37 protein-coding genes, 2 pseudogenes and 2 riboswitches (2 of these 41 only partly in view) are annotated in these 57,671 nt (G+C 60.9%); of the genes and pseudogenes, 21 read left to right on the top strand and 18 right to left on the bottom strand.

Features of this window, described 5'->3' with window-relative positions:
* Positions 1-2,186, top strand: partial view of a DUF6543 domain-containing protein gene (locus V9L13_RS08285; protein WP_338802152.1) — the 3' end only. It extends 2,548 nt beyond the left edge of the window; the window shows 2,186 of its 4,734 coding nt (coding positions 2,549-4,734); its start codon lies off the left edge, out of view; it ends in the stop codon at positions 2,184-2,186.
* A gap of 23 nt (positions 2,187-2,209) precedes the next feature.
* On the opposite strand, the gene V9L13_RS08280 is transcribed toward V9L13_RS08285, so the two are convergent.
* Both V9L13_RS08280 and V9L13_RS08275 read right to left on the bottom strand, forming a co-directional pair.
* On the bottom strand, positions 2,210-2,704 hold the full coding sequence (locus V9L13_RS08280) for a DUF934 domain-containing protein (RefSeq protein WP_338802151.1): 495 nt from the start codon (positions 2,702-2,704) through the stop codon (positions 2,210-2,212).
* Positions 2,688-4,346, bottom strand: coding sequence for a nitrite/sulfite reductase (locus tag V9L13_RS08275; RefSeq protein WP_338802150.1), 1,659 nt, complete (start codon positions 4,344-4,346; stop codon positions 2,688-2,690). The genes V9L13_RS08280 and V9L13_RS08275 overlap by 17 nt, the downstream gene beginning before the upstream one ends.
* A 524-nt stretch (positions 4,347-4,870) precedes the next feature.
* On the opposite strand from V9L13_RS08275, the gene V9L13_RS08270 reads away from it, so the two are divergent.
* Positions 4,871-5,944, top strand: coding sequence for an ABC transporter substrate-binding protein (locus V9L13_RS08270; RefSeq protein WP_338802149.1), 1,074 nt, complete (start codon positions 4,871-4,873; stop codon positions 5,942-5,944).
* A 6-nt stretch (positions 5,945-5,950) separates the two neighbouring features.
* Here the strand turns inward: V9L13_RS08270 and V9L13_RS08265 are convergent, their stop codons facing one another.
* Complete coding sequence (locus V9L13_RS08265; RefSeq protein WP_007967863.1) at positions 5,951-6,169, bottom strand: DUF2970 domain-containing protein; 219 nt, start codon at positions 6,167-6,169, stop codon at positions 5,951-5,953.
* A gap of 177 nt (positions 6,170-6,346) precedes the next feature.
* On the opposite strand from V9L13_RS08265, the gene V9L13_RS08260 reads away from it, so the two are divergent.
* Positions 6,347-13,363: an NEL-type E3 ubiquitin ligase domain-containing protein gene (locus V9L13_RS08260; protein ID WP_338802148.1), complete on the top strand. Its 7,017-nt coding sequence runs from the start codon at positions 6,347-6,349 to the stop codon at positions 13,361-13,363.
* Positions 13,364-13,412: 49 nt separating this feature from the next.
* On the opposite strand, the gene metH is transcribed toward V9L13_RS08260, so the two are convergent.
* Positions 13,413-17,123 carry a methionine synthase gene (gene metH / locus V9L13_RS08255; RefSeq protein WP_338802147.1) on the bottom strand — a complete coding sequence of 1,237 codons (3,711 nt, stop codon included), beginning with the start codon at positions 17,121-17,123 and terminating at the stop codon, positions 13,413-13,415.
* A 156-nt stretch (positions 17,124-17,279) separates the two neighbouring features.
* Between metH and V9L13_RS08250 the strand changes: the two genes are divergently transcribed.
* The 3 genes from V9L13_RS08250 (at position 17,280) to nfuA (ending at position 21,414) form a co-directional block, all read left to right on the top strand.
* Positions 17,280-19,562: a fatty acid cis/trans isomerase gene (locus V9L13_RS08250; protein ID WP_338802846.1), complete on the top strand. Its 2,283-nt coding sequence runs from the start codon at positions 17,280-17,282 to the stop codon at positions 19,560-19,562.
* Positions 19,563-19,746: 184 nt separating this feature from the next.
* The gene (locus V9L13_RS08245; protein ID WP_338802146.1) at positions 19,747-20,772 is read left to right on the top strand and encodes an acyltransferase; all 1,026 of its coding nucleotides are present in this window, start codon (positions 19,747-19,749) and stop codon (positions 20,770-20,772) included.
* A gap of 57 nt (positions 20,773-20,829) precedes the next feature.
* Entirely contained in the window at positions 20,830-21,414 is a 585-nt protein-coding gene (gene nfuA, locus V9L13_RS08240; protein WP_003225494.1) for a Fe-S biogenesis protein NfuA, read from the top strand.
* A 173-nt stretch (positions 21,415-21,587) separates the two neighbouring features.
* On the opposite strand, the gene cobM is transcribed toward nfuA, so the two are convergent.
* The 4 genes from cobM to V9L13_RS08220 all read right to left on the bottom strand — a co-directional run bounded on the left by cobM (position 21,588) and on the right by V9L13_RS08220 (position 23,734).
* Positions 21,588-22,334: a precorrin-4 C(11)-methyltransferase gene (cobM, locus tag V9L13_RS08235; protein WP_338802145.1), complete on the bottom strand. Its 747-nt coding sequence runs from the start codon at positions 22,332-22,334 to the stop codon at positions 21,588-21,590.
* An 82-nt stretch (positions 22,335-22,416) separates the two neighbouring features.
* On the bottom strand, positions 22,417-22,830 hold the full coding sequence (locus V9L13_RS08230) for a cobalamin biosynthesis protein (RefSeq protein WP_003225490.1): 414 nt from the start codon (positions 22,828-22,830) through the stop codon (positions 22,417-22,419).
* Entirely contained in the window at positions 22,827-23,525 is a 699-nt protein-coding gene (locus tag V9L13_RS08225) for a CbtA family protein (protein ID WP_338802144.1), read from the bottom strand. Before V9L13_RS08225 ends, V9L13_RS08230 begins: the two co-directional genes overlap by 4 nt.
* A gap of 11 nt (positions 23,526-23,536) precedes the next feature.
* On the bottom strand, positions 23,537-23,734 hold the full coding sequence (locus tag V9L13_RS08220) for a CbtB domain-containing protein (protein ID WP_183780136.1): 198 nt from the start codon (positions 23,732-23,734) through the stop codon (positions 23,537-23,539).
* A gap of 121 nt (positions 23,735-23,855) precedes the next feature.
* A riboswitch (cobalamin riboswitch) is annotated at positions 23,856-24,077 on the bottom strand.
* A gap of 924 nt (positions 24,078-25,001) precedes the next feature.
* Positions 25,002-25,215: riboswitch (cobalamin riboswitch) on the top strand.
* Positions 25,216-25,312: 97 nt separating this feature from the next.
* On the opposite strand from V9L13_RS08220, the gene cobW reads away from it, so the two are divergent.
* The 6 genes from cobW to V9L13_RS08190 all read left to right on the top strand — a co-directional run bounded on the left by cobW (position 25,313) and on the right by V9L13_RS08190 (position 35,827).
* Positions 25,313-26,383, top strand: coding sequence for a cobalamin biosynthesis protein CobW (cobW, locus tag V9L13_RS08215; RefSeq protein WP_338802142.1), 1,071 nt, complete (start codon positions 25,313-25,315; stop codon positions 26,381-26,383).
* Between the two features lie 3 nt (positions 26,384-26,386).
* Positions 26,387-30,235, top strand: a complete 3,849-nt coding sequence (gene cobN, locus V9L13_RS08210) for a cobaltochelatase subunit CobN (RefSeq protein ID WP_338802141.1) — start codon at positions 26,387-26,389, stop codon at positions 30,233-30,235.
* 143 nt (positions 30,236-30,378) lie between these two features.
* A complete protein-coding gene (locus tag V9L13_RS08205; RefSeq protein WP_338802140.1) occupies positions 30,379-31,377 on the top strand; it encodes an AAA family ATPase in 999 nt (332 codons plus the stop codon).
* On the top strand, positions 31,305-32,036 hold the full coding sequence (locus V9L13_RS08200) for a VWA domain-containing protein (protein ID WP_338802139.1): 732 nt from the start codon (positions 31,305-31,307) through the stop codon (positions 32,034-32,036). Before V9L13_RS08205 ends, V9L13_RS08200 begins: the two co-directional genes overlap by 73 nt.
* A gap of 172 nt (positions 32,037-32,208) precedes the next feature.
* Entirely contained in the window at positions 32,209-33,855 is a 1,647-nt protein-coding gene (locus V9L13_RS08195) for a phospholipase D-like domain-containing protein (RefSeq protein ID WP_338802138.1), read from the top strand.
* Between the two features lie 412 nt (positions 33,856-34,267).
* Positions 34,268-35,827 carry a TerC family protein gene (locus V9L13_RS08190; RefSeq protein ID WP_338802137.1) on the top strand — a complete coding sequence of 520 codons (1,560 nt, stop codon included), beginning with the start codon at positions 34,268-34,270 and terminating at the stop codon, positions 35,825-35,827.
* A gap of 103 nt (positions 35,828-35,930) precedes the next feature.
* Here V9L13_RS08190 and V9L13_RS08185 read toward each other — a convergent pair.
* The 7 genes and pseudogenes from V9L13_RS08185 to V9L13_RS08155 all read right to left on the bottom strand — a co-directional run bounded on the left by V9L13_RS08185 (position 35,931) and on the right by V9L13_RS08155 (position 45,462).
* Positions 35,931-37,006 (bottom strand): annotated as a pseudogene (locus V9L13_RS08185) (GGDEF domain-containing protein).
* Complete coding sequence (locus tag V9L13_RS08180) at positions 36,990-37,868, bottom strand: DUF4434 family protein (protein ID WP_338802136.1); 879 nt, start codon at positions 37,866-37,868, stop codon at positions 36,990-36,992. The pseudogene V9L13_RS08185 and the gene V9L13_RS08180 overlap by 17 nt, the downstream one beginning before the upstream one ends.
* On the bottom strand, positions 37,868-41,029 hold the full coding sequence (locus V9L13_RS08175; RefSeq protein ID WP_338802135.1) for a phage receptor: 3,162 nt from the start codon (positions 41,027-41,029) through the stop codon (positions 37,868-37,870). Before V9L13_RS08175 ends, V9L13_RS08180 begins: the two co-directional genes overlap by 1 nt.
* Positions 41,026-43,200, bottom strand: a complete 2,175-nt coding sequence (nrfB, locus tag V9L13_RS08170) for a cyclic di-3',5'-guanylate-activated glycosyltransferase NrfB (RefSeq protein ID WP_338802134.1) — start codon at positions 43,198-43,200, stop codon at positions 41,026-41,028. Before nrfB ends, V9L13_RS08175 begins: the two co-directional genes overlap by 4 nt.
* On the bottom strand, positions 43,197-44,351 hold the full coding sequence (wecB, locus tag V9L13_RS08165) for a UDP-N-acetylglucosamine 2-epimerase (non-hydrolyzing) (protein ID WP_045122482.1): 1,155 nt from the start codon (positions 44,349-44,351) through the stop codon (positions 43,197-43,199). Before wecB ends, nrfB begins: the two co-directional genes overlap by 4 nt.
* Positions 44,352-44,527: 176 nt before the next feature.
* Positions 44,528-44,983, bottom strand: a pseudogene (locus V9L13_RS08160) (thioredoxin family protein).
* 74 nt (positions 44,984-45,057) lie between these two features.
* On the bottom strand, positions 45,058-45,462 hold the full coding sequence (locus V9L13_RS08155; RefSeq protein WP_338802133.1) for a hypothetical protein: 405 nt from the start codon (positions 45,460-45,462) through the stop codon (positions 45,058-45,060).
* 394 nt (positions 45,463-45,856) lie between these two features.
* Here V9L13_RS08155 and V9L13_RS08150 point away from each other — a divergent pair, with 394 nt between their 5' ends.
* The 8 genes from V9L13_RS08150 (at position 45,857) to V9L13_RS08115 (ending at position 52,602) form a co-directional block, all read left to right on the top strand.
* Entirely contained in the window at positions 45,857-46,705 is an 849-nt protein-coding gene (locus V9L13_RS08150; protein WP_003225457.1) for a transporter substrate-binding domain-containing protein, read from the top strand.
* A 50-nt stretch (positions 46,706-46,755) separates the two neighbouring features.
* A complete protein-coding gene (locus V9L13_RS08145) occupies positions 46,756-47,418 on the top strand; it encodes an amino acid ABC transporter permease (protein WP_338802132.1) in 663 nt (220 codons plus the stop codon).
* Positions 47,419-47,427: 9 nt separating this feature from the next.
* Positions 47,428-48,090 (top strand): amino acid ABC transporter permease, encoded by a 663-nt coding sequence (locus tag V9L13_RS08140; RefSeq protein ID WP_083368959.1) that lies wholly within the window; start codon positions 47,428-47,430, stop codon positions 48,088-48,090.
* Complete coding sequence (locus V9L13_RS08135; protein WP_103366947.1) at positions 48,087-48,884, top strand: amino acid ABC transporter ATP-binding protein; 798 nt, start codon at positions 48,087-48,089, stop codon at positions 48,882-48,884. The genes V9L13_RS08140 and V9L13_RS08135 overlap by 4 nt, the downstream gene beginning before the upstream one ends.
* Before the next feature lie 30 nt (positions 48,885-48,914).
* The gene (locus V9L13_RS08130; RefSeq protein ID WP_016984340.1) at positions 48,915-49,304 is read left to right on the top strand and encodes a RidA family protein; all 390 of its coding nucleotides are present in this window, start codon (positions 48,915-48,917) and stop codon (positions 49,302-49,304) included.
* Between the two features lie 210 nt (positions 49,305-49,514).
* Positions 49,515-50,279: an IclR family transcriptional regulator gene (locus V9L13_RS08125; protein WP_027612656.1), complete on the top strand. Its 765-nt coding sequence runs from the start codon at positions 49,515-49,517 to the stop codon at positions 50,277-50,279.
* A 43-nt stretch (positions 50,280-50,322) separates the two neighbouring features.
* Positions 50,323-51,537: an amino acid deaminase gene (locus V9L13_RS08120; RefSeq protein WP_338802130.1), complete on the top strand. Its 1,215-nt coding sequence runs from the start codon at positions 50,323-50,325 to the stop codon at positions 51,535-51,537.
* A gap of 132 nt (positions 51,538-51,669) precedes the next feature.
* Complete coding sequence (locus V9L13_RS08115; protein WP_338802129.1) at positions 51,670-52,602, top strand: sugar kinase; 933 nt, start codon at positions 51,670-51,672, stop codon at positions 52,600-52,602.
* 115 nt (positions 52,603-52,717) lie between these two features.
* Here V9L13_RS08115 and V9L13_RS08110 read toward each other — a convergent pair whose 3' ends face one another.
* Together V9L13_RS08110 and V9L13_RS08105 are read right to left on the bottom strand one after the other, a co-directional pair.
* Positions 52,718-52,993 (bottom strand): peptidylprolyl isomerase, encoded by a 276-nt coding sequence (locus V9L13_RS08110; RefSeq protein WP_003225447.1) that lies wholly within the window; start codon positions 52,991-52,993, stop codon positions 52,718-52,720.
* A 39-nt stretch (positions 52,994-53,032) separates the two neighbouring features.
* Positions 53,033-55,582, bottom strand: a complete 2,550-nt coding sequence (locus V9L13_RS08105) for a PAS domain-containing protein (protein WP_338802128.1) — start codon at positions 55,580-55,582, stop codon at positions 53,033-53,035.
* 133 nt (positions 55,583-55,715) lie between these two features.
* Between V9L13_RS08105 and V9L13_RS08100 the strand changes: the two genes are divergently transcribed.
* Positions 55,716-56,828 carry a PilT/PilU family type 4a pilus ATPase gene (locus V9L13_RS08100; protein ID WP_338802127.1) on the top strand — a complete coding sequence of 371 codons (1,113 nt, stop codon included), beginning with the start codon at positions 55,716-55,718 and terminating at the stop codon, positions 56,826-56,828.
* Positions 56,829-56,941: 113 nt separating this feature from the next.
* Here the strand turns inward: V9L13_RS08100 and V9L13_RS08095 are convergent, their stop codons facing one another.
* A protein-coding gene (locus tag V9L13_RS08095) for an acetoacetate--CoA ligase (RefSeq protein WP_338802126.1) crosses the window boundary here: on the bottom strand, positions 56,942-57,671 show its 3' end. The gene runs 1,226 nt beyond the window's last position; only the last 730 of its 1,956 coding nucleotides appear in the window; the start codon falls outside the window, past its right edge; it ends in the stop codon at positions 56,942-56,944.

The following is a 57,671-nucleotide window of genomic DNA, read 5'->3' as shown; positions in this document are numbered from 1 at the left end:
GCGTGGTGCTCGATGCCCTTGAGCACTTGCCGGGTGGGTCGGGAACATCATCGATGCAAATACAGGGCACAGCGATCAGTCACGGCGAGCGTGCGGCGACTGGATCAGGCACGCCTTATTTTCAGGCGCTATGGCAGGGGTTGTCGACGCATCACCGATCCGCGCTGGGCCTCTCGGGCGAAACAACTTCGCAAGCGCTGCGGGAGAAAATCACTCAGCTTGCCTACGAACGTCGAGCGACGTTCGCCAGGACAATTGGGGAGCGCCCCGGCGCTGTTTCGCCCGTGAGGCGGGCACACCGTCCACAGTCAGGGGCATGGACACATTCAGGTGCCGGTATTTCGGTGATGATACGCCGTGCCCAGGAACTCTATCCGGCACATTCCCCCGCGCAGATTCATGCGCTACTGAACGCCTTGGGCAGAAATGAGATATCGGTGTTAATGAAGCTGGAGATGCTGCGACGGGAATTTCTCGGTATCCGCGAAGCCTTGAACCGATGGGTGACACGGGAAACCTGGTGCAATGGCGTTGATGGTTCATGGCGTGAAGTTCCACGGGCGGCGAAGGTTCGTGCGATGCGCGCGATCATCCGCTGTTGGCGCAGAGAGCCAGGATCTGTTGACGATGCGTTGCCCGATACCTTGAGCTTGGCCCCGGAGCCTTTGGGCGAGTTGCCATTGGTGGTCGGCGACTTCCGCCATGTCACGCATCTGGTGATGGACGGCATTAATCCGACACTGGGGCTGACGGCGTTTCTGCATAATTTCAGCAACTTGCGAAGTCTCTCCCTGAGGGGAAATCAACTGACCCGGCTACCGTTGGCGCTGGAGCGTTTGCCCTGGTTGACGCATCTGGATCTGAGTGACAACCGGATTCGGCTGCCGTCTGCATCGGCACCACCGCTGGTGCAGTTGACCAACCTGCGGGTACTGGATCTGGATTTCAATCCGGACCTTGTGCATGCCCCGGATGTCAGTCTGCTGCCGAACCTGGAAATACTGCGCTTGCGTGGTTGCGCCATTGAGCGCTGGCCTGAAGGGATTGTCGGTTTGAACCGACCGCAATTGCTCGATTTGCGCGATAACGAGATCACGACCATACCGCAGGCGGTCCTCCTCACGGGGTCGCCGGCGTTGAACCGCGCCATCCGGCTCATCGGCAATCCCTTGGCGCCTGACGCCTTGCTGAAGATTGTTGAGTACCAGCAAGCGAACGGTGCCAGTTTCGGAGTGATCGGCCAGGCCTATCGTCATCAGCCAAGACCTGGTGTGCAGCCTGAGGGCCAGAGTGCCCCCTGGTTGACCGGCCGGCTTGCCGCCGTAGTGACGCCGCGCAGCGTGATGTGGGAGGCCGTAAGGGCCGCGCCTGGCTCGCGGGATTTCTTTGTCGTACTTTCGCAATTGGTGCATACGGCCGATTACACCAGGCTTTACCCGTATTTCAGTGAGCGCGTGTGGAATGTCATCGAGGCAGCGGCTGAAGATACATGGCTGCGTGGCCGGTTATTCAGCACGGCCCGTGTCGGCACCACCGGCGTCGATGGCTACTCGGCGGTGTTCAGCGAAATGGAAGTTCAGGTGTTGTGTTATCGGGCCATGGTCGCGTCCGGAGTTGGCGGCGCAGCGCTCGAACGGCAATTGATCGGGTTGCTGAGAGGCCTGTTCCGCTTGCAGGCTTTGGAGCAGCAGGTCGTGGCGGATATCAATACCAGCGCCCAACCGAGGGTCTACGAGCATGCACTCGAATTCAGTCTGGCCTATCGGGTGGGGCTGGCGGGACGGCTCGATCTGCCGGGGCAGCCAAGGGCGATAAGCAGCCCTTTGAACGTCGAGGTGGCGCAGGAGAACCTGGATCAGGCCTATCAGGCCGTCATGCGTGTTGAAAGCTCTTCGAGGTTTCCTGAGTGGTGCGTCGGTCAGCGATTCTGGGTCGAATTTCTCGAATCAGTCCACCCTGATGCTTTCGCCGTCATCAATGATCGGACCGCACGGGCACTGGCGCGTCTTGACGGGCAGACCGAACTGGCGCGCGATCAGGCAGCGGTGCAGATGAACGCGATTCACGACAATTTCAGAAATGAGCGTCAGGCGCTAATTCGTCAGCTCACCGATCAGGCACTGGCGCGCAATCCGGCCAATGAGCTGGCCAGTTCAGATACAGAAGAGGAGGGAAGTACGCCTTGAGCAGGTGCTCAAGGCGTATTCGATCAGCGGCGACGGAACAGCGGCAGCGGTTCGTCGGTGGCGGCCTGATAGGTCACGGAGAAGTCCTTCAGGCCTTCCAGCGCTTCGTACGGGTCTTTGTCCGCACGAACGGCAAACGCGTCGAAACCGCAACGGTGCATGTAGAACAGTTGGTCGCGCAACACATCGCCTATCGCCCGCAGTTCACCTTTGAAGCCGTAACGGTCACGCAGCAGGCGGGCATTGGAGTAGTTGCGGCCGTCGGTGAAGGCCGGAAAATTCAGCGCGATCACCTGGAACTGCGCGACGTCGTCACCGATCTCCTCGGCTTCTTCATCGGCATCCAGCCACACACCCAAACCGCCGTCGCGGGCCTTGAGCATGCGACTGTGTTCACGCCACAGCTGCAATGGAACGATCAGATCGTCGCAATTGCTGATGTCGTCGATGTTGAAATCTTTCGGCAGCAAGTGCCAGGTTTCGTCGACGACTTCGTTGTTCTTAATGATTCGCTGCATAGACGCGTTCCTTGAAGAGGTCGATGCCAATACGCTGGTAGGTGTCGATGAAACGCTCGTCTTCGGTACGTTGTTCAACGTACACGTCGATCAGCTTCGAGATCACGTCCGGCATGTCATCCTGGGCGAAGGACGGGCCGAGGATCTTGCCCAGGCTCGCGTCACGGCTGGCGCTGCCGCCGAGGGACACCTGGTAGAACTCTTCACCTTTCTTGTCCACCCCGAGGATGCCGATGTGGCCGACGTGGTGGTGACCACAGGCGTTCATGCAACCGGAGATGTTCAGGTCCAGCTCACCGATGTCGAACAGGTAGTCCAGGTCGTCGAAACGACGCTGGATCGATTCGGCGATCGGGATCGACTTGGCATTGGCCAGGGAGCAGAAATCACCGCCCGGGCAGCAGATGATGTCGGTCAGCAGACCGATGTTCGGCGTGGCGAAACCGCCTTCACGCAACTCGCCCCACAGGGTGAACAACTGGCTTTGCTCGACGTCGGCCAGAATGATGTTCTGCTCGTGGGAAGTACGCAGTTGACCGAAGCTGTAGCGCTCGGCCAGATCGGCGACGGCGTCCAGCTGCTTGTCGGTGATGTCGCCCGGGGCAACGCCGGTCGGCTTCAGCGACAGGGTCACGGCCACATAACCCGGCTTTTTGTGCGCCAGTGTGTTGCGCGAGCGCCAGCGGGCGAAGCCCGGGTGTTCCTTGTCGAGTTCGGCCAGTTGGGCAGTCTGATTATCCAGAGCCTTGTAGTCCGGGTCGACGAAGTGCTTGGCAACGCGATGCAGTTCGGCTTCGGTCAATGTGGTCTGACCACCGCGCAGGTGTTCCATCTCGGCATCGACTTTCTGCGCGAACACTTCAGGGGTCAGCGCCTTGACGAGGATCTTGATCCGCGCCTTGTATTTGTTGTCGCGACGGCCATAGCGGTTGTACACCCGCAGGATGGCGTCGAGGTAGCTCAACAGGTCCTGCCACGGCAGGAACTCGTTGATGAACGCGCCGACCACCGGGGTACGGCCCAGACCACCGCCGACCAGTACGCGGAAGCCCAGCTCGCCGGCGGCGTTGTGTACCGGCTCAAGGCCGATGTCGTGGACTTCGATGGCGGCACGGTCAGCGGTCGAGCCGTTGACGGCGATCTTGAACTTGCGCGGCAGGTAGGCGAATTCCGGATGGAATGTAGTCCACTGACGGACGATTTCGCACCATGGACGTGGGTCGATCACTTCATCGGCGGCGACACCGGCGAACTGGTCGGTGGTGACGTTGCGCAGGCAGTTGCCGCTGGTCTGGATCGCGTGCATCTGCACGGTGGCCAGTTCGGCGAGGATGTCCGGGATGTCTTCCACCGCCGGCCAGTTGAACTGCACGTTCTGCCGGGTACTGATGTGGGCGTAGCCCTTGTCGTAGTCACGGGCAATCTTGGCCATCATGCGCGTCTGGCGCGACGTCAGCTGGCCGTAAGGCACCGCTACGCGCAACATCGGCGCGAAACGCTGGATGTACAGGCCATTTTGCAGGCGCAGGGGGCGGAATTCTTCTTCGCTCAGCTCACCTGCCAGATAGCGTCGGGTCTGATCACGGAACTGCTTGACGCGGTCCTCGATGATCCGCTGATCGTACTCGTCGTATACGTACATATAAGTCCTGTTCTCAGGCTTTGGGCTACTCGGAAAACGCTGCGTTTTCGCTTGCTGGAGTCCGATAGTGCCTCTGCAATTACGCGCGCACGGCCGCGCACTCCCTAACGGAGCCGGGGCAATATACCCGTTTGCAGTTATGCGCAAAAGTGATGTTTGAGTATATGTAAAGAACCAAATCGCCTAACGAGAATGGCTGTCAACTAACCCACATTTGTCGCGGGGACAATCATCGTCTTAACTGTGATCGAGTCTTTCTGCAATCACCGATAAAACCGACAAGAGGCGATGCAATGAGCAATCCGACCAAGGCAAAAAAAAGCGATAGCAGTGTCGATGCGTGGGCCATTTTGTTCCTGATCATTCTCGTTGTAGGAACAGCGGTATTCTGGGTCAGTCATCAGTAAACGACCGATTCGGGCCCGCTTCCGACGATTGTTGGACAAAAAACGGGATCAGGCGTCAGTAGCCGCTGGTTCGAGGGCTATAATGCGCGGCCATTTTTCCTTGGGCCCGGGTCATTCATGTTGAAGCTTGTCCACCTCAGCCTGCTGCTGTTCGGTGCGGTTTTCGGATCCGCTGCCCGGGCCGAGTCGGTGCTGTTCCTCAATCCGGGTTCGACTCAGGAAGCCTTTTGGGTCAGCTATTCGCAATTCATGCAGGCGGCGGCCCGCGATCTGGGCGTCGATTTGCAGATTCTCTATTCCCAGCGCCAGCCCGAACTCACCCTGGCCCAGGCCAGAGTTGCCCTGCAGGGGCCGAATCGCCCGGACTATCTGGTGTTCGTCAACGAGCAATACGTGGCGCCGCAGATCCTGCGGCTAGCGCAAGGTAGCGGGGTCAAGCTGTTCATGGTCAACGCGGTTCTGACTGCCGATCAGGAGGCGCTGGTCGGTGAACGTGCCGATCGCATCGGCAGCCTGGTGCCAAATGACGAGGAGGGCGGCTACCTGATGATGAAGGAGCTGATTCGCCTGCACCCTCCAGTGGCGCGGGGCGAACAGATCGAAGTCCTGGCGTTTTCCGGCCTGAAAGTCACACCGTCAGCGCAATTGCGAGAACGTGGTATGCAGCGCGCCTTGTCCGAGCATCCGCAGGTTCGACTGCGGCAACTGGTGTACAGCGGCTGGATCCGGCAGCGTGCCTTCGAGCAGGCGCGGCAACTGGTCAGCCGTTATCCGAAGGTATCGCTGGTGTGGGCAGCCAATGATGAAATGGCCTTTGGTGCAATGCGCGCGTTTGCCGAAGCCGGCAAAGTCCCCGGCAAGGATGTGCTGTTCAGCGCGGTCAACACCTCGCCTAAGGCGTTGCAGGCGGTGGTCGATGGACGCCTGAGCGCGCTGGTGGGCGGTCACTTCACCCTCGGCGGCTGGGCGCTGGTGGAGTTGCACGATTACGATCAGGGCGTCGATCTGGATCGGTATGGCGGACGTGAACGGCAATTGTCGCTGCTGCAACTGATCGACAAGCATCAAGCCCAGCAAATGCTCGCCATGGGCGCGTCGCCGAATTATGGCGTGAGTTTTCGCAAGTTGTCGGCCAAGGGCCGTCCCGCGTCCTATCGCTACCCGTTCAGCCTGCAGATCCTGATGCACTGAACCCTGTCAGACCCCGGCGAAATGCAGCACCAGTTTGACAATGACAAACAGCGTCAGGGCGAACACGGCAGTGAAGCCGATCCCCAGGATCACGAAATGGCTGGGCTTGCCATGTGTGAAGTCCCTTGCCCGGTTCTTCCCGCTTTGCACACCGAATGCCGCAGCCATCACGCTGTGCAGCATCTGCCAGAAGCTCGGTGGCTTGTTGTCGACTGGATCGTCCATAAATCCCCCGTCCGAAAGGCTGTCCCGACAGCATAGTCAATCCAGCGAGTTGCGCCTCGGTCGCATGGTGGTTGCTGACTTGCCTGGTAACACGTCCGCGCCGATACGATAACTATGTACCGCAGGTCACTGCGGCGGACATGGTGTCCTGTCTTCCCATTTTTCAGGAGAGACAGGATGTCCACTCATCCCCCGACATTGCCCCGCGCGCCAGTCAGCGCCAGCCTTCACGGCCAGTTGCTGGAGCAGATGATCCCCGATTGGCTGATTGCCGCCTCGCCCGCACGGCGAGCCGCGATGAAAGCGGCCAATAGCCGGCCAGCGTACGGCTATCACGAGTTCCCGAATGATCAGCTGCAAGCCTTGAAAGATCGGGTCACGGCGGCCTTTGTCGCCCAGACCCGACTCGACAAGACCATGGCCGGCCTTGAAAGCGTCGATGCATTTGCCCGGGCGCTGCTCGGCAAGGCACTCAAGGATCAGTTCAACGTGACGGTCGATCTCGACAAGACCTTGCTGTGTCTCAGAAAACCTCTCGAACTCGGGGTGCTGGAGGTGGAAGTTTCAACGTTCGAAGTGTTGAAATTGCCCTTGCTGCAAGCGGCATTGCACAACTTCGAGGCCCGGGAATGTGAAGCGGGTGCCTATCACGCCAGATCCGGTTTCGTGGTCGAGACGGCGACTCCCGGCGAGTTTCAGGCAACAGACATCGGCATCACTGTCAGGCAGTTTCTGACGCTGTGTCGTTCGCTGGACGTCGGTGCCCGGTATCAGGCACGGATCAAAGCGTTCTTCGAGAAGACCGACACCTTGCGCCGGCACTTCATTGCCAGCCAGAAAACCGCATTGCGTGCCGCTGCTGAATGGGCGCTGCTGAAAAAGGACATCGAGCCCGCCGACTACCGGATGATTCTGTCGGTGGTGGACGGCCAGATCCACCCGCAGCTTGGCGGCAAGGCCGTGTGGTTTCGTGATCTGAGCCTGATGAAACGGCGGATGACCGGTTGCGTGGTGTTCAGCATCAGCGAGCGCTACCGCTATACCAACGAGTTCATCGTCTACATTCCCCATGACCCGCAACACCCGCTCAAGCGTTACACCATGGCGCAGATGCGTGAGGTGTTCAAACGCAAGTTCACCGCGACTGACCCTACGACTCTCGCGCAAGGACCGACCGCTTACCAGCAGTTTTTCAGTCAGTTCGTGGCCTATGCCGACCGTCCTTACTATTTCAGTCAGTTCACCCAAAAGGCTGCGGACTCCCCGAGTGACCCGTTGCATTCGATCTGGGTCAAGGTCGCGCAGCTGATACCGCCATTGTCGACCATCGCGCGGATCAAGGAGCTGCCACCCGAAGCCCCCGGCAAGCGCGAGCCGCAGCCTGAGCCGTTTCTCGACCCGTTGCCAACCACGCGCAAAGGCGTGGCCGGGATCTGGGCCGACAACACCGATCTGTGGCAGTACCTCTATGAACAGCACCAGGCCAAATTCATCGCCGACGCGCGTGCCCATGCCGTCCCCACAGCGGACGTCGACGCCCGGGTACGGGCTGAAAAGCTCAGTCATCTGCTCGAACTCGGCATGATGGCGTTGAACATGGTGTCGATGTTCGTCCCGGTACTGGGCGAAATCATGATGACCGTGATGGCCGGGCAACTGCTCTATGAGTCGTTCGAAGGCGCCATCGAATGGTCGGAAGGTGATCGCCAGGCTGCCAAGGCGCATCTGGTCGATGTGGCGCAGAACCTGGCGCTGATTGGCGTAATGGGCGCGGTCGGCAAGGGCGCAGGCCGACTCCAGGCAGCCTCCGCCGAGCCCGTGATCGAGCACCTGCACCCGGTCGAGCGGCCTGACGGTTCGGTCCGCCTGTGGAAACCTGATCTCGATGTCTACGTCAGCGATAATGTCCTGCCTGCGACCGCCGTTCCCGATGCGCAAGGCGTGTATCGATTCGACGGCAAGACCTTCATTCGCCAGCAGGGCAAGGTCTACCAGACGTACTACGACGAGACCGTGAAAAACTGGCGCATCCGCCACCCGCATGATCCTGACGCGTATCAACCGATTCTTGAGCACAATCGACTGGGGGCCTGGCGCCACAACCTGGAGCGACCGCTGAGCTGGGATCGACTGACCCTGCTGCGACGCATCGGTCACACGACTGAGGCGTTTTCGGATGCGCAACTGCTCGAAATCGCCGATGTCAGTGGTGTCAGTGATGAAGCCCTGCGCCAGATGCACCTCGATCATCAGCCAGCGCCACTGGCCCTGGCCGATACCCTGCGCTTGTATGAGGCGGACCAGCAGGTCGGGCGGCTGATCGAACAGGTCGAACGAGGAACCAGCCTGGATGATTCGTATCTGCTGACGCTGCCAATGCTCACACAAATGCCGCGCTGGCCGAGCGGGGTGATTCTGGAAGTCTTCGACGCAGCGCAGCTGTCCGGCACCAGCCGACTGTTTGGCGCGGAGTCAGGCTTGATCGAGGGCCAGACGCGTACACCGATTCAGGTGACCCGCGCCGAAGTGCTCGACGGCCAATTGCCTGAGCGCATTCTGGCAGGGCTGGATGAGCCGCAAACACGTTGGCTGCTGGGCGCCGAGCCGGCGCGTGTGGTCGAATCCCGGCCGCTGGAACTGCGCAAACAGATCGCCGATTACCTGCGAACCCGGCAGCCGGCGATGTTCGACAGGTTCTATGACGAGCCCGCGTTGAACGACCCGCGAATCGCCAGGCTACAAGCCGCCACACCGGGGTTGGGCAGTTCGGCGGCAATCCGCGTGCTGCTGGAGGCGAACGCCGAGGAGCTGGCGCGCCTGCAAAGCGGTGAGCGGGTGCCGTTGCGGCTGCTGGAGGTTTCCCGTGAGTATGCCCGGCAGCGCCGCTTCAACCACGCGATCGCCGGCCTGCACATGGAAAATTCCAGCGGCAGTGAAACAAAGTGGCTGGCCTTGCGCGCTCTGGAACGACTGCCGGGCTGGTCGGACGAGGTGCGGCTTGAGGTGCGCGAAGGCAGCCTCGACGGGCCGTTGATCGACAGTATCGGCAGCGAAAGTGCCGGCCAAACCAAATATCTGGTCAAGCGCGGGCCGGTCTATCAGGCGTACAACGAGCTCGGCGAAGAGCTCAACAGTGTTCCGCGTCACGGCGACAACTTTTTTGCCTCGATCCTCCATGCGTTGCCCGATCAGTCGCGACAAGCCCTGGGTTTTGCCCAGGTTACGCGCAGCGCCGGATTGCGTCGGGCACTGATCGGGTATGTGGCTCGACACCGTGCCGAACTGGCGCGACTGGCGAGCAGACGCCATGGTCACAAGAAACGCTTCAAGGCGCCGGTGCGGGTACGTCAGCACGGGTTGGGTTATTACGCCAGCGGTCGTGGCGAAGGCGTCAACCCGCTGCTGGTGACGCGTGTGCAGGATGTGTATCCGACGCTTACTGATCAACAGGCGGGCGGGTTCATCCTCAAACAACTGGCCGCCGGGCGAACTGACGCACAGATCTACGAGCTGTTGCAAAGACGCCTGCGTGAATGGCAGGAACTAGAGTCGACGCTGGCGCAGTGGGAAGGTGTGCCGACTCCGGAGCCCACTTTGCAATCGATGATTGGCGGCCGATCCAGCGTGGTGCGCAGCCTCAAGCAGAGCTGGCGCAATTCGCCGCTGGCCGATAGCCGCGTGAGTGCCGCACGCCTCGATCTGACCTGTGACGACCCGTTGCCGGTGCTGACCGCGGATTTCTCGCATGTGCGCGATCTGCGAATCAGGGGGCGGTGCATCACCGATGCCAACGTCGATGAACTGTTGGGCAATTTCCCCGGGCTCAAGGCGCTGCGCATCAATGCCACCGCAGAAACGTTTACCAACGTGCCGGCGGTGTTGCAGAACCTGCCGGAATTCACTGACCTGACGCTCTACAGCGCAATGCCCTATGCCGCCGACATGCCGGCACGGCTGGCCCAGTTGACCCGGCTGGAAACCTTGAGTGTCAGCACCTCGAGCTATCAGCCGCTGGCCTTCGACGTTAGCGGCATGCGTAATTTGCGCACGCTGGAAATCGTCGCCTATTCATTGTTCGACTGGCCTGCGGGGGCGCTGGAGTTACCGGCCCTGGAGCGTCTGAACCTCAGGGACACCGGAATCAGTACCGTGCCCGCAACATTGCTGCAGGGGCATGAAAAACTCTGGTCGGGGCTGTCGCTGGACTGGTCAAGGTTTTCCCGGGAAAACTTCACGGGCGTGTACGAATACGTCAAGACCCATCCAGAACACCTGATCGATCGAGAGACGATGGTCAGGGATTATTGCCGCGGCGAGTTGCGGCGCCTGGGCGAGGGTGTGAATCAATCGCCCGAGGGGGTGTTCAATCGTTTCTTCGAGCAATGGCCGGATGAGCAGCAGCGTTTCACCGCGATCAATGCTTTGAGCGATCAATATGCTGCACTGGATCGCGAACTCAACCAGTGGCAACAACGCGTGGTGGTGTCGGCAGAATCGCTGCGCGAACTCATCGCGCGATCAAACTTGTCCCATGTCGTCAAAGGCAATTGGCGCAAGGGCATGTTCAAGCGCTATGGCGCGACGATCAGCGCCTCGACCCTGGATTTGTCGGGGCTGATGCTCAGCGAACTCCCGGCGTTACCGCCCGACGCCTTTGCGCATGTACGCACGCTGCTGCTCAATGGCCAGCGCGTTGCAGCCGCGCAGATGCGCGGTTTCCTCAGTGCGTTCAGCGAAGTACGAACCCTTGATCTGAGTGACAATGCCTTGCACGAATGGCCGATCGAGTCGCAGAGCCTTTCGCGCCTGGTGCATCTGGATCTGGCTGACAACCTGTTGACCGATACTTCAGGCCTGGAGAGCGGGTTGAGCGCGTTGCCTGCGCTCGAACAGTTGAATCTGCGGAACAATCCGCTGAACGAACTGAATGTTGTCAGCCTGCAGCGTTTGAAGGCCCTCGACCTGCAGGCAACGCCTCTGCAGCACTGGCCGACAGGGGCCGAAAGTCTGCCGCAACTGGCGTGGCTGGATCTGCGCGACACCCGTATCAGCACGCTGCCACCTGCCGTGCTCAAGAGCACCGCACTGCTCAATACCAACCTGACCGGTGCGCCACTGACCGCAGCGGCGTCGGCTGAATTGCGTCTGGCGCAACGGCGGCTTGAGCACACCCTCGGCCTGCCTGCCGGCGCGCTGGATGGGTTTGCCCGGGAGCCGGTGCCGGCGACCTTTCCGCCGGCGGAGAATGGTGCGTCAGTGGCCCGCCAATTGCTGCCGCTGACGCAGGCACCTGTGAGTACCGGGCTGACTCGGATGCGTCAGAACCTGCAGCGAGTGCAGCCGGCCCTTACCGATGAACAAGCCATGCAAGTGATCGAGGCGCTGCGTAACGAGGGCGCGACCGATGTGCAGATTGGCGAGCGGATCACGGGCTGGAGTCAGACCTTTGAAACCCTCGTTCGCCGGCTCAACGGTTGGCTGTACACCCGGGAAACCCGTGGTGTCGACTGGGTCATCTCCTCACAATCACGCAGCCTGGCGGCGTGGCGCATCCTCACCTGCTGGCGCGCAAGGTTGTCGGTTGCCGGGGTCGATGCGGTTCTGGATCTCAACGGCCTGCAATTGGGCGATCTGCCGCCGCTGCCCGAGGACTTTGGGCATGTCGGCAGCTTGAACCTGACAGGCACTCGCGTGACGGCCGAGGGCAGCAACGGCTTTCTCAAGTCCTTCACTCACCTGCGCAATCTGACCCTCAGTGGCAATGAACTCGCAGCGCTGCCTGATGCCGTCGGGCAAATGCCGCAGCTCGAGCGACTCGAGCTGGCCAGCAACAACTTCAGTGACACCGAGCACCTGTATGCTGCGCTGTCCGGTCTGCAGCATCTGCAGGCACTGGACCTGGGCTACAACCATCTCGATGCGTTCGACGTCAGTTATTTCGAGCATTTGCAAAGTCTGGATCTGCGCAACAACAACCTGGCCGAATGGCCGGCCGGGACGCTGGATGCGCAGCACCTGCGGACACTCAACCTCAGTCACAACGACATCACCGCCATCCCCGATCAGGCTCTGGACGGTGAGCACGATGAGCTGATGGACGGCACCGACCTGACTGACAACTACAACCTCTCGGAGGAGTCCCTCGTAAGGCTCAGGACCTATCAGGCTGCAGGTAACCGCCCGCGAGTGCTCGGTTTTTCCAGTGCCGATCTGGAGGAAATGGTTGACGACGTTGCCGGCGGGCTCAGTGAAACCACTGACAGCATCGAGTCCGACGAAACCCTCCCGGGCGAACAGGCCCATGCGCAACAGAAGGCGCCGTGGCTGGCGAATCTGCCGGCGGAGCAGGCGTCAGCAAGAGACAAGCTCTGGGATCAACTGGCGGCGGAACCGGACAGCGCGGCATTCTTCCATTTGCTTGACCGGTTGCAGGACACCCAGGAGTTTCGCGTGGCCAACGCCGATCTGACCCGGCGGGTGTGGATGGTCATGGAGGCCGCCGCCGCCAACACTGAGCTGCGCGAGGTGATTTTCGCCGGCTCGGCCACACACGGGACTTGCGTGGACGGGCGCATCCTCACGTTCAGTGGTCTGGAGAGCAAGGTCTTCACCTATAACGCCTTGCTCGATTTGCCGGCCGGCCGCCCGGGAATCCGTGGCGAGGCCTTGTTGTCGCTGTCGCGGCAGCTGTTCCGGCTGGACAAGGTCGATGAGCTGGCAAAAGCGGCGGCGGCGCGCAGTGGTTTCGACGAAGCCGAAGTCCGCCTCGGTTACCGGATCGGTCTGACCGGGGGCTGGGACGATGGACTGGAGTTGCCCGGGCAGCCGAAAAACATGAAATTTGCCTCTGGTGTCACCCCGCAGCAATTGGTCAATGCGCGGGCCGAGGTGGTTAACGCGGAACGTTCCGAGAGATTTCTGGAGGACCTGATCCAGCGCGATTACTGGCTGGATTATCTCAAGGAGCAGCAGCCCGAAGCGTTCAGGCAAATGGATGAAGCGCAGTTGCTGGAGGAGGGCGAGGACGAAGGACTGAGTGCTGACGATCCGCTGTATCTGAGCAGGCTGTTCGATCAGGCGGCGGCACGAAATGCCAGGCTCATCGAATTGTCGCGACAGGAGATTGAGCGGATCGGTTTGTTTACCGGCAACGCACAACTGCCCGGTTCCTCCGGGCAATTGTCCAGCGTGTAAACCCGCTGAACGGTCAATCCCCGGCAGGTCCGGGGACTGACCGTTCTGCTTACTCGTCGTAACCGAGGTTGGGCGCCAGCCAGCGCTCGGTCACGCTCAGGTCCTGACCTTTGCGCGAGGTGTAGCTCTGCACCTGATCCTTGTCGATCTTGCCCACGGCAAAGTATTGCGCTTGCGGATGGGCGAAGTACCAGCCGCTGACCGCCGCTGCCGGGAACATTGCGTAATGCTCGGTGAGGAACACGCCGCTGCGCCCGGCACGCATTTCGCTGGCCTCGGGGTCGAGCAGGGTGAACAGCGTAGCCTTCTCGGTGTGATCCGGGCAGGCCGGATAACCCGGTGCCGGACGGATGCCGGAATACTGCTCTTTGATCAGCGCGTCGTTGTCCAGCACTTCGTCCTTGGCGTAACCCCAGTGCTCTTTGCGCACTTGCTGGTGCAGCCACTCGGCGCAGGCTTCGGCCAGGCGGTCGGCCAGTGCCTTGACCATGATCGAGTTGTAGTCGTCGCCAGCGTCCTGATAGGCCTTGGCGACTTCTTCGGCGCCGATGCCGGCGGTGGTGATGAAACCACCGACGTAGTCGGTCACTTCGCTGTCTTTCGGGGCGACGAAGTCGGCCAGCGAGAAGTTCGGCTTGCCGTCGGTCTTGATGATCTGCTGACGCAGGTGATGCAGGCGTGCCATTGGCTTGCCGTCATCGCCGTACAGTTCGATGTCGTCGTCATGCACCTGATTGGCCGGCCAGAAACCGAATACCGCACGGGCGCTGATCAGCTTCTCGTCGATCAGCTTGGTGAGCATTTCCCGCGCATCCTTGTACAGCGCGGTGGCCGCTTCACCGACCACTTCGTCTTCGAGGATGCGCGGGAATTTGCCGGCCAAGTCCCAAGAGATGAAGAACGGCGTCCAGTCGATGTACTCGGCCAGAACATTGAGGTCGATGTTGTCCAGCACCCGGGTGCCGGTGAAAGTCGGTTTGACCGGCGAGTAGTTGGCCCAGTCGAACTGCGGCTTCTTGGCAATCGCCGCCGCGTAGCTCAGGCGCTCGGTACGGGCGCTACGGTTGGCGGTGCGCTCACGCACATCGACGTATTCCAAACGGGTCTTCTCGACGAAACCGGCCTTGAGTTCCTTGGACAGCAACTGCGTCGCCACACCAACCGCACGCGAGGCGTCGGTGACGTAGACCACCGCATCGTTGCTGTACTTCGGCTCGATCTTCACCGCGGTGTGTGCCTTGGAGGTGGTCGCGCCACCGATCATCAGCGGCAGATGGAAATCCTGACGCTGCATCTCGCGGGCCACGTGGACCATCTCGTCGAGCGACGGAGTGATCAGCCCGGACAGGCCGATGATGTCGCACTTTTCTTCCTTGGCGACCTGGAGGATCTTTTCCGCCGGGACCATCACGCCGAGGTCGACGATGTCATAGCCGTTACAGCCCAGTACCACGCCGACGATGTTCTTGCCGATGTCGTGCACGTCGCCTTTGACCGTGGCCATGAGGATCTTGCCCTTGGCTTCCGGCTTGTCGCCTTTTTCCAGTTCGATGAACGGGATCAGATGCGCTACGGCCTGTTTCATCACGCGTGCGGATTTCACCACCTGCGGCAGGAACATTTTGCCGGCGCCGAACAGGTCGCCGACGATGTTCATGCCGGACATCAGCGGGCCTTCGATCACTTCGATCGGGCGGGCGAACGACTGGCGCGACTCTTCGGTGTCTTCGACGATGTGCGTGGTGATGCCCTTGACCAGCGCGTGCTCCAGACGCTTGTTGACCTCCCAGCTGCGCCACTCTTCCGTCTCGGCTTCCTTGACGCTGCCGTCGCCCTTGTACTTGTCGGCGATGGCGAGGAGGGCGTCGGTGCCTTCCGGCGTGCGGTTGAGGATCACGTCTTCGACGGCATCACGCAGCTCCTGCGGGATCTGGTCGTAGATTTCCAGCTGACCGGCGTTGACGATACCCATGGTCAGGCCGGCGCGGATCGCGTACAGCAGGAACACCGAGTGAATCGCTTCACGCACCGGGTTGTTGCCACGGAACGAGAACGACACGTTGGACACGCCGCCGGAACTCAGCGCATACGGCAGTTCGTCGCGGATGTAGGCACAGGCGTTGATGAAGTCCACAGCGTAGTTGTTGTGTTCTTCGATGCCGGTGGCCACGGCGAAGATGTTCGGGTCGAAGATGATGTCTTCCGGCGGGAAGCCGACTTCGTTGACCAGAATGTCGTAGGAGCGTTTGCAGATTTCTTTCTTGCGCGCTTCGGTGTCGGCCTGGCCGGCTTCGTCGAACGCCATCACCACTACTGCAGCGCCGTAGCGTTTGCACAGTTTGGCGTGGTGGATGAACTGCTCGACGCCTTCTTTCATGCTGATCGAGTTGACGATGCCCTTGCCCTGAATGCACTTCAGACCCGCTTCGATCACTTCCCATTTCGAGGAGTCGATCATGATCGGTACGCGGGAGATGTCCGGCTCGCCGGCGATCAGATTGAGGAAGGTCACCATGGCCTTCTTCGAATCGAGCATGCCTTCGTCCATGTTGATGTCGATCACCTGCGCGCCGGCCTCGACCTGCTGCAGGGCGACTTCCAGGGCTTCGGTGTAGTTGTCCTCACGGATCAGACGGGCGAACTTGGCGGAACCGGTGATGTTGGTGCGCTCGCCGACGTTGACGAACAGCGAGCTGCGATCGATGGTGAACGGCTCCAGGCCCGACAGGCGGCAAGCCTTGGGGATGTCCGGAATTTGCCGCGGTGCGTAACCGGCCACGGCCTTGGCGATGGCTTCGATGTGGCCCGGCGTGGTGCCGCAGCAACCGCCGACGATGTTGAGGAAACCGCTCTGGGCGAATTCTTCGATGACCTTGGCGGTGTCCACCGGCAACTCGTCGTACTCGCCGAATTCGTTCGGCAGACCGGCGTTCGGGTGCGCCGAAACGTGGGTGCTGGCCTTGTTCGACAGCTCTTCCAGGTACGGACGCAGCTCACTGGCGCCGAGGGCGCAGTTGAGGCCGACCGAAATTGGCTTGGCGTGGGCCACGGAGTTCCAGAACGCTTCGGTGGTCTGGCCCGAGAGGGTGCGGCCGGACGCATCGGTGATGGTCCCGGAAATCATGATCGGCAGTTCAATGTGCAGCTCTTCGAACACGCCTTGCACAGCGAAGATCGCGGCTTTGGCGTTGAGGGTGTCGAAGATGGTTTCGATCAGGATCAGGTCGACGCCGCCCTCGATCAGGCCCTTGGTGGCCTCGGTGTAGTTCTCCACCAGTTCATCAAAGGTGACGTTGCGGTAGCCGGGGTTGTTTACGTCAGGCGACAGCGAGCAGGTGCGGCTGGTAGGGCCGAGCACGCCGGCGACGAAGCGCGGCTTGTCCGGGTTCTCGGCGGTCTTGGCGTCAGCCACCTTGCGCGCCAGTCGTGCGCCTTCTACGTTTAATTCGTACGCCAGCTCTTCCATGCCGTAGTCGGCCATGGAAATGCGCGTGGCGTTGAAGGTGTTGGTTTCCAGAATGTCGGCGCCGGCATCCAGATAAGCCTTTTCGATGCCGCCGATCACGTCCGGACGGGTGATCACCAACAGATCGTTGTTGCCCTTGACGTCACTCGGCCAGTCAGCGAAGCGTTTGCCGCGATAATCCTGTTCTTCGAGCTTGTAGCTCTGGATCATCGTGCCCATGCCGCCGTCGAGAATCAGGATGCGCTCTTTGAGGGCTTGCTTGAGAGCTTGAAGACGGACGCTGCGATCGGACATTGGGACTACTCGAAAAGACCATGACGAAGGGCCGGGATCATAACAAACCTGTGTGGTTTTGGAGCGTGTGGTGGTTTTGCATGAATATCGCTCATGTTGGTACGGGCGTCATACTGTAGAATCGCGGCGTTTTTTTTCAGGATCGGGATCATGGGCATGTCGTACCGCGTCATCAGCATTTTCATGCTGTTCTTAAGCTGCGGCGCCGTTGCGCAAGAGCCCGCGATCTCTTATACCCGAGATATTCAGCCAATCTTCACCGAGAAATGCGTGGCCTGCCATGCCTGCTACGACTCTGCCTGCCAGCTCAATCTGGGCAGCGGCGAAGGTGCAGGGCGGGGCGCGAGCAAGATGCCGGTCTACGATGGCGAGCGTACTCAAGCCGCGCCGACCACTCGATTGTTCTACGACGCCTTCGGCAAACGTGCCTGGCAGCAGAAAGGCTTCTATTCGGTACTTGATGCCCAAGGCAGTCAGGCCGCATTGATGGCGCGGATGCTGGAACTGGGCCACAAAACCCCGCTGACGCCCAACGCCAAACTGCCGGAAGACATCGTCCTCGGCCTGCAACGGGAAAACATGTGCGCGATGCCCGCCGAGTTTGCAGGCTATGCCGGCGCCCACCCGAAAGAAGGCATGCCGCTGGCGGTGACCGGCCTGACCGATCAGCAATACCAGACCCTGCAACGCTGGCTGGCATCCGGTGCGCCGATCGACGAGCAAGGTCTGGCGCCGAGCGCCAAAGAAGCGCTGCAAATCGTCCAGTGGGAAAACCTGCTCAACCAGCCGGGGGCGCGGGAAAGCCTGGTTGGGCGTTGGTTGTTCGAACACTGGTTCCTCGCGCACCTCTATTTCAAGGACGGTGAGCCTGGGCATTACTTCCAGTGGGTGCGTTCGCGCACGCCGACTGGCCAGCCGATCGACCTGATCGCCACCCGCCGCCCGAATGACGACCCGGGCACTCAGGTTTACTACCGTTTGTGGCCGGTGCAAGGGGTGATCGTGCACAAGACCCACATCACCTATCCGCTGAGCGCGGCGAAGATGGCGCGGGTCAAGAGCCTGTTCTACAGCGGCAACTGGCAGGTCAGTGCGTTGCCGGGTTACGGCCCGCAGAGTCGGGCCAACCCGTTTGCGACCTTTGAGGCGATTCCGGCGCAGGCGCGCTATCAGTTCATGCTCGATAACGCCGAATACTTCGTACGCACCTTCATTCGTGGGCCGGTGTGCCGTGGGCAGATTGCGACGGACGTGATCCGCGACAACTTCTGGGCGCTGTTCCAGGCGCCGGAACACGACCTGTACATCACCGACCCGGTCTATCGCGGCCAGGCCACGCCGCTGCTGGCGATGCCAGGTCAGAACGATGACGTCGGCAGCGTCCTGAGTCTGTGGCACAACTACCGCGACAAACGAAACAAGTACGAAGCGCTGCGTCGCGACAGCTACGCCGATTTACCGGCGCCGAGTTGGTCGACGCTGTGGGCCGGCAACGACAACGCGCTGCTGAGCATTTTCCGTCACTTCGACAGCGCCTCGGTGACCAAAGGCCTGATCGGCGAAGTGCCACAAACGATGTGGCTGTTCGACTATCCGCTGCTGGAGCGCACCTATTACCAGTTGGCGGTCAACTTCGATGTGTTCGGCAACGTTTCCCATCAGGCGCAGACCCGCCTGTATTTCGACCTGATCCGCAACGGCGCCGAACAGAATTTCCTGCGCCTGATGCCGGCCGATTCCCGCGAGGACTACCTCGACGATTGGTATCAGAGCAGCGGCCAGTTCAAGATGTGGCTCGACTACGAAGCCATCGATGACGACAAGCCGACCGCGCTGAAACTCGATCCGAAGGACCCGAAATACGACTTCGCCATGCAGTTGCTGGCGCGTTACGGCGATCTGAATGCGCGGCCCGATCCGATCAACCGCTGTGACGGCGCCTACTGCTCGCGGCCGAATATCGACCCGGCCCTGCAAAATGCCGAGCAGGCGCTGAGTCGCCTGACGTCACGTCCGGCCGCCGGTTTGAAGGTCATCGACCAGTTGCCGGAAGCGACCATGCTGCGCATCGAAACCCGCAGCGGGAAACGCGAGATGTACAGCCTGCTGCGCAATCGCGCGCACAGTAACGTGGCGTTCCTGCTGGGGGAATCGCTGCGCTATCAACCGGGGCTGGACACCTTGACCCTCTATCCGGGCGTGCTCAGCAGCTATCCGAACTTCATCTTCAACATTCCGGCCGAGCAAGTACCGGAGTTTGTCGATGCCATGGAAACCGCCAAGGATGCCGAGCGCTTCGAGAAAATCGTCGAACGCTGGGGGATTCGTCGCAGTCATCCGCAGTTCTGGTTCTATTTCCACGACCTGAGCCAATACCTCCACGAAACCGATCCAGTGGAAGAGGGCGTGCTGGACATGAACCGCTACGAGAATCTTTGATCGTTTGGGGCTGGCCTGCTGTCCCAACTCTTAGCAACACCGCACATTCTCTGTAGGAGTGAGCCTGCTCGCGATGGTGTCAGTCCATTCAGAATGGTTGTCGCCTGACATGCCGTCATCGCGAGCAGGCTCACTCCTACAAGGGATCGGCGGTGGTTTTGAGAGTTGTGGACAGGAGCCGATCATGTTGATTTCAGTGCAGGCCCTGCGGGCGCTTGCCGCGTGGACCGTGGTCTGCCACCACTTCATGCAGATTTTCTTCGATTTCAAGGCGCGCGGCCCGGTCGGGCAGTTCTTCATCGACAAAGGCGCAGTCGGCGTCGATATCTTTTTCGTCATCAGCGGGCTGGTGATCTTCCTGTCTACCGAAAGCAAAGCGTTGCCCCCGGCGCGGTTTCTGCTCTATCGGCTGTTTCGCATTGTCCCGGCGTATTGGCTGTACACGCTGCTGATGGCGTTGCTGGTGGTGTTCGCCCGGCCGATGTTGCCGGATCAGACGGTGGATTGGGCGCATTTCCTCGCGTCGTTGTTATTCATCCCTGCGCAAAACCCCGGCGGCTACGGGATTTATCCGACGCTGAATGTCGGCTGGACGCTCAACTACGAAATGTTCTTTTATGTGTTGTTTGCATGCGCGCTGGTGTTCCGCTGGCAGTTGCGCTTGCTGGTGGTCGCCGCGTTGCTGTTTTCGGCGTGCCAGGCGTTCGGCTGGCTCAATGAGTTCTACCGTTCGGACATCGTTTACGAGTTTTTGCTGGGGATCGGCATTGGCGTGCTGTATCGCCGGGGCTGGATCGGCGCGGGGCTGTGGCTGCCGCTGGTGGCGATGGGTGCCGCGTTGTTGGCGATCTATCACCTGGCGCCAGCGCCAAGGCTGTTGAACTGGGGCGTGCCGAGTGCGGTGCTGGTGATGTCCTGTATCGCACTGGAACGCTACGTCGAGCGCAGTCGGGTGATGAAATGGCTCGGTGACTGTTCCTATTCGGTATACCTGATGCACGTACTGGTGCTGTCGGCAGGTGGTTTTATTGCGCGGCGCTACGGGATCAACCCGTATCTGATGTTCGTTTTCTGTGCTCTGGCCATCGGCGTAGGCTCGTGGCTGAGTTACGAATGGGTGGAAAAACGCAGCTATCAGTGGCTTAAAGCGCGGATTGATCGCGAACCCGTCGGTCAATCGGCTGCCGAGCTTTCCCGACAAAAATACTAGGACTTTGTGCCGCGCGATGATTGGCGTAAACTGCGCCCAAGCCTGCGAGGAGTTTCCATGACCGCTATTACCATTACCGACGCCGCCCACGATTACCTGGCCGATCTGCTCTCCAAGCAGAACACCCCGGGTATCGGCATCCGCGTCTTCATCACCCAGCCTGGCACCCAGTACGCCGAAACCTGCATTGCCTACTGCAAGCCGGGCGAAGAAAAGCCTGAAGATACCGCGCTGGGGCTGAAAAGCTTCACCGCTTACATCGACTCGTTCAGCGAAGCGTTCCTCGACGATGCCGTCGTCGATTACGCCACCGACCGCATGGGCGGCCAGCTGACCATCAAGGCGCCAAACGCCAAAGTACCGATGGTCAACGCCGACAGCCCGGTCAACGAGCGCATCAACTACTACCTGCAAACCGAAATCAACCCGGGGCTGGCCAGCCACGGCGGTCAGGTCAGCCTGATCGATGTGGTTGAGGACGGCATCGCCGTGCTGCAGTTCGGCGGCGGCTGCCAAGGCTGCGGCCAGGCCGACGTGACCCTGAAGGAGGGCATCGAACGCACCTTGCTCGAGCGTATCCCAGAGCTCAAAGGTGTTCGCGACGTGACCGACCACACGCAGAAAGAAAACGCCTACTACTGAGTAAGGTGTTCACTGCGAACATGAAAAACGGTGCTGTGGCGAGGGAGCTTGCTCCCGCCTGACTGCGAAGCAGTCACAAATCGGACAATGCATTTACCCGTGATGAATGGGTTGTCCGGTTTTGGGATCGCTCCGCGATCCGGCGGGAGCAAGCTCCCTCGCCACAATTGCTTTCAGGGTCTGTAGAGGTGCGCATGCCCCGCACGATACAGCGACGACTCGCTAAACACCTCACTCCCCAACACCCGTCCAACCAGAATCAACGCCGTACGCCGAAACCCCTTGGCCGCAACCTTCGCGGCAATATCCTCCAGCGTCCCCATCACCCAATCCTGATCCGGCCAAGTCGCCCGGTGAATCACCGCAATCGGGCAATCCGCGCCGTAATGTGGCAGCAGTTCGCCAATGATCTTCTGCAGATGATTGACCCCCAGGTGAATCGCCATGGTTGCGCCGTGTTGCGCCAGACTGCTCAGTTCCTCACCCGCCGGCATCGCAGTTTTATCGGCGTAACGAGTCAGAATCACGCTCTGCGAAACGTCCGGCAGCGTCAGTTCCGTGCCTAGCAAAGCTGCGCAAGCAGCCGTAGCCGTCACGCCGGGAATGATCTCGAACGGAATCTGCAATTCGCGCAGATAACGAATCTGCTCGCCAATCGCGCCATACAGGCTTGGATCACCCGAATGCACCCGCGCCACATCCTGGCCCTTGGCATGGGCGGTTTTGATCAATTCAATGATCTGCTCCAGATGCAATTCGGCGCTGTTGACCACGGTTTCGGCCTGATGCCCCTCCAGCACGGCGGCCGGGACCAGCGAACCTGCGTAGATGATCACCGGGCAACTGCGGATCAGCCGCTGGCCTTTGACAGTGATCAATTCCGGGTCGCCGGGGCCGGCGCCGATGAAGTAGACGGTCATGAAGAAATCCTGTGAAAAACGGGGCAGCGCAACGCTTCAGATGAAGATTGCTCATGATCAAACGGGGGGGATTATCGGGATTTTACGCGGCGCCGGCCAATGCCAGTGTCGCCTGAGCGTATTTCTGCCGGGAAATCAGCAGCTTTGCCGGTGCCTGGATCAACTGCTCGGCAAGGGCCAGGGCGGCACTTTCCGCTACCCCGTAGCAACCGGTGCGCTCATAGGCGATCTGAGAATGGTGACTGAGTCGCTGCTGGTAACTGGCCAGTTCGTCGCTGCTGAAATACAACAGCGGCAAGGCCAGTTGCGCGGCCAGCTCCTGCAAACCTGGCTCATCGCGCTTCAAATCGATGCTGGCCAATGCCTTGACCGCTTCCAGTTCGATGCGATGCGCCTGTAATGCCTGATCGAGTAACGCGCGCAGCGTACTGGCCGGGCAGCCGCGCTGGCAGCCCAGACCGACCACGAAGGTCGGCGCTGCGCGGTCATCGGTCATGCGTGGTATTGAGCAGCGCTTTTGCGGCGGAACAACCAGGCGCTGATCAGGCCCAGGGCCAGCCAGAAAGCCACGTTGGTCAACTGCGAAGCGATTTTGAACTGGGCTTCCAGCGCTTCCGGGGCGAGCATCGAGTGCACTTCCGGTTGCGGTGCGCCAATCACGTGCGGCACGGCAAGGATCGCCACGCCCAGCAGTTTCATCAGCCAGTGACGGCTGAACACGATCAAGGCCAGGCCGACTGCGGTGGAGGCGGCGGTGCCGATCCACCACGTTTGCCGCGAAGCCAGATCGGCCGCCGCGGTGCCCGGCAGTTCAGGCGGCAGGCCGAGGGTTGGCGCGAGGACGAAGGTCGCGTAACCGGCCAGGCCCCAGAGCAGGCCCTGCGAGGTTTTGGTCGGTGCGCGCAGGGTGTATAGACCCGCGAGCATCAGGGCGAAACCGACCGCCACCACCAGATTGCCGCCGGTGGTCGAGACCACGCGCTGCCAGCCGTTTTCCGGCTCCCAGGCTTCGGCGTCGTGAGTGTGTGCGGCTGTGCCGGCGGCGTGTTCGTGAACGGCCACCGGTTCGGACTTCTCGAAGGTTTCGGCCTGCAGAATCAGTGGCGAGACCCAGAAACTTTGCAGCAGAGTCAGCAGCAGGGCGGCCAGCAGACCGGTGAAACCTGCGGTTTGCGCAATACGCTTGATCATGTCGGCAGGTCTCAGTGGCACGGGAACGCGGCGCTGTGGCGGGTATCGTGAGCGGCGTTGTGCACCGCTTCGATGTGCGAGAAGCCGGCGAAGTACACGAGGCTTGCACCCAGGATCGACGCGAAAATGGCGGCGGTCAGGCGTTGGCTCAACGTGGAGGTGCTGGAGATTTTGTCGGTGTTGCTGCCGGTGCTGCTGATGATTGACATGGCGCTTCCCTCTGGAGTGTCAGCGGGTTGATAGAGCGCATGAAAACCCCTGCGAGTCGGGCACGCAGAGGTTCGAACAGCGCCCGCCCACCGCGGGTTTGTTATGTTCAGCGACGCAAAATGCGCACTGTGTGTTGCGGGCCGGTCTCCGGGCTCACGAGGGGTTGGCGTCAGGCCGACCTGCAAGCATCACCTTCCCATGCCGTACGGCACAGTGGATTTGACGCTTCGCTCGCTTACCGTTGCGGGGGCAGCACCGGACTGACATGGCTTTGAGTAAAGCACATGATTCACCGGTTTCCCGTTTCACCCTGTGAAGGGCACCCGTAACAAGTTGTGTAGGAGAGCATGGGTTGGGGATTTGAGTCAATTGAGTGGGGTGGGTATATCCGTTGCTGCGGTAACGGCCTCTTAGGGTTCCGCCCTTACGGCGGGTCACTTTTGGCAAACGCCCCAAAAGTAACCAAAAGGTCTATGCCCTGACGTTCGGCCCTCGCCTAGGCTCGGGTTCCTTCGCTCCGGGATTCATCCGGGGGGCAGCGCCTACGGTTTGCTTCGCTGCACCTCCTCTCGCTGTGTTTGGCTGCGCCAAACGGTCGCTACGCTCCCACCCCCGGATAAATCCCTCCACTCAGCCTGCCGACGGGCCCTCAGATCAAAATCAAAAGCGGTACTCGAGCTAACGCTCATTGTGTTGAGTGGGGCGGCTTCGCCGCAGGGCTGCACGCAATCTAGACTGTAGGAGCCAGCCCGCTGGCGATGGCGGCCTGTCAGCCGACCAATCTCTTGCTGATGCACCTGGCCCAACTGTGGGAGCGGGCTTGCTCGCGAAGGCGGCCTGTCAGCCGACCAATTTCTAACTGAATGCATCCAGTGCCATGCAGGAACTGCCGAAGGCTGTGATCTTTTGATCTGCTTTGGCTTTGGTTTTTGATGTGGCTTTTGATGTGGCTTTTGATCTTCAGCCCCTTCGGCAGGCCGAGCGAAGGTGTCCATCAGGGGGGTAGGCGCGCAGCGCCATGCGGCGAAGCCGCATCCATCGAGAGGAGGTGCAGCGAAGCAAACCGGAGGCGATGCCCCCTGATGGGCACCGTAGCGAGGGAACACTGAGCCTCAGCGAAGTGCCGTACGCCGGGGCAAAGCCTTTTGGGTTACCTTTTCGGCGTTTGGAAAAGGTGACTCGCTGTAAGAGCGAAACCGCCAGCGGCGACACCCGCAGAAACGGATATGCCCCCAATCCAAACATTGACCCATCCTCAAGCCATGCGTAGCCTTGCGCTTTCGAGGTTCTTCGGCCCACGCCGAAGCTAAGAAGGGAACGCGGTCAAAGCCGCGGCTGCCCCCGCAACTGTGAACGGTGAAATTCGTTGCCACGCCACTGCCAGCTCAATCCACAGAGCCAGCGGGAAGGCGCAGCGAATGCCGGGCCCAAGGCCTGAACACCGTCAGCCAGGAGACCTGCCTCGTCACAGATTTCTCACTACAACCGGGCGGGGTGATCCGGTGGCGAATTCTTCCGCGCGCGCGTTCGCAGCGGATCTCGTCCCGTATGCCCGCCACCTTGCCAAAGGGCATCCGATGAAAACACTGGCCAAACTCCCCGTCACCATCGTCACCGGTTTTCTCGGCTCGGGCAAAACCACCTTGCTGCGACACATGCTCGACAACGCTCAGGGCCGTCGCATCGCCGTGATCGTCAACGAGTTCGGCGAACTGGGCATCGACGGTGAAATCCTCAAGCAATGCACCATCGGCTGCACCGAAGAAGAAGCCACCGGCCGCGTCTATGAACTGGCCAACGGCTGCCTGTGCTGCACGGTTCAGGAAGAATTCTTCCCGGTGATGCGCGAACTGGTCGCCCGTCGCGGCGATCTCGACCACATCCTGATCGAAACCTCTGGCCTGGCCCTGCCAAAACCGCTGGTTCAAGCGTTCCAGTGGCCGGAAATCCGCAGCGCCTGCACCGTTGACGCGGTGATCACCGTGGTCGACAGCCCGGCCGTGGCCGCTGGCACGTTTGCCGCGTTCCCGGATCAGGTCGATGCCCAGCGCAAACTCGATCCGAACCTCGATCACGAATCGCCACTTCATGAGTTGTTCGCCGACCAACTGGCCAGCGCCGACCTGGTGATCCTGAACAAGGCCGACCAGACCAGCGCGGAAGATCTGGCTCGCGTACGCCTGGAAGTCGCCGAAGAACTGCCGCCCGCAGTAAAAATCATCGAAGCCAGCAACGGTCGCCTGCCGCTGGACGTGCTGATCGGCCTCGGCGCCGGCTCTGAAGAACACATCGACAGCCGCCACAGTCATCACGACCACCACCACGACGGTGATGACGATCACGATGACCACGATCACGACGCCTTCGATTCGATCTCGATCGAACTGCCGCAAGCCGACGAAAGCCTGCTGCTCGACGCGCTGACGCAATTGGTGGTCAAGCACGGCATCCTGCGCGTGAAGGGCTTCGCGGCGATTCCGAACAAGCCGATGCGCCTGTTGATTCAGGGCGTGGGCACGCGTTTCGACAAGCACTTCGACCGTCAGTGGGGCGCTGACGAGGCGCGCGTCACCCGTCTGGTGCTGATCGGTCAGGAACTCGACGCTGCGCAACTCGAAGCGCAACTGCGCGCCGCGCTCAGCGTTTAAGCCATGCACCTGCTCAGGACCCAGCCCGGCGGTTTCGTGTCGGATGACAACATTGCCGACCTTGGACAAACCCCCGCCGAGCTGGTGATCCTGTGCAGCGGCGATTCCAGCCTGGCGCTGCTCGCCGAAGCGGCGCAGCAACTGCCCGAGGATTACCCGAGCCTGCGCCTGGCCAATCCGATGCAGGTGCAGAATCACGCCTCGGTCGATCTGTATGTCGATGAGGTGTTGCGTCACGCCAAGGTCATTCTGATTTCGCTGCACGGCGGCATCGCCTATTGGCGTTACGGCGTCGAGCGTCTGGTGGAATTGTCCGAGCGCGGCGTGCAGGTGATTCTGGTGCCCGGTGATGACCGTCCCGACCCGGAACTCAGCGACCTGAGCACCGTGCCCGCCGAAGATCGCGACCGCCTCTGGCAGTTCCTGCGTCAGGGCGGCATGGGCAATGCGCTGGATTTCTTTCGTTGTCTGGCCAACCGCTGGCTGGCGCGGGATTACGCCTGGGGCGAGCCGCAAGCGCTGCCGCGTACGGCGATTTACCACCCACAGAAAAACACCGCCGCACTGAGCGACTGGCAAGCCGATTGGCAGCCGGGTCGCCCGGTGACGGCGGTGTTGTTTTATCGCTCGCATTTGCAAGCGGCCAACACCGCGTTCATCGATGTGTTCTGCCAGCGCTTGCAGGCGGCGGGGCTTAATCCGTTGCCGATTGCCGTCGCCAGCCTGAAAGAACCCGGCTGCCTGAGTGTGGTCGAGGACTGGCTGGATGAGGTCGAGGCGGCGGTGATTCTCAACACCACCGGCTTCGCGCAATCCAGTCCGGAAGCCCCGCACCTGCGGCCGTTCCGGCGCAATATTCCGGTGATTCAGGCGATCTGCGCCCAAGACAACGAACCGGGCTGGCGCGACAGCGAGCAGGGCCTCGGGCCACGGGATCTGGCGATGCACATCGCCTTGCCGGAACTTGATGGGCGCATCATCAGCCGTCCGATCAGCTTCAAGGATCTGGCCTGGCGCAGTGAGCGCAGTCAGTCCGACGTGGTCTGCTACCGGGCGCAACCCGAGCGCATGGATTTCGTCGCCGAACTGGCCCGGCGCTGGAGCGATCTGGCGCGGCTGCCGAACGCGGAAAAACGCATCGCGCTGATCCTCGCTAACTACCCGACCCGCGATGGTCGGATCGGCAATGGCGTCGGTCTCGACACACCAGCGGCAGCGTTGAATATCCTGCGGGCGTTGCAGGCGGAAGGTTTTCCGCTGGCCGCTGAGTTGCCGGACAGCGGCACCGCGTTGATCCAGCAATTGCTCGGCGGCGTCAGCAATGACCTCGATAGCATTGACCTGCGTCCGTGCCAGCAAAGCTTGGCGATGGACGCCTATCTGGCGATGTTCAACGCGCTGCCGGAAGCCAATCGCGCGGCAGTGCTGGAACGCTGGGGCGCGCCGCAAAACGATCCGATGTGCCGTGACGGACGGATGATGATCGCCGGTCTGCGTTTTGGCCTGACCTTCGTCGGCATTCAACCGGCGCGCGGTTATCAGGTCGATCCGAGCGCGGTGTACCACGACCCGGATCTGGTGCCACCGCACGGTTATCTGGCGTTCTATTTCTGGCTGCGCAACACCTACGGTGCCCACGCGGTGATTCACGTCGGCAAGCACGGCAACCTCGAATGGCTGCCGGGTAAGGGCGTGGGGCTTTCGGAGAATTGCTGGCCGGACGCGTTGCTCGGGCCGCTGCCGAACATCTATCCGTTTATCGTCAATGACCCGGGCGAGGGCGCCCAGGCCAAACGGCGTACGCAAGCGGTGATCATCGACCACCTGATGCCGCCGCTGACCCGCGCCGAAACCTACGGCCCGTTGCGCAATCTGGAGCTGCTGGCCGACGAATATTACGAGGCGCAACTGCTCGATCCGCGTCGTGCGCGGGAGTTGCAGCGCGACATTCTGCAACTGGTGCGCGAAACGCAGATCGACCGCGAACTGCAACTCGACGCCGGTCTGGACAGCGACGCCGATGCAGCGATCTGGCTGCCGCGTCTGGACACCTATTTATGTGACCTGAAGGAATCGCAGATTCGCGATGGCCTGCACATTTTCGGCGAGTCGCCGACCGGACGTTTGCGCATCGATACGTTGCTGGCCTTGCTGCGCATTCCGCGTGGCGACGGCAAGGGCGCGCAGTCGAGTTTGCTGCGGGCGTTGGCCAAGGCGTTTGAATTGGACTTTGATCCGCTGGATTGTGCGCTTGCCGATTCCTGGAACGGCCCACGTCCGATAGCGCTGCAAAACGTCAGCGACGAAGTCTGGCGCAGCGCCGGCGACACCCGCGAACGGCTTGAACTGTTCGCCACCCAACTGATTTCCCAAACACTACAAATCCCCTGTGGGAGCGAGCTTGCTCGCGAAAGCGGTGGGTCAGGTATATCAATGACGACTGACACGACGCTTTCGCGAGCAAGCTCGCTCCCACAAGGGGCGTGTTGGGCTGAAGTGAGCGCGATCATTGATAACCTGCGCGAAGTCGTCGCCCCACGCCTCGACGCCTGCGGTCCCGCTGAAATGCGCGGCCTGCTCGACGCCCTCGGCGGTCGCTTTGTCCCCGCCGGCCCAAGTGGCGCACCCAGCCGTGGCCGTCTCGACGTGTTGCCCACCGGGCGCAACTTCTACTCGGTGGACGTGCGCAACCTGCCGACCACCACCGCGTGGCGCATCGGTTTCCAGTCCGCCACGTTGATCCTTGAGCGCCACTTGCAGGATCACGGCGATCACCTGCGTCAGCTCGGTCTGTCGGTGTGGGGCACTGCGACCATGCGTACCGGCGGTGACGACATCGTTCAGGCCATGGCGCTGATGGGCGTGCGTCCGGTGTGGGCCACCGGCAGTCAGCGCGTCGATGACTTCGAGATTCTGCCGCTGAGCCTGCTCGACCGGCCACGGGTCGATGTCACACTGCGGGTCTCGGGCTTCTTCCGCGATGCCTTTGCCAACCTGATTCGCCTGTTCGACGCGGCCGTGCAAGCGGTGGCGGCGCTGGACGAACCGGATGACCTCAATCCGCTGGCGGCGAAAGTGCGCGCCGAGCGTGAAGCGCTGCTGCAATCCGGGCTGGATGCCGATGCGGCGCGGCGCCAGGCCGGCTGGCGGATCTTCGGCGCCAAGCCCGGGGCTTACGGCGCCGGTGTGCAAGGCGCGATCGACGGGCGCCTGTGGCAGAGTCGCGAGGATCTGGCCGAGGTCTACCTGAACTGGGGTGCCTACGCTTACGGCGGGGCGGACGAAGGCACCGCCGCCCGCGAGCAGTTCGTCCAGCGTCTGAGCCAGGTGCAGGCGGTGCTACAGAACCAGGACAATCGCGAGCATGACCTGCTCGACTCCAACGACTATTACCAGTTTCAGGGCGGCATGCTCGCGGCGGTGGAAACCCTGCGCGGGGAAGCAGCGGCCAGTTATCACGGCGATCACAGTCAGCCGGATCTGCCGAAAATCCGCACCCTGAAAGAAGAACTGAACCGGGTGATCCGCTCGCGGGCGGCCAATCCAAAATGGATCGACGGGGTCAAACGCCACGGCTATAAAGGCGCGTTCGAGCTGGCGGCGACGGTCGATAACCTGTTCGCCTTCGATGCCACCACGCAGCTGATTGACGATCATCAGTACGCGTTGCTGGCCGACGCTTATTTGCTCGATCCGGCGACCCGGGATTTTGTTCGCGAACACAATCCGCATGCGCTGCGCGACATGACCGAGCGCATGCTGGAAGCGCAGCAGCGCGGGATGTGGCAGGAACCCGGGGTCTACAAAGAGGCCCTGGAAAATCTGCTGCTGGATATAGAAGAAGACACCTGACACACCACAATCCCTTGTAGGAGTGAGCCTGCTCGCGATAGCGGTGTATCAGCAAACCTATTTGTCGCTGACCCACCGCTATCGCGAGCAGGCTCACTCCTACATTGAAATGCATTCACTCCGACCATGACCGAGTATTGAAGATGACCGACACCCCGCATTTCCCGCTCTCCGCCGTGGTCGGCGCCGATGACCTGAAACTTGCGCTATACCTCACCGCCATCGACCCGAAAATCGGTGGCGTGCTGATCGAAGGCCCGCGCGGCATGGCCAAATCGACCCTGGCCCGTGGCCTCGCCGATCTGTTGGCGAGCGGGCAGTTCGTCACCTTGCCGCTGGGTGCCACCGAAGAACGTCTGGTCGGCACCCTCGATCTCGACGCGGCGCTGAGCGCAGGCCGTGCGCAGTTTTCTCCCGGTGTATTGGCCAAGGCTGACGGCGGTGTGCTCTATGTCGATGAAGTGAACCTGCTGCCCGATCATCTGGTGGATCTGCTGCTTGATGTGGCGGCCAGCGGCACCAACCTGATCGAACGCGACGGCATCTCCCATCGGCATTCGGCGCGGTTCGTCTTGATCGGCACGATGAACCCGGAAGAGGGCGAATTGCGGCCACAGCTGCTTGACCGTTTCGGCCTGAACGTCGCCCTCAGCGGCCACACCGCGCCGACCGAACGCGGGCAGATTATCCGCCGCCGACTGGATTTCGACAGCGATCCACAGGCGTTCTGCGCGCAGTGGGAAGCACAGCAGCAAGCGCTGCGTGAACGCTGCGAGCAGGCGCGCATCGCCTTGGCGAGCATTCCGCTGGACGACGATGCGTTGGCGAGCATCACCGAGCGTTGCTTTGCGGCGGGTGTCGATGGCTTGCGTGCCGATCTGGTCTGGCTGCGCGCCGCCCGTGCTCACGCGGCGTGGCGCGGTGCTGCAGCGATTGCCGAGCAAGACATCGACGCGGTGGCGGAGTTTGCCCTGCGTCATCGCCGTCGTGAATCGTCTTCGTCCAGCCCGCAGCCTCCCGCGCAGAACTCAGCCAATACCCAAGCCGAACTAAGCGAGGGCCAGGGGCAGTGGGGCGACATGCCCGCCCCGGCACTGGCCACCGGTGCCCGCCGCGAAGTGCCGAGCTGGCCAAAAAAGTAATCGGCATTCGTCCCCGATCCGATGCGGGGGCGAATGCCAGACCCCGCGCCGGACGCCTCGATCACGGACGCCAGGGCAAGCGCCATGCCGCGCGCAGCGGCCTGGTGAACTGGCCGGGAACGCTGCTTAACGGCCGCCCGCAAACCCGTGAGGACTTGCAGTTCCAGTTGCGCACTCGTTCTCCCCATGAGTTGTGGCTGGTGATCGTCGATGCGTCGGCTTCGACGCGTCGGCATCAGGCGTTAAGTGATGCCAAAGGCCTGCTCGCACAATTGTTCGATGACGCTTATCGGCAACGGGCACGACTGGCACTGTTGACCGCCAGCGGTACCACGCCGAAATGGCAGGTTCAGGGCCTGAAGGCGTCGAGTGGCTTGCGCACCTGGCTGGAGGCGTTGGGCGCTGGCGGCGGCACGCCATTGGTGGCGGCGTTGGCGCAGGCGCAGCAGTGGCTGGTGCAGCGGCAAAAGCGTTTTCCGGCCGAGCAGCAGCGCTTGCTGGTGGTCACGGATGGGCGTTTGAAAGCCTTGCCGTCGATGCCGGCGCTGGAGTGTCCGGGATTGTTGATCGACATTGAGCGCGGGCCCATCCGATTGGCACGGGCGCGGGAATTAGCGGCGGCACTGAATGCGGATTATCGGCACATTGATGATCTGTGATGCCTGAGCGGGCCGCTTCGCGAGCAAGCCCGCTCCTACAAGGAATGTGAACGCTGCTTGACCTGTGGGAGCGGGCTTGCTCGCGAAGAGGTCACCTCGGTTCAAACGGATATCATCCAAACTTGCAGCGCTGCTCTATGCTCCACCCCAGCCCAATCACAAGGAGTGAATCATGCGGGTACTGGTCGCCAATCCTCAGGACGATTTTCGCGTCAAAGCTTACGCCGGCACCAACGGCGTGTTGCTCGCCATGGACCTCGCCGAGCCCCGACGCAAAGGCCTGCTCGGCTTCGCCATCGAGAAGCAGCAGGGTGACAGGCCGTGGTTGTTCCTGTTCAACAGCCTGACGTTTCCCGGCAAGGCTCACACTTTCCTCCAGTATCACGCCACGCCCAGCGATAAGGCCCCTTTGCAGAAATTCCGCTGGGCCGATTACGCGGTGGATCCGGGGACAACGATGCACTATCGCGTGCATCTGGCCTACGGCACGGCGGATGCACCGCAACTGGGCGAATCGCTGGAGCTGAGCATCAGCAGTGACGATGGTCATCCGGCCAACCAAAGCGTGATCTTCAACCGCGCCGTGGCCGCCAGTCAGGCCTTCCAGCGCAAGTTTCCCGACCTCGACGCACAAATCAGCGCCAACAAGAATCTGCCCATCGAAGCCTGGCCCGACGCGGCGCGCCTGTGGTTGGAGAACGGCCTGCTGGAGCGTTTGCTCGGGTACATCGAGCGCGCCGTCGACGCCAATTGGGCGTTGGATATCGCGATCTACGAGTATCAGTTGCAGGCGATCATCGAGGCGGTGAACGCGGCGTTCGCCCGCGGGGTTCAAGTGCGTGTGCTGTACCACGCTCGACCTGATGATTCCGATACCGCCCTGAACGAAGCGAACCTGGCGAAGTTGCCGGCGGCAAACAAGCGCGCTCGCGTCACTCACGAGATCTTCCACGATAAATTTATTGTCCTCAGCCGTGTCGATGGCAGCGGGCAGCGCCAACCGCAGGCGGTGCTGTGCGGCAGTACCAATTTCACCGCCAATGGCGTGTATCGCCAGGCCAACGTGGTGCACACGCTCGACGACGTGACGATTGCCACGCGTTATTTGCAAACCTTCGAAGAAGTCTGGGCCAACCCCACCGATGTCGGCGCGACGCGTACCTGGATTACTCAACATAACCCGATGGACCCAACGCAGCCGCTGTTTGCCGGGTTCTCGCCACGCAGCGGTGGTGGCGATTTGCGTGAGTTCGTCGAGATCATCGAGGCGGCCAAAAAGGACGTGTTGTTCGTCACGGCTTTTGCCCTGCCGGACATGATTCTCAACGCGCTGCTCGGCAAACCGCATGACGACATCCTGCGTTACGGTCTGCAAAACACCGCGAGCAGCATCACCGGGTTTCATGCCGACCGCACAGCCGAATTCGCCGCCACGGCATTACTCAATACCGGGCTGGAAGGCTGGCTCAAGGAAAGCATGAAAGGCCAGAAGGGCAACCTGCTGGTGCACACCAAAGCCGTGGTCACCGACTTCACCACCGATGCGCCGACCATCATCAGCGGCAGTCACAACCTCAGTACATCAGCCAGTAACGGCAATGACGAGAACTTCCTGATCATTCGTGGCGACACCGATCTGGCTGACCGCTATGGCCTGGAACTTCTGCGTTTCTATGAGCATTACCGCTTTCGCTATTTCGCGAAAAAACTGGAGCTCAAGCAGGTGAGTCCGTTGGCGGTGGATGACAGCTGGACCAACGATTATTACGTGGAAGGGGATTTGCGGCAGTTGTCGCGGTTGCGTTTCGCCGGGCGATGATGTGGCGTTTGATGAACCCTTCGCGAGCAAGCCCGCTCCCACATTGGCCCTCTTTGAACTCAGAGCTTGCGTCCGACGAATAACCCCTGTGGGAGCGGGCTTACTCGCGAAAGGGCCAACAGGAAAAACACATTTCTTGTGCTCTTACAGATTTTGAAATGATTTGCCACTGTAGAAAATGTGCCCTGAGCCTGTACGCTCCAAGGCCATTTTTCATTCAGGATTTGCATGAACACCCTCTCGGAGCCTCCCAGTCGTACTTTCTCTTCGCGCCATGGCGCGGTCTTGACGCACTCGCAGCATCCGGTTTTCCGACTCCCGACTATCGTTGACAACGCGGCATCAGAGCCTTCGCGTTGCACTTTGCCGTGCCCGGCAGCCTGAATTCACTGAAGAGAGATCAAGACATTTTATGGAATGGTTAGCGGATCCCACGGCCTGGTTAGGCTTGTTGACTTTGATCGTGCTGGAACTGGTGCTGGGTATCGACAACCTGGTGTTTATCGCAATCCTGGCGGACAAACTGCCGCCGCATCAGCGCGATCGCGCGCGGATCATCGGCCTGTCGCTGGCGCTGATCATGCGCCTGGGCCTGTTGGCGAGTATTTCCTGGCTGGTCACCCTCACGCAGCCGTTGTTCGAGGTATTCGACAAGAGCTTCTCCGGCCGTGACCTGATTATGCTGTTCGGTGGTGTGTTCCTGCTGTTCAAGGCGACGATGGAGCTGCACGAACGACTCGAAGGCCATGTCGGCCAGCGCTCGAGTAACGCCGCTTACGCGCTGTTCTGGCCAATTGTGGCGCAGATCGTGGTGCTCGACGCGGTGTTCTCGCTGGACGCGGTAATCACCGCCGTCGGCATGGTGGATGAACTGGCGGTGATGATGATCGCGGTGATCATTTCCATCGGTCTGATGATCGTCGCCAGCAAGCCGTTGACCCGCTTCGTCAACGCGCACCCGACGGTGATCATGCTGTGTCTGGGCTTCTTGATGATGATCGGTTTTGCCCTGACGGCCGAAGGCTTGGGCTTCCACATCCCGAAAGGCTATCTGTACGCGGCGATTGGTTTCTCGATCCTGATCGAGGTGTTCAACCAGATTGCCCGGGCCCGGCGCAAACGTTCGATGCAAGGCCTGCGCCCCATACGTGAGCGTACGGCCCATGCGGTGATGCGCCTGCTGGGCGGGCGCAAGTTGGAAGTGGAGGAGGTCGGCGAGGAAATCTCCGACCTGCTGGATGACGGCGAAGCACCGAGCGCGGAGCTGTTCGACCGCCGCGAGCGAGTGATGATCAGTGGCGTGCTGCAACTGGCCGAACGTCCGATTCGGAACTTGATGACCGTGCGCGCCGACGTCGACACCATCGATCTGGCCGACGACGCCGAGACGATTCGCACGAAATTGATGCATTCGTCGTATTCACGTCTGCCGCTGATTCGCAACGGCGCGGTGGATGAGCCCTTGGGCTTCGTGCACAAAAAGGAACTGCTCAAGGAATACCTGGCCGGTGCCGAGCCGAACCTGGAGCATTTGGCGCGCAAGACCATCAACCTGCTAGACAGCTATTCGATCCTCAATGCGCTGGAGCAGATGCGTGCGGCGTCGACTCACATCGCTTTCGTGGTCAACGAGTTCGGTGACTTCGTCGGCGTGTTGACCATGACCGATATCCTCGAATCGATTGCCGGCGAATTGCCCGATGCCAGCGAAATCGAGGGTCCGGATGTGATCGAAGAGCAGGGCGGGTTTGTCGTCAGCGGCGCACTGAACCTGATGCGCGTGCGAGAACGCACGGGTTTTGGTGCGCAGCCAACCGAGGACTATCAGACGTTGGCGGGGCTGGTGATGAGCCTGCTGGATCGCTTGCCGATGAAGGGTGATCGCCTGCAGTACGAAGGCTGGCAAATGACCGTGGTTGCCGTGGAAGAACGACGGGTGACGCGGGTGTTGCTGGTGCGTGACGTCGCGTAATCCTTGAGCGCTTCTTTCGCGAGCAGGCTCGCTCCCACTGTGGAATGTGTTCCAGAGTGGGAGCGAGCCTGCTCGCGAATGCAATCTGTCCCGCGCCACAAAATCACTGGTGAAAAGTGAAGCGATCCTTGCCCGTATGCTTTGACTCATACAACGCGTCATCCGCCTTGACCAGTGCCTGATTCAAGGTATCGCCATCCTCCACCCGGGCCACACCCATGCTGATCGTGACCGGGTGCTGTGTCGGTTGCTCGCGAACCACCCGGCACAACTCGCCAGCCAGCGCCTCGACATCCTCGCGCCGCACACCCGCCAGATAAATTGCAAACTCCTCGCCACCCAGACGAGCGAAATCGTGCTGCGCCATCACCGTTTTGATATCGGCTGCCACGCGCTTCAGCACTTCATCACCAATGTCGTGACCGTACACATCATTCACTTTTTTGAAGTTGTCGATGTCGATCATCGCCAGGTAATGGTCATGCTGGCGGGGAACTGTTTTCAGGTGGTTTTGCGCGACGGTCATGAACGATCGGCGGTTGGGGATTTCGGTCAGCGTGTCGTTATAGGCCTGATCCAGCAGCAGCCTGGACATGATGTAGTTGTAGAGCTTGGCCTCACGCAGTTTGAGGAAGGTGTAAATCGTCAACGAGCAGAGAAACACGCTGTAGCAGGCGGTCATCACGCCCCTGAGTTCAATAAGGGTAGTGGGGGTATTGATGAACGGGTTGAGTACCAGCCAGATGATGGCTTGCGTCGCGAAAAATGCCCAGCGACTCAGTGGCAGCACCGATACGCTGTAGAGCATGCTCGCCGCGGCGAGTACCAGCCATGAGCTGTGAACCGCGAGTGGAACGCCGGTGATGATCAGCCGCACGCCCACCGTCAGGCCCAGTACGAACAGCAGCGTGATCACGTCGAAATGGCGAGTCTTGTGGGTGAACCCCATGACGACGGTCAACGTTGAAAAAAAGTGATGAAGGCCATCGAGCGCCAGGTGAATCCCTGTTCTCCGAGGAAGCTGACGACCAGATCGAACACCAGCCAGATGGCGAAACTCGCGGCGTAGATCAGCAGACTGAACGTGTGCAGCCGTTCGAATTCATGCTGGATGAACTCGGCCCGCAACTCGGCGGGCGCAGTTTTCTTCTGTACCTGCTCTTCAATGAGTCTGTACATTGCTGCCTTGCTGTTTGCGCTGGTTGTCGAGGATCACCCGAGCCCAAGGGCGGTAACGCAGGGAAAATACAGCGCTGACGTGACAGCCGGTGGATGCCGCATCGGGCAGCGCAGGTTCGGCACGAAACGGCTGGCCCTCGGCACTGACCTGACGGAATGCCTCGCGCACAATACCCACGGAGCAGGGCAGAGCGCTGGCATAGCCATTGCGCACCAGCGGTGACAATTTGCCCGTGCCTGCACCATCCTGCCACCACACCTGAACATCGGCGCCACTCAGCTCGCCCAGCCATTGCCCGTTGACCGTCGGTGCGAGTTTGCCGGCGCTGAACGCACTGATGTGCAGCGGTGCGTCGAGCTTGCCGGCGAAAGCCTTGAGCTGTCGTTGCAACGTGGCTCGGCGATCGGCCGCCAGGAAGTGGAAGTCATCCAGTTCCATCGGCAAATACCAGCCACTGACAGGCAATTTCCAGTCCTTGCGCAGTGTTTGCTGTTGCGCCAGTGACTGACCCAACTGTGCCTGCCAGTAGGTGGCGAGCCCGGCGGTATCCAGTTCGTCGATACGCTGGTAGTAGGCCGGATCCATCTTCAGCCCGAGCACCAGTTGCAAACCCTGTTCCCGAGCCAGTTTCAGGCTGTTGGCGAGCCAGCCACTGGCGCCGCCAAAGTCCGAATCGCCATAAGCGGTCCACTGCACGATCACTGTGCTGATGCCTTGGCGGGCGGTGTCTTGCCAGATTTGTTGCCACTGCGCCTGACTGAGGCTGGCGTCGACATTCAGCGGTTGATAAAACACGCGCTCGTCAGCACGCGCCACAACTGCGCCCAGCATCAGGCAGAAAAACAGTATCCAGCGCGCCATCAGAAATTCCACTCCACGCCCAGCAGCACACCGTTGCCGGCGTCATACAGATTGCCGCCCAGCGATTGCTGGTACTCGGTGCGCACTGTCAGTTTTGAACGGTAAGCGTTGTAGCGGTCATCGTCATACCACCATTGCCAGCGCAGACCGACACCGGTGCGCAGGTCCTGACGCCAGTCGTTGCTCGGGTCCTGGCTGGCAAATTCGAGGAAGCCATACGGCATGATCGTCTGTGCGGCGTTGGACGGCAGCTTCCACGCATGACCCTGCTGGAAACGCGACAACCACTGGTGATCGCCAGCCTTGGTCCACCATGCGGCATCAAGATAGAGAAAGCGCTCATCCCAGTCGCTTTCATCGACACGCCAATCGTTGCGGTACTGGCCCTGATCGAGGAACGAGGCCGTGGCGCGCAGCAGGTAATCGGTAGTGGTGTGGCCGTCCTGACGATGATCGTCGAGCTGATCCGAGAATTTATGCGGGTTGATCATCTGCCCGAGGCTCAGGCCATGATTGTCCTGATCATCGAACTGGCTCTGCTTGTAGATCTCGGCGTAGAGGTTGATGTTCTGCGTGCCCCACGGTTTGTAGCGCAGGCCGACACCCGCTGCGGCGGACTCGGCGTAGCTGGAGCGACTCTGACCACCGAGCAAAACCCGCCCGTAGACCGACAGCGTGCTTCCCGCGCGGCTGGGTTCTTCACCCAGTGCGTGGTCCCACATCGCCACTTGCACGTTCTGCGAACTGGCGCTGCGGCGTGAGCCCTTGGTGTTGTCGTCACGCAGGAAATCGTTGGTCGAAACACCGGCTGGCGACCAGGTGCTGGCGAGGGTGAAACTGTCGCGCCGTGAGAGCGTTTCGTGGGCGCGACGCTGGCGATAGCGCCGGGCTTCCATGCTGCCGTCTTCATCTTCGGCGGCTACCGGGTTTTGTTCCAGATCGATTATTCGGCGCAATTCCTTGCGCGCCGAGGCGCTGTCCTCGACTTCGTCATAGCGCCAGGCCAGGGTTTCGCCGAGACGATAATCCTCGGGGAAATCCCGGGTCGCCTGCTGCAGGTACGGAATCGCCCGGGCGCGTTCTTCGCGAGTCGGCGCGCCGGACAGGCGCATACCGTAATCGGCGCGATAACGCGGGTTGTTCGGATCGCGACGTACCGCTTCCGCCAGCCAGGCATTGCTTTGCGGCAAGTCGCCAGCCTTTTGTGCAGTGACGGAAGCGGCATAGAAATGCCCGGCATCCGGTGCTTGCTGCAAAGCCTGACGTTGGCGCTGCAACGCCTGGGCGTGGTCGCCACGGGCATCGGCAATCGCTGCGCCGAGTGCCCATTCATTGGCGCCGCGAGTTGCGCTTTGCTGCCAGTAACCCTCGGCAGTCTGGCTATCACCGGCATTCAGCGCACTGCGGCTGGCGGTCAGACGTGCGTTGTCGCTGAGTTCGGCGACGGGAATGCTGCGCCAGATCGCCAAGGCACCAGCGGAGTCACCAGCGGCCTCCAGCGCATAGGCCAGTGGCAGACGGCTGCCGCGGTCGCCGAGCCCTTCTGCCTGTTGGTAATAAACCACCGCTTCACCGGGGCGGTCCGGCATTGCACAGCGGCCGAGCGCACGATAATCGCCGGCGGCCTGCGGGTGGCTGCCAATTGCTTGCTGCACGACATCGCACTGACCGTTTTCCGCCAGTTGCGCAAGCAGTTGGCCACGGCTGGCGCCGTCGATCTGGCTGATCAGCGATGCCATCCGCCGCTGTTGCGCGGGCGTGGTGTCTTTGGATGACGCGTAGATTCCGGCCAGACGCTGCAGGGCGGTGCCCGGCAGGCGACCACCGAAGCGGTCATAGGCGTTTTCCAGCAGTTCCTGCGCGTGAGCACGATCACCGCTGCTGAGAGCGAGGAAACTGGCCTGATTCAGCGAAGCCAGATCTCCGGTCTGACGATAGTGGTATTCCCACAGCGTTTGTTCTTCGGTACGGCGCCCCATGGACTGGGCCAGTTGCGCGCGACGCTTGACCACCGCTGGAGTCTGCTCTTGCCCCGCAAGCCAGACCATGACTTTGCTGCTCTGCCCCTGTTCCTGCCAGACATCGAGCAGTTGTGCCTGTCGCCGGTTTTCCCAGGGCTGTGGCAAGGTCGTGCTTTGCATCAGATCGGTGGCTTGCAGGCGCTGAGCGAGTACCAGCCACGCTTGTGGATCGTCGGTTGGCTGGCAACTGCGTAACTGCGTCAGCGCTGCTTCAGGATCGTGGCGCGACAGCCAGTCGACGGTTTCCAGGCAGGGGCGCTGCAGGTCGTTGCTCAGGCGCTGCACGGTAGGCACATCGTCGGTCTGCCGGGCCAGTTCCCACAGCCGCTGGCGTTGTGTCGGATCCGCCAAATCCGCAGCGGGCAATGACTGCAACCAGCGCTGAGCCTGTTGATCGTGGCCCATGGCAATGGCGCGATCGACCATCGCCAGACGTACCTTGCGCGCGGCGTCAGGGCTTGGTGCCTGTTGCAGCAGTTGCTGCAACGGTTTTTCGTCCAGACGCTGCACGTAAGCGTTGGCCAGACGTTGCCAGCCTTCGGCATCCAGTTGCTTGCGTGCCGCGAGGGGGGCCAACTGATCGATGGTGCCACTCCAGTCACGCAGTTGCTCAGACCAGTTGGCGCGGGCCAGACGCAGGATGTTGTCATCGCCCCTGGGCGCCAGTTGCGCCAGCCAGTCGTGGGCCTTGGCCGCACCACCGAATTTGGCCAGGCTCAAACTGTAGGCCTGCCACAGACGCACACGGTCGTTCAGATCGCTGGTCGCCATCCATTGCTCGACCTGGGTGCTGCTCGGCGGATCCTGTTCGATCCAGGTCAGGCGCAGGTCGAGAGTGGCTGCGCTGTCGCGTTCCGGCAACGCTTCGACGGCGTCCTTGTAACGGCGTTGTTTGGCCAGGGCGTCCACCAGCAGCGCCCGAGCTTCATCATTTTTTGGAACCTTCTCCAGCAGGTGGCGCATCAGGCGTTCGACTTCTTTCCAGTTGCCTTTCTTCGCTTCCCGATAGCTGCGGTCCATGTAGGGATAGCTGCGAAACTGTTCGAAATCGCTCAGTGGCGCGGCTTGCAGCGGGTAGGCGCTGCTCAGGCCGAGCAGCAGGCTGCCCATCACTAAAGTGTGACGATGTACTGGTTTCATGCGACCTCCCGGACGATGCGGTAAGCCGCTTGTTGTTCACTGGCCTGATCGGCCAGGGCTTGCTGGAGAACTTCCTGAGTGATCATGCCGCGGGAAATCAGGTGTTCGCCGAGGGACATGTGTTCCGCATCGAAATCGATCAACGCCTGATTGAACAGAGTCGGCGGAACCATGCCGCGCACCTGCAGCAGGTTGCCGAGCAGTACCTGATGGCGACTGACGCGTTCCAGCAGGTCTTCATCGTCCTGATGGCGCTCAAGCACTTGCAGCATATGACGCACTTCCTCACTTTGCCGGGGGCTGGCGTACCAGTAGCGAATCCCCAGCGTGACCCGGCCCTGCGGTGCCAGTCGGCAGCGCACCGGGCGTTTCAATTGACGGCTGATCGCACCGAGCGATACCTGACTGACCGGGCCTTCGGAGGCGAGCACCAGAGTGTCGCCTTCCTCGGCGACCGGCAGTACGCCGTAGTGCGAAGCGACCCGGCGTGGCACGGCGTCGATCAGGCGCTGGTCGAGCTTGAACGGATTGAGCGGTGCCCATTCCAGTTCCAGCTGCTCGGCGAGTTCCTGTACCAGTTGGGTGCTGTTGATGTACTCACGCAACAGCAGCTCGCGACCCAGACGCCGACGCACCGGGCTGGTGATCGCCGCTTCCAGTTGTTCCTCCGTGAGCAGGCCTTTTTCCACCAGACGATGACCCAGCGGCGTGCGTTGCGCCTTGGTCAATGCCGGGAATTCGTGGGTGGTCTTGTCCCACGCCACGCGTCGCGAGTCGCCCATCGCCATGACCTGACGCAGGGCCCGTACGTTGGCGAAGAAGTTGACGAAGTTGCTCCACATCATTCGTGGCGCCGAGAGCAGGCCTTCGATCAGCCCGTAATAGCGGGTGACGAACCAGCCACGCTGGAACAGGCGATTGAGCAGCATGAAGCCGTTGAGCCAAAGCAACGCCGAGAGCAGCGAACTGTCGGAGAGAATCGATGGATAACGCCACGATTCGGGGGAAATCACGGTGATCAGCCACATCGCGATCAGGACGACGAACAGCAGGTTGACCAGAAAACTCAACATATAGGCGATCAGGCCGCGACGGTCACGCCACAGGAAGTAGTTGAGCAGGCCCTTGCGGCTCCAGCCGAGGTTCTTGGTGCCTTGGAACACGATGCCGACGATCCAGCGCGACTTTTGCCGGATCGCGTGTTGCAGATCGCGGGGAAAGTGCTCGCGCACGCAGATCACCTGGGAGAATTCGCGGTTCATGCCGAACACCCACGGTTGCTCCAGTGCCAGCTTCGGATCGCTGACCGAGTAACGGGCAAAAATGCACTTCATGCCTTTCTGCTTGAGGCGGAAGCCGATGTCGTAATCCTCGGTGAGACTCTGTACATCGAACGCGATACCGTCACCGTCTTCGAGCAGGGCGCTGATGGCTTTTCGACTGAAGCAAGTGCCGACCCCGGCGCTGGGTACCTGACCGGTCAGGGCTTCACGGACGATGACGTCCTTGCCGTGGTTCTCGGCGAATTCGTCGACATAGTGGCCAGCAGTAAAACCTTTCCACTCAGGTGCGTAGGGGTAGACCGGAATCTGGATCAGATCCTTGTTTGGCAGCAGGTAGTTGAAGAGGCGCAACTCCATCGGCGAAATCACGTCTTCGGCGTCGTGCAGGATGAACCCGGCGAACTGGATTTTCGCCTCGCTTTCAAAACGCAGGATCGCGTCGATGATGTTGTTCAGGCAATCGGCCTTGCTGGTCGGGCCGGGGCGGGCGCAGACCACTTTGTGCACGTTCGGATAGTGTTGGCAGACCGCGTCGACGTCGGCCTGGGTTTCGGCGTCGTTGGGATAGGTGCCGACGAAAATCTGATAGTTCTCGTAGTCGATGGTCGAGGCCGCCAGGCGCGCCATTTCACCCACCACGCCAACCTCGTTCCACGCCGGCACCATGATTGCCAGCGGTTTTTCGGGGATGGTGTAGAGACGTTGTTCGTCCGCGCGCTCGAATTTTTCGTAAATCCGCCAGCGCCGGATCAGCTTGCGGAACCAGTAGACCAAGTCGATGAACAGGTCATCCAGACCAAGGATGAACATCAACAGGGCGAGGGCAATCGCCACATATTTAAGACCAAACAGCACATACGCAAAGAAGTCGACCCAACCCAGACTCATACGTCGCTACCCACCGCCGAGCGAGCACTCAGCCAGGCATGAAGGCGAGTGGCAATGAGTTCGCTGGCGTGGCCGTCGCCGTACGGGAAGTGCACGCGGCTCATCCGGGTGTAGGTGTCCTGGTCGTCCAGCAACTGGCTGGCTTCTTTGACGATGCGGGACTTGTCGGTTCCCACCAGCAGCATGGTGCCGCTTTCCAGCACGGATGGCCGTTCGGTCACATCGCGCAGCACCAGTAGAGGTTTGCCGATGGCCGGAGCTTCCTCCTGCACGCCGCCGGAATCGGTGAGGATGAAATGCGCTCGGCCCATCAGCCACACGAAGTTCGGGTAGTCCTGCGGGGCGATCAGATAGATGTTGGGTTTGTCCGAGAGCGTGCCGTACACCACTTCCTGCACCAGCGGGTTGAGGTGCACCGGGTAAACGAACTGAACGTCGGGATAACGCTCGGCCAGCTCTGCCAATGCCTGGCAGATATTGCGGAAACCATCGCCGATGTTTTCCCGCCGATGGCTGGTGATCAGGATCATCCGGCGCTGATCATCGAGGACAGCCAACGGCGAGTCGGCGGCTGGATGCCAGTTGGTTTGCTGCTGGTGATCGCGCATCCACAGCAAGGCATCGATCACGGTATTGCCGGTGATTTCGATGTTGTCCTCGGGCACACCTTCGCGAAGCAGGTTGGCGGCGGTCTTGGAGGTGGGCGGGAAATGCAGGTCGGCAATCACGCCGGTCAAGCGTCGATTCGCCTCTTCAGGCCATGGTGCGCGCAGGTTGCCGGTGCGTAAGCCTGCTTCGACGTGGCCGATGGGTAGCTGACGATTGAACGCAGCGAGGGCGGCGATGAAGCTGGTGGTGGTGTCGCCGTGTACCAGCACGATGTCCGGCTTGACGCGTTCGTAGGCTTGATCGAGTTGTCCGAGCAGGTTCTGCGAGAGACCGTTGATGGTCTGACCCTGGGTCATCACCTGCAGGTCTTCGTCGAGCGTCAGTTCAAAGGCGTCGAGCACCTGGGCGAGCATCTCGCGGTGCTGGCCGGTGGAGCAGATGTTCAGTTGGATGTCGGGCCACTGGCGCAGAACCCTGGCCAGGGGGGCCATTTTGATGGCCTCCGGACGAGTACCGAAAACCATCATGACTTTGAAAGACATTGATCCCTCCTGGGACATGGCAACGCCGGGCTAAATCACCTGACGCCTGTGTTCGCTTGCCGAGAAATAAAAGAAAAGCAGCCGGAATGGAGCTTGTCCAATCCGGCCCGAGGCTTGTTTGTTACCGATAATTTGGAACGAAAGTGCCATCGGTTGATGGCTCTTAGGTGGCACTTTCAGGAAAAGTTCCATCGATGTGCGCGGGGGACGGTGCAGAGCGTGCGCAAGGTGCGCCGCAGCCAGGCCAGATCATGCCGTGGTGGGCGGATGACAGCTGGCGCTTTGGTTTTGCCGACGTGCCGGGCGAAATCTTCACTTAATGTTTCTTCAGTGCCGATGCCCTTGAGCTTCTTCATGAGTTTGCCGTTCTTGTAGAACAGCACGGTCGGGGTGCCGGTGACCAGTGGATGGCGCGGCGCCTCAGTGGTGTTGAGCATGTAAATGTTCGCCCGGAGCCGATACGGCTCGGCCACCTCACGAAACACCGGCCCAGCCTATTCGCAGGCAGGACAGTGTTCGTTGGCGAAGTACAGGATCACCGGACGCGAGGTTTTCAGGGCTTTGCGGTAGACAGGCGACAAAGCGGAGAGGGGGACATTCAGGCTCACGATTAGCTCCTTTTCTCGCTTCATCGACGACGCGATCGAGAGATTGAAAAAGCGAGTCATCATTGGCGATGACCCGCTCATCAACTTGAAACGTTGTGTCAGCTCAATTTGGAAAGCGTTACATCACCGAAATACGAGCCAGGCTTGCCGTTTTCTCCATCGTTGGCTTCCAGTTTGACTACGAACTTGATAGTCGCGTTATTGGCCTTAAACTTCTTGGAAAGAACTTCCCAGCTTTGCCCGCCCCCGACATTAAGTGAAACTGGATCACCCGTCGGGTGAGCCTGCACCGTGATACGACCCGCTGCCCCCGGGTTGGTCTTCATCCGCGCGGATAACATGAATGTCCCACCATCACCGTCTGGCGTGGGCACCTCCTGACTGATAAATGCAGGAGAAGCAATAACGCAATCGCCGTTTTCATAATGAACTTTGTCCGCCTCGGACGCGCTCCAATGAGCACCTTGCTGGGAAAAGTCACCGTTTTTAATCAAATTAGCCATTTCACTCATCCTTGTTCGGTTATTGATGTTTCTGCTGAGCAGAGACTTCAGTAGGCCTCCGGGATCCGTTGGAAACAACTGTCAACTCTGACAGGTAGAGGTTGAAATCCGACAAACGGCAATTCGAAAAAAGAGACCTTGCGAAAGCTCTCCGTGCATCGAATACGCGCATCGCTGCACTTGAATGTGACGTTACTACCCACACGATCGCTGAATTGTCCAAAAGCGGCGCCTCTGCGTGCCAGATGTCTCGTTAGCTAACCAGCTGAATAACTTGAAGTTCCACATACGGGCGATTTCGTCCGCGAGCTGTGGCACACTTTCTGCTGTCTATTCCGTAGTAACAAACCGTGTTCCGGTATAGCGGAATAAACATCATCCTGGAGTGCTTGCCATGCATCGCCGTCCTTCGTTGTTCAAAGCGTGTGTTTTTGTTCTTGCGGCTTCGTCCGCTGTCATGGGCATGGCCCAGGCAGCCGACAGCAAGCTCGACAGTGTTCTGGCCCGTGGCAAGTTGATTGTCGGCACCGGCAGCACCAATGCGCCGTGGCACTTTCAAGGTGCGGACGGCAAGTTGCAGGGCTTTGATATCGACATCGCCAGGATGGTAGCCAAGGGCTTGTTCAATGATCCGAACAAGGTCGAGTTTGTGGTGCAGTCGTCCGATGCGCGAATTCCCAATCTGCTGACCGACAAGGTCGACATGAGTTGCCAGTTCATCACCGTTACCGCGAGCCGCGCTCAGCAAGTGGCATTCACCCTGCCGTACTACCGCGAAGGTGTCGGTCTGCTGCTGCCGGCCAACAGCAAATACAAGGAAATCGAAGATCTGCAGGCTGCCGGTGATAGCGTTACCGTGGCTGTGCTGCAAAACGTCTATGCCGAAGAACTGGTGCATCAGGCACTGCCCAAGGCCAAGGTTGATCAGTACGACAGCGTCGACCTGATGTATCAGGCGGTGAACTCCGGTCGCGCCGACGCGGCAGCCACCGACCAGTCTTCGGTCAAATACCTGATGGTGCAGAACCCCGGCCGCTACCGCAGCCCGACCTACGCGTGGAGCCCACAGACCTACGCTTGCGCCGTCAAACGTGGCGATCAGGACTGGCTGAATTTCGTTAACACCGTGCTGCATGAAGCCATGACCGGCGTCGAGTTCCCGACTTACGCAGCATCCTTCAAGCAGTGGTTCGGAGTGGATCTGCCGTCCCCGGCCATCGGTTTCCCAGTCGAATTCAAATGACCCCGTGAGAGCGGGGCGCCTCAATCGCCCCGCTCAAGGTACTGCTGACCATGAACTATCAGTTGAACTTTGCCGCCGTGTGGCGCGATTTCGACACCTTGCTGGCGGGGCTCGGTCTGGGCCTTGAACTGGCGCTGGTGTCGATCGCCATCGGCTGCGTGATCGGCCTGCTGATGGCGTTTGCCTTGCTCTCGAAGCGTCGCGCCTTGCGGGTGCTGGCCTCGGTGTACGTCACGGTGGTGCGTAACACGCCGATTCTGGTGTTGATTCTGTTGATCTACTTTGCCTTGCCGAGCCTGGGGATCCGCCTGGACAAGATCCCGTCGTTCATCATCACCTTGTCGCTGTATGCGGGCGCCTATCTGACCGAAGTGTTCCGTGGCGGCTTGCTGAGCATCCCCAAAGGCCAGCGCGAGGCGGGGCTGGCAATCGGTCTCGGTGAATGGCAGGTCAAGGCCTACGTCACGGTGCCGGTGATGCTGCGCAACGTGCTGCCGGCGCTGTCGAACAACTTTATCTCGCTGTTCAAGGACACCTCGCTGGCCGCCGCGATTGCGGTGCCGGAGCTGACCTATTACGCGCGCAAGATCAACGTCGAGAGCTACCGGGTGATCGAAACCTGGCTGGTGACCACGGCGTTGTATGTCGCGGCCTGTTACCTCATTGCCATGCTGCTGCGGTACCTCGAGCAGCGTCTGGCGATTCGCCGATAGGAGGCTGCGATGTACGAATCTCCCAGTTGGTTGCATGAATTATGGGTGGCACGCGAGACGTTGCTGCAAGGGTTCCTGACCAGTGTGCAGGTGTCGGCGCTGGCGATTCTGTTCGGCACGCTGCTCGGGGTTGTCACCGGACTGGTGCTGACCTACGGCAAGTTCTGGATGCGCGCGCCGTTCCGCTTTTACGTCGACCTGATTCGCGGCACGCCGGTGTTTGTGCTGGTGCTGGCCTGCTTCTATATGGCGCCAGCGCTGGGCTGGCAGATCAGCGCGTTTCAGGCGGGTGCGTTGGGCCTGACGCTGTTTTGCGGCTCGCACGTTGCCGAGATTGTGCGCGGCGCCTTGCAGGCCTTGCCACGCGGGCAGATGGAAGCGAGCAAGGCGATCGGCCTGACGTTTTATCAATCCCTCGGTTACGTGCTGTTGCCCCAGGCGTTGCGGCAGATCCTGCCGACCTGGGTCAACTCGTCCACCGAAATCGTCAAGGCCTCGACCCTGCTCTCGGTGATCGGCGTCGCCGAATTGTTGCTCAGCACCCAACAGATCATCGCCAGGACCTTCATGACTCTGGAGTTCTACCTGTTCGCCGGTTTTCTGTTCTTCGTCATCAACTACGGCATCGAATTACTCGGCCGGCACATTGAAAAGCGGGTGGCCCTGCCATGACTCAAGCTCAAGTTTCCAACGTTCAGAACGGTCAGCCGCTGCTGGACATCCGTGGCCTGCACAAGCAGTACGGTGCGGTCGAAGTGCTCAAGGGTGTCGACCTGAGCATGCAGCGCGGCAACGTCGTAACGCTGATCGGCTCCAGCGGTTCGGGCAAGACCACGTTGCTGCGCTGCGTGAACATGCTCGAAGAGTTCCAGGGCGGGCAGATCCTGCTCGACGGCGAGTCCATCGGCTATGACGAGGTCGGTGGCAAACGCGTGCGTCACGCGGAAAAAGTCATCGCCCGCCATCGCGCGATGACTGGCATGGCCTTCCAGCAATTCAACCTGTTCCCGCACCTGACCGCCTTGCAGAACGTCACCCTCGGTCTGCTCAAGGTGAAGAAAATGCACAAGGACGAAGCCGTGGTGCTGGCCGAAAAATGGCTGGAGCGGGTCGGCCTGCTGGAGCGGCGCAATCACTTTCCCGGGCAGTTGTCCGGCGGTCAGCAACAGCGCGTGGCGATTGCCCGGGCGATTGCGATGAACCCCAGCCTGATGCTGTTCGACGAAGTCACCTCGGCCCTCGATCCGGAGCTGGTCGGTGAGGTGTTGAACGTGATCAAGGGCCTGGCCGAAGACGGCATGACCATGTTGCTGGTGACCCACGAAATGCGTTTCGCCTTCGAGGTCTCGGACAAGATCGTTTTCATGAATCAGGGGCGGATCGAAGAGCAGGGGCCGCCCAAGGAACTGTTCGAACGCCCGCAATCGCCGCGTCTGGCCGAGTTTCTCAAGAGCACGCGGTTCTAATTTTTTGTTTTGTCATCAGGAGAAGTACCCATGAGCATTACTCGATACGGCACCGGCAGCACCGCCGCTGGCGGTCAGCCACGTCCCTTCGCGCGCGCCGTTGAGGCGGATGGCTGGCTGCACGTATCCGGCCAGGTGCCGGCGGTGGATGGCGAGATCATCGTTGGCGGCATCGTCGAACAGACCCACCAGACCATGAAGAACCTGATCGCGATTCTCGAAGAGGCCGGTTATGGCCTGGAAGATGTGGTGCGTGCCGGCGTATGGCTGGACGATCCGCGGGATTTCAGCAGTTTCAACAAGGTCTTCGGCGAGTACTTCAAACCTGAACACGCCCCGGCGCGGGCCTGTGTGCAGGCGAGCATGATGGTCGATTGCAAGGTCGAGATCGACTGTATTGCTTACAAGAAAAAGGTTTGAGTGATGGCTACCCCTCACCCTAACCCTCTCCCGGAGGGAGAGGGGACTGATCTGTATCGATGCGAATTTCGCGTATGACGCTTACATTTACATCGATACGGTCAGGCTCCCTCTACCTCCGGGAGAGGGCGGGGGGTGAGGGCCTCGATCCAACTGACACAACACCTCAGGCCAGTTACCATCCCGGCACTTTTTATGGGAACCACTGACATGACCGAAGACACCATCAAACGCCGGGCCCGTGGTCTGGACCGGGCGTTCGATATCCTCGATTTCCTCAAGGAGATCGGCCAGCCGCTGCGTCCGAACGACATCGCCAACGGTATCGGCAGCCCGAAATCCACGGTCTACGAACTGGTGGCGTCACTGCTGGAGCGACGGATTCTGGAGCCGGTGGGCAAGGACGGTCACGTCTATCTGGGGCGCCAGTTGTACTTCCTCGGGCAGGCGCACCTACGCCATTTCGACCTCAGTCGCGAGGCCGATCACGCCTTGCAGGAGATCGTCAGCCAGACCCGGGAAACCGCGCAGATGTGCCTGCTCAACGGGCGCAAATACACGGTGGCACTGATGAAGGAAGGCGAGCGGCATTTTCGCATTTCGTCCGACATCGGCGAAAATGCACCGATCCCGTGGACGGCTTCAGGACGCCTGTTGCTCGCGCATCTGAGCGACCAGCAGATCATCGACCTGATCGACGAAGACGATTACATCCTGCCCGACGGCGAACGCCTGCCGCTGGAACGTTTTCTGGCGGAAATCCGTCAAGCCGGCATCGATGGCTTCTTCTCGTTCGACAGCGTCGCCGACACCTTCACCCATTGCTTTGCCGCCCCGGTCAAAGACCCCAGCGGCGTGGCCATCTGCACTCTGTGCATCGTCGCCCCACGGGCCGACGCGAAGAACAATTACGACGACTATCGCCGGGTGCTGATCGAGAGCGCGAACAGCCTCGCCCGGCGTATCAACGAATAACCGCGGCTGCCTGCGGCCGCGACTGAATGCGAGGAGTTTTACCATGACGACTGCCATCAATACCGCTGTGGAAAAGGGCGCCGCTGCGATTGGCGCGCAACTTGTGCGTGACGTCAGCCTGCCGGCGCTGGTGCTGCACCGCGAGGCGCTGGAGCACAACATTCGCTGGATGCAGAAATTCGTCAGCGACAGCGGTGCCGAGCTTGCGCCCCACGGCAAGACCAGCATGACCCCGGCGCTGTTCCAGCGTCAGCTCGACGCCGGCGCCTGGGGCATCACCCTCGCCAGCGCCACCCAGACCCGCGCCGCTTACGCGCATGGCGTACGCCGGGTGCTGATGGCCAACCAACTGGTCGGCACGCCGAACATGGCATTGATTGCCGATCTGCTGGCCGATGCGGATTTCGATTTCTACTGCATGGTCGATCACCCGGATAACGTCGCCGATCTTGGCGCCTACTTCGCCTCGCGTGGAGTGAAGTTGAACGTGATGATCGAATACGGCGTGATCGGTGGCCGTTGCGGTTGCCGCAGCGAGCAGGAAGTCATCGCGCTGGCTCAGGCGATCAACGCGCAACCGGCGCTGGCCCTGACCGGTATCGAAGGTTACGAAGGGGTGATCCACGGCGATCACGCGGTCAGCGGCATTCGCGAATTCGCCGCGTCGCTGGTGCGTCTGGCGGTGCAGTTGCAGGACAGCGGCGCGTTTGCCATCGCCAAGCCGATCATCACCGCCTCGGGTTCGGCGTGGTACGACCTGATCGCCGAGTCGTTCGAAACGCAGAACGCCGGCGGGCGCTTCCTGAGTGTGTTGCGTCCGGGCAGTTATGTGGCGCATGACCATGGCATCTACAAGGAAGCGCAATGCTGCGTGCTGGATCGTCGCAGCGATCTGCACGAAGGCCTGCGTCCGGCGCTGGAAGTCTGGGCGCATGTACAGTCGATGCCGGAGCCGGGTTTTGCGGTGATCGCCCTCGGCAAGCGCGACGTGGCGTTCGATGCCGGCCTGCCGGTGCCGTTGTTGCGTTACAAGGCCGGTGTGTTGCCAGCGGTGGGCGACGATGTCGGCGCGTGCAAGGTGACGGCGGTGATGGACCAGCATGCGTTCATGAGCGTGGCAGCGGGGGTTGAGTTGCGGGTGGGCGACATCATTTCGTTTGGCACCTCGCACCCGTGTCTGACGTTCGACAAGTGGCGGGTGGGGTTGCTGGTGGATGAGCAGTTGGCGGTGATCGAGAGCATGGAGACTTGTTTCTAAGGCTTCAGACCGAGTCGTGGCCATTCGCGAGCAAGCTCGCTCCCACAAGGGAATGCATTCCAAATTGTGGGAGCGAGCTTGCTCGCGAAGGCGCCAGTCCAGACATCCGCGAATCAACAGAGACTGCACAAGATGACCAGCCTCAGCCCCCTGGGCCCGAACACTCCGCGCATCGCCCTGATCGGCGAGTGCATGATCGAACTCCAGCACCGTGCCGACGGCAGCCTGCAGCAAAGCTTCGGCGGCGATACCTTGAACACCGCGGTGTACCTGTCCCGCGCTCTCGGCGACAAGGCCCGGGTCGATTACGTCACCGCGCTCGGCGACGACAGCTTCAGCGATGCCATGTGCCAGAATTGGGCCGATGAAGGCATTGGCCTGGACATGGTGCAGCGTCTGCCCGGTCGCTTGCCGGGCCTGTACTGCATCCAGACCGACGCCAACGGGGAGCGGCGTTTCCTCTACTGGCGCAATGAAGCGGCGGTGCGCGATTGCTTCACCACGCCGGCCGCCGAGCCGATTCTGGCGGCGCTGGCGGACTACGACGTGCTGTATTTCAGCGGCATCACCCTCGCGGTGTTAGGCGCGAAGGGCCGCGAACGCTTGATCCAGACCCTGATCGAAGCGCGCCAACGCGATGCGCGGATCGTCTTCGACAACAACTATCGACCGCGGCTGTGGGCCTCACAGGAAGAGGCGCGGGCGGCCTATCGCAGCGTGTTGCCGCATGTCGATCTGGCGTTGCTGACCGTCGATGACGAACAGGCGCTGTTCCATTTTGCCGATTGCGACGCGGTGTTCGAGGCGTACGCGCAGATCGGCACGCCGGAAGTGGTGCTCAAGCGTGGTGCCGAGGCGTGCCTGATTCGTTGTGAGGGCGAGGCGTTCGAAGTGCCGGCGCAGAAGGTCGCCAAAGTTGTGGATACCACGGCGGCGGGGGACTCGTTCAGTGCAGCGTATCTGGCGAGGCGGTTGCTGGGGGGCAGTCCGGTCGAGGCGGCGGAGGCGGGGCATTGGCTGGCGAGTCGGGTGATTCAGGTGCCGGGGGCGTTGATTCCCAGGTAAGCGGTGGATGGCCGTTTGCTGCGCAATCGGTTCGCGAGCAAGCCCGCTCCCACAGGGGGCCGCATTCCAGACTGTGGGAGCGGGCTTGCTCGCGAAGAGGCCCTGAAGCCAACACTCAGTCGCGGAAAAACACCTGCACCAGGTGATAGCCGAACTTGCTCTTGATCGGCCCGTGCACCGTACGCAGCGGCTTCTTGAAGATCACCGCATCAATCGCACCGACCATCTGCCCCGGCCGCACTTCACCCAGATCACCGCCACGTTTGCCGGACGGGCAGGTCGAGTATTTCTTCGCCAGCACATCGAACGCTTCGCCCTTGGCAATGCGTTGCTTGAGTTGTTCGGCCTCTTCGGCGGTTTTCACCAGAATGTGGCGGGCTTGGGCTTTCATCGTGCGATACCTGTAACGGGGTGACGGCGGGGCGCGGGATTATGCCTCAAGTGACGGCGTTTGGTTGATCATCTCGCGGATCTTGTTCGCCAGCACTTCAATCGAAAACGGCTTGGCCACCATGTCCATGCCATCCTCGAGAAAGCCCTGACGCTCGGCGGCTTTCTGCGCGTAACCGGTCATGAACAGCACTTTCAGGCCCGGGCGATGCTGGCGAGCTATTTCCGCCAGTTGCCGGCCGTTCATTCCCGGCAGGCCGACGTCGGTCACCAGCAGATCCACCCGCAGCTCCGATTCCAGCAGCGGCAGGGCGGCGCTGGCGTCGGCGGCTTCGTGGGCGAGGTAACCCAGCTCCTTGAGCAGATCGAGCACCAGCATGCGCACCGCCGGGTCATCTTCAACCACCACCACGGTTTCGCCACAGGTGGCGGTTGGCGCAGTGCTGGTCGGCTCCACCAGCGGATGTTCGGGCTCCAGCAGGTTCAGGCGCGGCAGGTACAAGCGCACGCAAGTGCCGTGATCCGGCAGGCTGTCGAGGCTGACATGGCCACCCGATTGCTGAGCGAAACCATAAATCATCGACAGTCCCAGCCCGGTGCCCTGGCCGATCGGTTTGGTGGTGAAGAACGGATCGAACGCCTTGGCGCGCACCGACGGGGTCATGCCGGTGCCGTTGTCGCTGACCGCCAGCATCAGGTAGTCGCCGGCCTTGACCGGTTCGAGGGTGGTGATGTCGTTGCCGTCGAGGTAGACGTTGGCGGTTTCGATCAGCAGCTCACCGCCATCGGGCATCGCATCGCGGGCGTTGATCACCAGGTTGAGCAGGGCGTTTTCCAGTTGACTGACGTCGGTACTGATCGGCCACACATCGTCGGCCAGCCGCAGCGTGAGTTCGATCGGGTCGCCTTTGGTGCGGCGGATCAAATCTTCCAGCGAATGAATCAGTTCATTGACGTTGAGGGTTTTGCGGTCCAGCGACTGCCGGCGCGAGAACGCCAGCAGGCGATGGGTCAGCGCCGCCGCACGGTTGGCCGACGACACCGCCGCCTCGGTGAAACGCCCGATTTCATGGGCGCGGCCGTCGGCGATATAGCGTTGCATCAGATCGAGGCTGCCGATGATTCCGGTGAGCATGTTGTTGAAGTCGTGGGCGATACCGCCGGTGAGCTGACCGACCGCTTCCATTTTCTGCGCATGGCGCAACGCATCTTCGGCGCGCTCGCGTTCGAACATCTCGTTTTGCAGGCGCTGATTGGCCTGGGCCAGTTGTTCGGTGCGGGCGCTGACCCGTTCTTCGAGGGTTTCATTGAGATTGCGCAGCGCTTCTTCGGTCTTCTTCCGTTCGCTTTCGTCGATCACAAAAATGTAGAAACCGTTGACCGCGCCATCGGCACCGTGGCGCGGCAGGTAGTTCATCAGCGCGTGACGGCTGCTGCCGTCACGGTGCGGGGTGTACAGGCTGAACGAACAGGGTCGCCCAGCCAGCGCCTCGGCAATGTATGGCGCGCGGAGAAAGTAGGCCTCTTCGCCGATCACCTCGCGAATGGTGCGCCCATACAGTTCCTGCGGCGTGAGGCCGTACCAGTCCAGATAGGCGGCGTTGTTCAGACGGAAGCGTTCTTCGTGGTCGACATAACTGATGAGGATCGGCATCGCGTTGATGATCAGTTGCAATTCCGTCTGGCTCTGACGCAGCGCCTGCTCGGTGTGCTTGCGTTCGGTCAGGTCCAGTGCGGCACCGAGGAAGCGCACCGGTCGTCCATGGTGATCCTTGTAACAGCGGCCGCGGGCAAACACCCAGCGCAGTTCGCCGTCGGCTTTCAGCAGGCGATATTCCTCGGCGTACTCGGTGCCGTGGGTGATGCAATGCTTGATGCTGCGGGCGATCAAGGCGCGGTCTTCGGGATGCACGCCTTGCAGGTAGTCGCTGATCGGCAGCTGGCTGGCCTGCGCCGGATCGATGCCGTGCAACTGGGCGAAATGCGCGTCGGCGATGAAACGATCTTCGCCGATGTCCCAGTCCCAGGTGCCGACCGCGTCGGTGGCGGCCAGCGCCAGTTGCAGGCGTTCTTCCGTGTCGCGCTGGGCCTTGAGGCTTTCTTCGGAACGGCGTTGCAGTTCGAGGGCGATGCGCCGGCGTTCGTTGGTTTCGATGGCCGTTACCAGAATCCCCGCCACTTGCGCATTTTCATCGCGGATCGGACTGTAGGTCAGGTCCAGCCAGAAGTCGGACTCTATGCCTTCGCGTTGCAGGGTAAATCGGCGTTCGCTGTAGGTGCGCACCTGGCCTTGTAGGACGGCTCGATAAATCGGGTCGGTAAAGTCCTGAAGTTCTGGCCATATCAGGTGTGCAGGCTGTCCGAAAGCGTGCGGATGCTTACTGCCGGCGAGCATCGCAAAGCCATTGTTGTAGATCTGCGTGAGCTGCGGCCCCCACAACAACAGCATTGGCATCGGCGAGTGAATCACGATGTCCACCGCGGTGCGCAGGCTTTGCGGCCAGGTGCCTGAAGCGCCCAACGGAGTGCGGCTCCAGTCGGTACGGGCGATCAGGGCTTGGGCGTCATCGGGGGAGGGTGCTGCGTTCATCACATCTATCCTGAGCGTCGGTCAGTGCGTTGGCATCTACTATTCTTGCACTTGCGGTAGACGCTGTATGACCCGTTACGTCACGACAGCGGGTCATTTCTGTTCATTGAAAGCTTCGCGGGTGTTTTTTGCCATGGAAATCGATGCACTGTTGCTCCGTCTGTCGAGCCAGCACGGCTCTGACCTGTTCCTGTCCACGGGAGCGCCACCCAGTGCGCGCATCGATGGCGTGCTGACGCCGTTCAGCGAGCGGCCGTTCAAGCCCGGTGAGGTCGAGGCCATCGCTAACTCCTTGATGGACGCCGAGCAGCGGCGCGAGTTCGATCGGGAACTGGAAATGAACCTGGCGATTTCCCGTACCGGTATCGGGCGTTTTCGGGTGAACATCTTCAAACAACGCAATGACGTGTCGATCGTGATCCGCAACGTCAAACTCGATATCCCGCGTTTCGAAGACCTCAAACTGCCGCCAGTGCTGCTGGAAACGGTGATGCTCAAACAGGGGCTGATCCTGTTCGTCGGTGCCACCGACTCCGGCAAGTCCACCTCGCTGGCAGCGCTGATCGATCACCGTAACCGCCACAGCAGCGGGCACATCATCACCATTGAAGACCCGGTGGAGTATATCCATCGACACCAGCGCTCGATCATCAATCAACGCGAAGTCGGCGTCGATACCCGCAGTTTCCATGCAGCGCTGAAAAACACTCTGCGTCAGGCCCCGGACGTGGTGCTGATCGGCGAAATCCGCGACCGCGAGACCATGGAACATGCGCTGACATTCGCCGACACCGGGCACCTGGTGCTGTCGACGTTGCATGCGCACAACGCCAATCAGGCGCTGGACCGTATCGTCAATCTGTTCCCCGAAGAGCGCCGACCGCAGTTGCTGCACGCGCTGGGCAACAATCTCAAGGCGTTTGTCTCGCAACGGCTGGTGCGCACTGTGGACGGCCAGCGCCGGGCGGCGGTCGAAGTGATGCTCGGCACGCCCACCATCGCCGACCTGATCCGCCGCAACGAGTTGGGCGAACTCAAGGGCATCATGGAAAAGTCAGGCGAGGTCGGCATGCAGACCTTCGACGCCGCGCTTTACGGGCTGGTGGTGGAGGGCGTGATCAGCGAAGACGAAGCGCTCAAGCATGCGGATTCGCAGAACAACCTGCGCCTGCGCCTGAAACTTCATGCCGAGGCGGGCCCGGCGCCCGCGCCCACTACATCAGGCGATTGGGGCCTGATGGATTAACACCCCACCCCTGTGGGAGCGGGCTTGCTCGCGAAAGCGGTTGGTCAGTCACATTGTTATCGACTGACAGATTGCCTTCGCGAGCAAGCCCGCTCCCACAAGGGGATGGCGTGCTAATCCGATAACTCCGGGCGATTGCGGAACTGCTCCAAGGCCTCGGGATTGGCCAGCGCATCGGTATTTTTCACCGGCTCACCGTGCACCACATTGCGCACCCCGAGTTCCACCACCTTGCCGCTGATGGTGCGCGGAATATCGGTCACCGCGACGATCTTCGCCGGCACATGGCGCGGTGTGGTGTTGGCGCGGATCACCTGGCGGATCTGCTGTTGCAGTTCGTCATCCAGCGCAACACCGTCCTGCAGGCGCACAAACAGCACCACCCGCACGTCGTCCTGCCATTGCTGCCCGATCGCCACGCTGTCCAGCACCTGCGGGACTTTCTCGACCTGACGATAGATTTCCGCCGTGCCGATGCGCACGCCGCCGGGGTTGAGCACGGCGTCGGAGCGGCCATGGATCAGCATCCCGCCGTGAGGCAGCTGCTCAGCGTAATCACCCTGGGCCCAGACGCCGGGGAACAAGCTGAAATAGGATTTACGCAGTTTTTCGCCGTCAGGGTCGTGCCACAGGCCGATGGGCATGGCCGGGAAGTGCCGGGTGCAGACCAGCTCGCCTTTTTCGTCGGTCACGGCAACGCCGGCGTCGTTCCACACCTCAACCGCCATGCCCAGGCTCTTGCCCATGATTTCGCCCCGACGCACCGCCGACAGCGGGTTGCCGTTGACAAAGCACGACACCACATCGGTGCCGCCCGACATCGACGCCAGGCACACATCGCGC

This window comes from Pseudomonas sp. RSB 5.4 (genome assembly GCF_037126175.1).
Lineage (GTDB): Bacteria > Pseudomonadota > Gammaproteobacteria > Pseudomonadales > Pseudomonadaceae > Aquipseudomonas > Aquipseudomonas fluorescens_H.
This window is presented reverse-complemented; position numbering and strand designations above follow the sequence as displayed.

Excerpts from the sequence above, each read along its gene's own strand:
- V9L13_RS08265 (WP_007967863.1), bottom strand. The coding sequence starts at position 6,169 with ATGGACGATCCAGTCGACAACAAGCCACCGAGCTTCTGGCAGATGCTG.
- V9L13_RS08115 (WP_338802129.1), top strand. The coding sequence starts at position 51,670 with ATGACCAGCCTCAGCCCCCTGGGCCCGAACACTCCGCGCATCGCCCTG.
- V9L13_RS08155 (WP_338802133.1), bottom strand. The coding sequence starts at position 45,462 with ATGGCTAATTTGATTAAAAACGGTGACTTTTCCCAGCAAGGTGCTCAT.
- V9L13_RS08280 (WP_338802151.1), bottom strand. The coding sequence starts at position 2,704 with ATGCAGCGAATCATTAAGAACAACGAAGTCGTCGACGAAACCTGGCAC.
- V9L13_RS08195 (WP_338802138.1), top strand. The coding sequence starts at position 32,209 with ATGCGGGTACTGGTCGCCAATCCTCAGGACGATTTTCGCGTCAAAGCT.
- V9L13_RS08245 (WP_338802146.1), top strand. The coding sequence starts at position 19,747 with ATGTTGATTTCAGTGCAGGCCCTGCGGGCGCTTGCCGCGTGGACCGTG.
- metH (WP_338802147.1), bottom strand. The coding sequence starts at position 17,123 with ATGTCCGATCGCAGCGTCCGTCTTCAAGCTCTCAAGCAAGCCCTCAAA.
- V9L13_RS08150 (WP_003225457.1), top strand. The coding sequence starts at position 45,857 with ATGCATCGCCGTCCTTCGTTGTTCAAAGCGTGTGTTTTTGTTCTTGCG.
- V9L13_RS08225 (WP_338802144.1), bottom strand. The coding sequence starts at position 23,525 with ATGATCAAGCGTATTGCGCAAACCGCAGGTTTCACCGGTCTGCTGGCC.
- V9L13_RS08180 (WP_338802136.1), bottom strand. The coding sequence starts at position 37,868 with ATGGCGCGCTGGATACTGTTTTTCTGCCTGATGCTGGGCGCAGTTGTG.
- cobM (WP_338802145.1), bottom strand. The coding sequence starts at position 22,334 with ATGACCGTCTACTTCATCGGCGCCGGCCCCGGCGACCCGGAATTGATC.
- V9L13_RS08110 (WP_003225447.1), bottom strand. The coding sequence starts at position 52,993 with ATGAAAGCCCAAGCCCGCCACATTCTGGTGAAAACCGCCGAAGAGGCC.
- V9L13_RS08145 (WP_338802132.1), top strand. The coding sequence starts at position 46,756 with ATGAACTATCAGTTGAACTTTGCCGCCGTGTGGCGCGATTTCGACACC.
- V9L13_RS08250 (WP_338802846.1), top strand. The coding sequence starts at position 17,280 with ATGTCGTACCGCGTCATCAGCATTTTCATGCTGTTCTTAAGCTGCGGC.
- V9L13_RS08230 (WP_003225490.1), bottom strand. The coding sequence starts at position 22,830 with ATGACCGATGACCGCGCAGCGCCGACCTTCGTGGTCGGTCTGGGCTGC.
- V9L13_RS08120 (WP_338802130.1), top strand. The coding sequence starts at position 50,323 with ATGACGACTGCCATCAATACCGCTGTGGAAAAGGGCGCCGCTGCGATT.
- V9L13_RS08140 (WP_083368959.1), top strand. The coding sequence starts at position 47,428 with ATGTACGAATCTCCCAGTTGGTTGCATGAATTATGGGTGGCACGCGAG.
- cobW (WP_338802142.1), top strand. The coding sequence starts at position 25,313 with ATGAAAACACTGGCCAAACTCCCCGTCACCATCGTCACCGGTTTTCTC.
- wecB (WP_045122482.1), bottom strand. The coding sequence starts at position 44,351 with ATGTCTTTCAAAGTCATGATGGTTTTCGGTACTCGTCCGGAGGCCATC.
- cobN (WP_338802141.1), top strand. The coding sequence starts at position 26,387 with ATGCACCTGCTCAGGACCCAGCCCGGCGGTTTCGTGTCGGATGACAAC.
- V9L13_RS08135 (WP_103366947.1), top strand. The coding sequence starts at position 48,087 with ATGACTCAAGCTCAAGTTTCCAACGTTCAGAACGGTCAGCCGCTGCTG.
- V9L13_RS08100 (WP_338802127.1), top strand. The coding sequence starts at position 55,716 with ATGGAAATCGATGCACTGTTGCTCCGTCTGTCGAGCCAGCACGGCTCT.
- V9L13_RS08220 (WP_183780136.1), bottom strand. The coding sequence starts at position 23,734 with ATGTCAATCATCAGCAGCACCGGCAGCAACACCGACAAAATCTCCAGC.
- V9L13_RS08275 (WP_338802150.1), bottom strand. The coding sequence starts at position 4,346 with ATGTACGTATACGACGAGTACGATCAGCGGATCATCGAGGACCGCGTC.
- V9L13_RS08260 (WP_338802148.1), top strand. The coding sequence starts at position 6,347 with ATGTCCACTCATCCCCCGACATTGCCCCGCGCGCCAGTCAGCGCCAGC.
- V9L13_RS08205 (WP_338802140.1), top strand. The coding sequence starts at position 30,379 with ATGACCGACACCCCGCATTTCCCGCTCTCCGCCGTGGTCGGCGCCGAT.
- V9L13_RS08175 (WP_338802135.1), bottom strand. The coding sequence starts at position 41,029 with ATGAAACCAGTACATCGTCACACTTTAGTGATGGGCAGCCTGCTGCTC.
- V9L13_RS08130 (WP_016984340.1), top strand. The coding sequence starts at position 48,915 with ATGAGCATTACTCGATACGGCACCGGCAGCACCGCCGCTGGCGGTCAG.
- V9L13_RS08105 (WP_338802128.1), bottom strand. The coding sequence starts at position 55,582 with ATGAACGCAGCACCCTCCCCCGATGACGCCCAAGCCCTGATCGCCCGT.
- V9L13_RS08270 (WP_338802149.1), top strand. The coding sequence starts at position 4,871 with ATGTTGAAGCTTGTCCACCTCAGCCTGCTGCTGTTCGGTGCGGTTTTC.
- V9L13_RS08125 (WP_027612656.1), top strand. The coding sequence starts at position 49,515 with ATGACCGAAGACACCATCAAACGCCGGGCCCGTGGTCTGGACCGGGCG.
- nrfB (WP_338802134.1), bottom strand. The coding sequence starts at position 43,200 with ATGAGTCTGGGTTGGGTCGACTTCTTTGCGTATGTGCTGTTTGGTCTT.
- V9L13_RS08190 (WP_338802137.1), top strand. The coding sequence starts at position 34,268 with ATGGAATGGTTAGCGGATCCCACGGCCTGGTTAGGCTTGTTGACTTTG.
- nfuA (WP_003225494.1), top strand. The coding sequence starts at position 20,830 with ATGACCGCTATTACCATTACCGACGCCGCCCACGATTACCTGGCCGAT.